This window comes from Pseudomonas sp. MOIL14HWK12:I1 (genome assembly GCF_000510705.1).
Classification (GTDB): Bacteria; Pseudomonadota; Gammaproteobacteria; order Pseudomonadales; family Pseudomonadaceae; genus Chryseomonas; species Chryseomonas oryzihabitans.
Map to the genome: position 1 here is coordinate 262,868 of NZ_AZNY01000009.1, position 54,218 is coordinate 317,085.

Consider the following 54,218-nt stretch of genomic DNA (forward strand, 5'->3'; position numbering starts at 1 on the left):
CGCTGGTCTCTTCGACCGAAGCCGCCTGTTCAGTGCTGGCCTGGCTCATGCTCTGGGCAGTGGCGGAGATCTCTTCCGAGGCGCTGGCCAGGGAGTCGGCCGACAGACGCACGTCGCCGATGATCTGGTTCAGCTTGCCCACGGTGCCGTTGATCGACTCCTTGAGTTCCAGCAACTGGCCCTGGTAGTCACCGCGCACGGTGCGGCTCAGGTCCCCTTGGGCGAGCCCGGCCATGACGCCCATGGCTTCGTTGACTGGCGCCACGATGGCGTCGAGGGTGCCGTTGATGCCGGCGACGATGCGGCGGAAATCGCCCTGGTGGGCACTGGCATCGGCGCGGGTATCGAGACGACCGGCCATGGCCGCCTGGCTCAGTTGGTTGGCGTCTTCGACCAGGCGCTGGATGTTGTCGCGGACCTGTTCGAGGTTGTCGTTGATCACCGCTTTCTGCCCGGGGAAGCGCTCCAGTTGCACCGACAGATCGCCCTCGCCAAAGCGCTTGACGCAGGCCATGGCCTTGGCGGAATCGCTCAGGTGCCCGGCGACCATGGCGTTGACGCCTTCGGCCATGCCACGGAAGGTGCCCTGAAAGCGCTCGACGGGGATGCGCGCCTCGGTGTCGCCGCGATCATGGGCGGCGGACAGCTGGACCATCTCCGCCACCAGCAGCTGGATGTTGTCGCGGACCTGCTCGAGGTTGTCGTTGATCACCGCCTTCTTGCCGGGGAACCGCTCCAGCGGCGCAGCCAGATCGCCCTCGCCGAAGCGCTTAACGCAGGCCATGGCCTTGGCGGAATCGCTGAGGTGGCCGGCGACCATGGCGTTGACGCCCTCGGCGACGTTGCGGAAGGTGCCCTGGAAGCGCTCCAGCGGAATGCGCGCCTCGGTCTCGCCGCGATCGTGCTCGCTGGCCATGGTGCTCATCTCCTGCACGAGACCGCGCAGGGTCACCACCATGCGCTGCATGGCGGCCATCAGGCTGGACTCGTCGCCGGCACGCAGCTGCAGATCATCGGGCAGGTCGCCCGCGGCGGTGCGGTTGGCGACCTTGGCCACCTCGGCCGGCTCGCCGCCCAGCTGGCGCAGCAGGTTGCGGGTGATGAAGAAGCCGAGCAGACCGATCAGCAGCAGGGTGGCCAGGGAGATGCCGATCGACAGCAGCGTGGCTTGAGTGAGGGTGCCTTCCGCCAGGCTGGATTGTTCCGCGCCCAGCTTCTGGTTGTAGAGGCGATGGGCGTCGAGGACATCCCCGACATGGGTGATGATCTCCTGGTTTTCGCCCAGCAGCCGCTTGACCTCGTCATCCAGGCTGGCGCGCGACAGCGGGATCACCTTGGCGGCGAGCTGGTTGAGCGCGGCGATGGCCTGCTTGTCGTCTTCCCACAGGCGCTTGTCGGTCTCGTCGGAGATCTGCCCCTCGTAGGCCTTGAGCGCCTCTTCGGTCAGCCGCTGCGATTCGCCGAGTTCCTTTTCGGCCTGCCGGGTGGCGGCTTCGCCATCGGCGGCGAGGTGGCGATAGATGTTGGTGATGACATCGGCGGAATGGGCGTCGACGGCGTCGATGCCCAGAATGGCCGGCACGGTATCGTCGTTGCCGAAATTGGCTCGTTCGAACACCTGGTGCAATTGGTAGTAAGCCAGCCCTGCCAGCAGGATGATGCCAAGCAACGCGGAAAGGACCAGCAGGGACATACGTTTGGTAACGGTCATGGACTCGAATTCCTTGTCGGTCAGGTCAGCACGGGAGCGTGGACTGGAGCAGTAACGCTGGTAGACGCGGCCTCTCCTATCAGGCCGGGCACGTTGAGGATCAGCGCCACGGCGCCGGTACCCAGGATGGTGAAACCGCCCAGGCTGCGGTTGTGGCCGAACAGCGGACCGAGCGGCTTGATCACCGTCTGGAATTCGCCGAGCAGCTGATCGACCACCAGACCGGCGCGCTGGCCGGCGTAGCGCACCACCACCACGTTCTGCCGCCGCGGCGGCGCCTCCTCGATGGCGAACAGCTGGCGCAGGCGCAGCACCGGCAGCACCTCGCCGCGCAGGTCGAGGTAGTCGTTGCCGTTGGCCTGGACACTGGCCGCCTCGGTCAGCTCGATGCACTCCTCCACCGCCTCCAGGGGCACCACGTAGGTGGCCTTGCCGACGCCGATGAGGAAGCCGTCGATGATCGCCAGGGTCAGGGGCAGGCGAATGGTCACCGTGGTGCCGCGGCCTTCCTCGCTGGTGAGATCGACGCTGCCGCGCAGGGCGGTGATGTTCTTTTTCACCACGTCCATGCCGACGCCGCGACCGGACAGGTTGCTGATCTGCTCGGCGGTGGAGAAGCCCGGTTCGAAGATCAGGTTGAACACGTCCTTGTCGGCCAGCACCTGGCCCTCGGCGATCAGGCCGCGCTCGGTCGCCTTACGCAGGATGCGCTCGCGCGACAGACCGCCGCCGTCGTCGGTGACCTCGATGACGATGCTGCTCGACTCGTGGTAGGCGTTGAGCCCCACGGTGCCCTGGGCCGGCTTGCCCCGCGCCAGGCGCAGCTCGGCGGATTCGATGCCATGGTCCATGGCGTTGCGGATCAGGTGGGTCAGCGGATCGCCGATCTTTTCCACCACGGTCTTGTCCAGCTCGGTCTCGCCGCCGCTGATACGCAGGGCGATGTCCTTGCCGATTTCCTTGGAGACGTCGCGGACCACGCGCTGGAAACGATTGAAGGTGGTGCCGATCTGCACCATGCGCAGGGTCAGGGCGGTGTCGCGGACCTCTTCCACCAGGCGCGACAGCACCCCGGTGGATTCCACCAGAGCCGCCAGGCCACTCTGCTGGGCGATCAGCTGGGTCCCGGCACCGGCGATGATCAGCTCGCCGATGAGGTCGATCAGCTGGTCGAGCTTGGTCGCGTCGATACGGATCAGCTGGCCTTCGCCGGCCGGCGCGCGCTGCTCCTTGATCTTGCGCTGCTTGTTCAGGGCCGCATCCACCACCGGCGGATTGACCAACTGGGCCTCCACCAGGGCTTCGCCGATGGGCTGCCGAGGGGTGGCCGGATCGGCCTGGCGGCGCAGCACCTCGTCCAGCTCGGTGGCGGTCAGGGTGCCGCAGCGCACCAGGATCTCGCCCAGGCGCAGGTCTTCCTCGGCCAGGTCGTCGATCAGCTGGCAGTAGTCGCTGCTGCGGCTGTGCGGCGGCAGGATGCGGATCTGGCTGTCCTCGCGGACGAATTCGAAGGCCGCCTCGATGGTCGCCTTGTCGGCGTCGCTGTCGAAGGCGACCTCGAAGCCCAGGTAGCAGGTCTCCGGGTCCATCTCCGCCGCGGCCGGGATGGCGTCGGTCAGGGTGACGATGTTGACGATGCGGCCAAAGCTGTTGAGGTAGCGCACGAAGGCCAACGGATCCATGCCATTGCGCAGCATGTCCGGACCGAAGCGCAGCGACAGGTGCCAGTGGCCGGCGGCGACACCATCGACCGGTGCCGCCAGGCTACGGGTGGTGGCGGCCGGCTGGACCGTCTTGGCGCTCGGCTGCAGATAGTGCTCCAGGCGCTGCACCAGCACGGCGCCGGCGGCCTGGAAGTCGGGCTCCGGCTCGCTGCCGGACGATACCCGGGCGATCAGGCCGTTGAGGTGGTCGCAGACCTCCAGGAACAGCGCCGACAGGGTCTCGTCGAAGGCCAGCTCGTTGCTGCGGATGCGGTCGAGCACGCTTTCGGCGACATGGGTGAAGGCCACCACATGGTCCAGGCCGAACAGCCCGGCCGAACCCTTGATGGTGTGGGCGGCGCGAAAGATGGCATTGATCAGCTCGACGTCATCCGGCGCCTGCTCGATCTGCAGCAGCGCGGCTTCCATCTGCTGCAGCAATTCCTCGCTCTCGGCGATGAATGTCTTGAGGATCTCGTCCATGTTCATGCGGCAACACCTTCCGCGGCGGCCGCGGTAAAGAAGTCGGCAAGACCTGCCAGCTCCAGCAGTTCGGTGACGGCGGGGCTGGGGTCGACCAGTTCGAGGCTGCCGCCCAGACGCTGCGCCTCGCGGTGGGCCAGCAGCAGCAACTGCAGACCCGCGGAGTCGAATTCATCGACCTCGGCCAGTTCCAGCGCCACGGTGACCCCGGCGGTCAGGGGCTCCATCAGCAGCGGCTTGCTGTCGGCCGCGGTGTAGATGGTCAGCGGCCCGGTAAGGGGCAAGCGGGTACGAACGATGTCGTTCATGGGGGCAGCCTCCGGGGCCATCAGGGCATGATCAGCTTGGAAACCGCCGCCAGCATCTGCGCCGGCTGAAACGGCTTGACCATCCAGGCCTTGGCACCGGCGGCCTGGCCGGCGGCCTTCTTGGCAGCATCGGATTCGGTGGTGAGCATGATCACCGGGGTGAACTTGTAGGCCGGCAGCTTCTTGGCCGCGGTGACGAAGGTGATGCCGTCCATGTTGGGCATGTTCACGTCGCTGATGATCAGGTGCACCTTGCGCCCGTCCAGCTTGGTCAGGGCATCGCGGCCGTCGCAGCCTTCGATGACGTCGTAGCCCGCGCTTTTCAGGGTCATGGACACCACCTGGCGGATGGAGATGGAGTCGTCGACGATCAGAATGGTCTTGTTGCTCATGACAGCTTTCCTTAAAAGAACGTGATATCGGATTCGGCGGGGGCGGCGGCCGGTCGCTTGCCGTGGTGCACGGCGACCTGCTCGGCCATGGTGTAGGTGCGGGCCAGGTCGGCGAGCCAGCCGCGGGTGTCGAGGGTCGGCAGCGGCTGACCGCTGGCGGCCAGGGCGCGACGGTCGATCACCAGGCGCTCGAGGCGGGCCTGGTCGTCACGGATGTGGCCTAGCATCTGGCTGACGCGATCCTGGAATTGCAGGGCGACCAGCACCTCGGCGATGGCGCCGCCCACGGCTGCGGCGTTGTCGGCCAGGGCATCGCTGCGCTCGACCACGTCACGGGTGGTGCCGCCAAAGGTGCCGATGACCTGTTCGATGGTCTCGCCGGACTGGTTCAGGGTGCCGGTGTCGCGCTCGGCGTGGAGCTGCGAAAGCTCCAGGGTGCGGGCGATGGCGCCGTTCACCGTTTCCACGGTTTCGCCGATCTTCTGCCCGGTATCGCCGGACAGGGTGGAGAGCTTGCGCACCTCGTCGGCGACCACCGCGAAACCGCGCCCGGCTTCACCGGCACGGGCGGCTTCGATGGCGGCGTTGAGGGCCAGCAGGTTGGTCTGGCGCGCCACGTCGCCGACGTCCTTGGCCATGCTCTTGAGCTGTTCGGTCAGGCCGGCCAGGCCGTTGATTTCGTTGAGCAGCGCGCCCTTGCTAGACAGCGCCTCGCGCAAGGCCTGGAGGATGCCGTCCAACTGGTTCTGGCTGCTGGCCATGAGGTTGACCAGGCGATCGCCGCTGCCGTGATCGGCGCCGGCCACGCTGTGAATGCGGTCGGCCAGTTCGGCGAAGCGACTGGTCAGGCTGACGATTTCCTGCTCGGTGTGGGCCCGCGCGGCTTCGATCTGCTCGGACCAGACTGGCAGTACAGCCACGCAAAGCGCTTCGAGGGCTTCGTCTCGACCGCTGGCGGGGCTCTGGCTCACGGCCTGCTCGGCGGCGCACTCTGCCTGGCGCGCCTGGGCGCGACGCAGTTGCCAGAAGCCCAGCCCGGCGGCCAGGACCACCTGGGTGGCACTCAGGGCCAGGGTGGTCGGCGTCACGCCGCCCACGAACAGGATTGCCCCGGTGCTGCATGCACCGAGCAATGCAGGAGTGAAGGTAAGGTCGACGAGCGAGGGCGAAGAAGAGGCGTGTTCCACAGGAGGGTACCGGTCTAGACGCCAGCGAAGGCGGGAAGGTGTGACCGGGTTATCAGCTCTGGAACGCTAAACTTTAGCCGCGGACGCTCAATTTATGCTACTAGCATAATGACATCATGATATTTCACGCCAGATTTTTTTTAGAGCTCATCGCGCCGTTTGGCCCGTGCTAGACGGCCTGCCATGGCGCCGGCCTCCTCCAGAACCTCTCTCACGTAGCCCAGATGGCGGCTCGCCGCCTCGCGTGCATTCTCCGCTTCCCCCGCAACAATCGCCTGGTAGAGCGCCCGGTGTTGCTCCAGCAGTCGCTCGCGGGTCTCACCCCGTTGGGCGTGCATCCCGCCGATGTTGGTCACCATGTGGTGGCGCAGCAATTCGAACAGGCTGCGGATGCTGTGCAGGTAAACGGCGTTGTGGCTGGCCTCGGCGATGGCCAGGTGAAAGGCGGCATCGGCCTCGCCCTCTTCCTCCCGGGTGAGGGTCTCGCGCCGGCGGTAGCAGTCCTCCAGGCGCTCCCAGGCCAGGGTCAGCCGCGCCAGGTCCGGCTCGGTGGCGCGCTGGGCGGCGTAGTAGGCGCAGGCGCTTTCCAGGGTGTGGCGAAATTCCAGCAGATCGCGGCGGGTTTCCTCGCGGCTTTCCAGCAGCGGCAGCAGGGGATCGGTGAAGGCGCTGTTGAGCGCCTCGGTGACATAGGTACCGCCGCCCTGCCGGCTGAGCAGCAGGCCGCGCGCGATCAGCTTCTGGATGGCTTCGCGCAGCGAGGGTCGCGACACCCCGAAGCGCTCGGCCAGCACCCGCTCGGCCGGCAGGCGCTCGCCAGGGCGCAGCGAGCCTTCGGCGATCAGCGCCTCCAGGTGCTTGACGATGTCGTCGGACAGACGACGTTGCTTGACCGGTTCGAACCCCATGAAAAACCTCGAAAAATGCTGCGGACAGCAGCGGCCGTCCGCCAGGCGGAACAGCTGGGCCGACGAAAGTCGCACATCAAGGGGTTTGACAGGCACAAAGACCCCGCTTAACGTGCGTGAAGTCGCCCTTGTAAATTGGTATTACCAATTTTTGCCACAGGTCGCGATCTTGTGCAACCCCGTCCTGCCGCCTCCCTACAAAAACAATCAAGGAGCACCCGATGGAAACCTGGCAACAGATCTATCTCCCCCTTGGCAGCCTGGGCCTTTCGGCCTTCGTCGCCGCCTTGCCCATTCTGTTCTTTTTCGTCGCCCTCGCCGGTCTGAGACTCAAGGGCCATGTGGCGGGCGCCCTCACCCTGGCGATCGCCCTGCTCATCGCCCTGTTCGTCTATCGCATGCCGGTGGACAAGGCGCTGGCCTCGGCCGGCTACGGTTTCCTCTACGGCCTCTGGCCCATCGCCTGGATCATCGTCACGGCGGTGTTCCTCTACAAGCTGACGGTCAAGTGCGGCCAGTTCGACATCATCCGCAGCTCGGTGCTGTCGATCACCGACGATCAACGCCTGCAGGTGCTGCTGATCGGCTTCTGCTTCGGCGCCTTCCTGGAAGGTGCGGCCGGTTTCGGCGCGCCGGTGGCCATCACCGCCGCGCTGCTGGTGGGCCTGGGCCACAATCCGCTGAAGGCGGCCGGGCTCTGCCTGATCGCCAACACCGCGCCGGTGGCCTTCGGCGCCCTGGGCATCCCGACCATCGTCGCTGGCCAGGTGACCGGCATCGACGCCTTCAAGATCGGCGCCATGACCGGCCGCCAGCTGCCGCTGCTGTCGCTGCTGGTGCCGCTGTGGCTGATGTTCATGATGGACGGCATGCGCGGCCTGCGGGAAACCTGGAAGCCGGCGCTGATCTGCGGCGGCACCTTTGCCGTGTTCCAGTACCTGACCTCCAACTTCATCGGTCCGGAACTGCCCGACATCACCTCGTCGCTGGCCGCCATGATCGCCCTCACCGGCTATCTGAAGCTGCGCCAGCCGCAGCACGCCACCGCGGGTGCGACTGCGGTGGTCGGTGGCGGTGGCGGCGCCGCCATACTGGGCGGTGGGGCCGGCTTCGGCAGCGGCGGTCGGCTGCCGCCGGAACATTCCCTGGGCACCGTGATCAAGGCCTGGTCGCCGTTCCTGATCCTCACCGTGGTGGTGACGATCTGGACCACCAAGGCCTTCAAGGCGCTGTTCGCCAGCGGCGGTGCCCTCTATGCCCTGGTGATCAACGTGCCGGTGCCCTACCTGGACAAGCTGGTGCTCAAGACGCTGCCGATCGTGGCCACGCCGACGCCGATGCCGGCGGTCTACAAGCTCGATCTGCTGTCGGCCTCCGGCACCGCCATCCTGATCTCGGCGCTGATCTCCATGGCCATCTTCCGTATCAAGCCCTCGACCGCCCTGGGCGTGTTCAAGGAAACCCTGGTGGAGTTGCGCAAGCCGATCCTGTCCATCGGACTGGTGCTGGCCTTCGCCTTCGTCGTCAACTACTCGGGCATGTCCACCACCCTGGCCCTGCTGCTGGCCGGTACCGGCGCGCTGTTCCCCTTCTTCTCGCCGCTGCTGGGCTGGCTGGGGGTGTTCCTGACGGGTTCGGATACCTCGTCCAACGCCCTGTTCGGCTCGCTGCAGGCCACCACCGCGCACCAGATCGGTGTTTCCGACACCCTGCTGGTGGCGGCCAACAGCTCCGGCGGCGTGACCGGCAAGATGATCTCGCCGCAATCCATCGCTGTGGCCTGCGCCGCCACCGGCATGGTGGGCAAGGAGTCCGACCTGTTCCGCTTCACCGTGCGCCACAGCATCGGCTTCGCCGTGCTGGTCGGGTTGATCACCCTGGCGCAGGCCTATGTGTTCACCGGCATGCTGGTTCACTGATCACGCGGTTCCCGGCGGCGGTTCAGGCCGTCGCCGGTCCTCTTATTACCGGGCCAACCCGGAGTGACGCCTGATGAACGATCTTTTCTACAACGCCGCCCCCAACGCCACCCGCACCGCGCCACCACTGGCGCCGCCGCGGACCTATCCGCAGCAGAAGCCGACCCAGGTGTATCTGTTCGGCACCTGCGTGGTGGACCTCTTCTATCCCGAAGCCGGCATGGACAGCATCCGCCTGCTGGAGCGCGAAGGCCTGCGCGTGCATTTCCCCCAGGCGCAGAGTTGCTGCGGCCAGCCGGCCTACACCTCGGGCTACACCGAGGAGGCCCGCGCCGTGGCGCGCACCCAGCTGGCGCTGTTCGCCGAGCCCTGGCCGGTGGTGGTGCCTTCCGGCTCCTGCGCCGGCATGCTGCGCCATCACTATGCCGAGCTGTTCGCCGACGAACCCGAGACCCTGCGTCAGGTGCAGGATCTGGCCGAGCGCACCTACGAGCTCGCGGAATTCCTGCTGCACGTCTGCCAGGTCGACTACCAGGATCGCGGCGCTCCGACCAAGGTGGCGCTGCACACCTCCTGCAGCGCCCGCCGCGAGATGCAGACCCACCTGCACGGCCGCGCCCTGCTCGGCCAGCTAGAGGCCGTGGAGCGTGTCGACCATGACCACGAAAGCGAATGCTGCGGCTTTGGCGGCACCTTCTCGGTGCGGATGCCGGACATCTCCGGTGCCATGGTGGCGGACAAGACCCGTGCCCTGCAGGACAGCGGCGCGGCCCAGGTGCTCACCGCCGACTGCGGGTGCCTGATGAACATTAACGGCGCCCTGGAAAAGCAGCGCGCCGCCCTGCGTGGCGAACATCTGGCGAGCTTTCTCTGGCGCCGTATCGGAGGTGCCGCATGAACGAGATGCTGAAGATCCCCCTCACCGACCTCAGCGAAGCGCCTCCCTTCAAGACCCGTGCGCGGCAGGCCCTGGGCGACGACCAGCTCAGGCGCAACTTCCGCACGGCCATGGATTCGCTGATGACCAAGCGCCTGGCCAGCATGAGCGATGCCGACGAGCGCGAGCGCCTGCGCGAACTGGGCAATCGCACCCGTGCCCGGGCGCTGTCCAAGCTGCCGGAGCTGCTGGAACGCCTGGAGGCTAACCTCACGCGCAATGGCGTCCAGGTGCACTGGGCCGAGACCACGGCCGAGGCCAACGCCATCGTCCAGCAGATCGCCGAGCGCCATGCGGCCAAACTGCTGATCAAGGGCAAGTCCATGGTCAGCGAAGAGATGGACATGAACCACGTCCTCGGCGCCCAGGGCATCGACTGCCTGGAGTCGGACATGGGCGAGTACATCATCCAGCTCGCCGGCGAGAAGCCGTCGCACATCATCATGCCGGCCATCCACCTCAACCGGCAGCAGGTCGGCACCCTCTTCCACGAGCATCTGGACGAGCCCTACACCACCGACGTCGACGAACTCATCCAGACCGGTCGGCGGGTGCTGCGGCAGAAATTCTTCGAAGCCGACATCGGCATCTCCGGGGTCAACTTCGCCGTGGCCGAGACCGGCACCCTGCTGCTGGTGGAAAACGAGGGCAATGGGCGAATGTCCACCACGGTGCCGCCGGTGCACATCGCCGTGACCGGCATCGAGAAGGTGGTGGAGAATCTGCGCGACGTGGTGCCGCTGCTGTCGCTGCTGACCCGCTCCGCCCTGGGCCAGCCGATCACCACCTACGTCAACATGATCTCCGGTCCGCGCAAGGCCGGGGAACTGGACGGCCCGCGCGAGGTGCACCTGGTGCTGCTGGACAATGGTCGCAGCCAGGCCTTCGCCGACAGCGAATTGCGCCAGACCCTCAACTGCATCCGCTGCGGCGCCTGCATGAATCACTGCCCGGTCTATACCCGCATTGGCGGCCACGCCTATGGCGAGGTCTATCCCGGTCCCATCGGCGCCATCATCACCCCGCACCTGGTCGGCCTGGAGCGCGCACCCGATCATCCCAGCGCCTCCTCGCTGTGCGGCGCCTGCGGCGAGGTCTGCCCGGTCAAGATCCCGATTCCGGCGCTGTTGCGGCGATTGCGCGAAGAGAACGTCAAGGCCCCCGAAGCCGAGCCGCACCTGCTGCGCGGCCAGGGCAGCAAGTTCTCCGCCCGGGAGCGCTGGACCTGGCACGCCTGGCAGAACCTCTACACCTCGCCGCTGCTCTACCGTGGCTTCAGCTACCTGGCCACCCGCTTCGGCCGCTTCACCCCGGGCCAGCTCGGCCCCTGGACGGAACACCACAGCGCGCCCAGGCCGGCATCCCGCTCGCTGCACGAATTGGCCCGCGAACACCTGGAGAAACGCCCATGAGCGCCCGCGACAACATCCTCGCCAAGCTGCGCGGCAGTCTGCAGGGCACCCAGCCGCTGGCGGACACCTTCGACGAAGCCCTGGTGACCGAACCCTGGCGCTATCCGCCTGAAGAGCGCGTCGCCCGCCTGCGTACCCTGATGGAAACGGTGCATACCGAAACCCATTTGACCACCGCGGCGGACTGGCCGACGCTGGTCGAGCGCATCCTCGCCGAACGGGGGCTGGACCAACTGCTGATCGCCCCCGGCACGCCCCACGGCGCGCGCCTGGTGGAGCGCTGGCAGGGCGACGGCTCACCGCGCTGGAAGGCCTATGATCGCCCCGTGGAAGAATGGAAGGCCGAGCTGTTCAACGACACCCCGGCCAGCCTCACCGGCACCCTGGGCGCCCTGGCCGCCACCGGCAGCCTGGTGCTCTGGCCGGATCGCCAGGAACCGCGCCTGATGAGCCTGGTGCCCCCGCTGCATATCGCCCTGCTCAGGGCCAGCACCGTGGTGGACAACTTCTACGAGTTGCAGCAACGGCACCGCTGGCAGGACGGCATGCCGACCAACGCCCTGCTGATCTCCGGGCCGTCCAAGACCGCCGACATCGAACAGGTGCTGGCCTATGGCGCCCACGGGCCCAAGGATCTGGTGGTGCTGATCGTCGAGGATGAGTGAGGGTTGTGGTCCCCCTTACCCCCTAACCCTCTCCCTCAGTTAACTCGCGTGGAAAACGCTACGCGGTTTTCCACCCTACGGCGGGGGCATGCGTAGGGTGACAACGGCGCAGCCTTGTCCACGAATTCGATCTTCCGCGCGCAGCCGAGCCCAACAATCCGGCCTCACTCCACCTGCCCGATCAGCTGCGGATCCGGCCAGAACAGCGCCGCCTGCCCCCGCCGCGTACCTTCGGGATCGATCAGATTCCACACTACCCCCGCATGGATCTGGAAGGCCTCTCCCGCCTTGTCGACGCGCCAGCCTTCGTAGCCTGAGGCATAGCCCTGGCGCCCCACCGCCTCCATCAGGCGCTGACGCTCGTCGCGGTCCCTGGGCGAGGCGCTGTAACGCGAAGGCATGCCGATGAATTGGGCGCGGGGATAGCCGAAGCAGCTCAGCGCCTGCCGGTTGGCGTAGCAGAACAGCGGATCGCTCTCGGTACCGTGGGCCAGCAGGGCATAGGGTGCCTGCTCGTGCAACCAGGCAGGGACGTCGGCCTCAGGCAAGCCGACAGGACGCGGCAGCGGCTGACCGAGCCAGTGGCGGTAGGAGGCGTCCAGCAGCGGCAGCAGGCTGAGATCGGTGGCGGACAAGGCGGCGGCTCCTGGGTGGGGGGACCCCCGCATTCAAGAGCAAGCCGGCGGACTTGGGAAGCCCTTGGCCACCGCAGCAGGACGCAGCGGCGGCCCGGGCGGCGCGGTTTACTTCACCGCGGAGAGGTCGATGCGCACCACGCTTTCCGGCGCGGTGTTCATGTATTCCTTGTCGAAGGGGGTCTTCACCGTCGCATACAGCGTCTGGCCATCCGGGCTGACCAGCAGGCTGTTGGGGTTGGGCTTGAGGTCGTAGGCCTTCTTCTCGGCGTAGGTGGTGGCGTCGAGGATCAGCAAGCGACCGGTCTCGCGCTGGGTGATGTACAGCTCGTTGCGGGTGGTGTTGAGTTTGATGGCCAGGGCATCGCCCACCGGCAGGCGCTTGATCACCTTGCCGCTGCGGATATCGAAGACCAGCACGGTCTTGGCTTCGGAGTTGTCGGTCACGAACAGCTGGTGGTTCGCGCGATCCTCGGCCAGGTTCAGCAAGAGGTACTTGCCGCCATCGCCCGGCGTCCAGCGGTGCTCGATCTTGCGGGTGCGCGGATTGATCACCAGCACTTCGCCGCTGCCGTTGGCCGCATAGAGGCGCCCGGTGTCCTCGGAGTACAGCAGGCCGGTCACCCACTTGCCGGCATTGGGAATGCGCGCCTTGAGGGTCAGGGTCTTGGCGTCCACCACCCAGATCACGCCCGGATCGCCGACCCCGCCGACGTACAGCAAGCCGTCGTGGAGAATGACCTGGCGCGGATTGACCGGATGGCCGTCACGCCCCATCTCGTTGAATTTCAGCCGCTTCTCCACCTTGCCGGTGCGCAGGTCGATACGGCTGAGGCCGCCGTCCAGGGAGTTGGTGACGAACAGCGTCTCGCCACTGGCATCGGTGGTCAGGGCGAAGTTCTTCAGATCGGTGTGGATCTGGCCGGTGATGGCCAGGGTGGCCGGATCCAGCTGATAGATCACCCCACCGGTGACGCCCTTGGTCAACTGGGCGGTCGCCGCATAGACCGACTGCTTGGCCGGGCTGTAGGCCAGCTCATAGACGCCGTAGCCCAGCTCGATGCGCTTGAGTTCGGCCGGGGCCTGAGGCGCGGCGGGTTGCGCGGCAACGGGCGCCGGCGCGGGTGGCGGTGGCGTCGGTGCCTCCGGGCGATTGGAACAGGCTGCCACTGCCAGGGACAGCAGCGCCATGGCGCCCAGCGTCGAGACCTTGTTGAAAGACACCGCCATTTGCTTCTCCTAGGGACGAGGTGCGAGGGATCGAATCGATCCTGGAATGATAAACGTTCGCACTATGCCCAAGGCGCAAAGGTCAGACAAGACCGAAAGAGTTCAAATTCCTATCGGGTTCCGGTCGCCAGCCTCTGCCCGGCCGCTCTGGTCCAGGGCTTTCAGCCGGCCCTGGCGATCCAAACGAAAGCGCGCGAAATCCTCGGCCAGCTGCAGGTTGCCGCGGTAACAGGCCGCAGCCTCCTGGCGCAGGTCGTCGATGGACGGCGAACGCCCCGCCTCGGCCTGGTAGCGCGGACTGAAATGGGTGAGCAGCAGGGCCGGCAGCGCCTGCGCCTCGGCGAAACGGGCGACGCCCGCCGCGCTGCTGTGGCCCCAGCTCTGCCCGGTCTTGTCGATTTGCGCCTGGGCATAGGTGGCTTCATGGACCAGCAGCTGAGCGCCCTGGCAGGCCTCCGTCAGCAAGGCGGGCGCGTCGTTGTCCCCCGCCACCACCAGCCGTCGTTCGCCATGGGCCGCCTGCAGGAAGTCGGCGCTGCGCAGCAGGCGGCCTTCGTGCAGCACATCCTCGCCGCCATGCAGCCGGCCCCACAGCGGGCCACGCGGTACCCCGGCCGCCGCCAGGGCCGCGGGATCGAGGCGCTGCGGCCGGCGGGTCTCGCGGAAGCGAAAGGCGTGACTGGGCACCCGGTGGGAAAGCGCGAAGGCGTCGATATCCCAGGCCCCGACGGAGACGCCCGCGAAGTCTTCCAGGGCGTGGAAGCGCAGTTCGAAGGGCAGGTGCAGTCCGGTCAGCGCCTGGGTGGCGGCGAGCCAGTCCGCCACCGCCTGGGGCGCGATCAGCACCAGCGGCTGGCTGCGTCCGGTCATGGCGGCGCTGGCCAACAGCCCCGGCAGGCCATAGCAGTGGTCGCCATGGACATGGGTGATGCAGATGGCGCGCAGATCCGCTGCCGACAAGGGGGTACGCAGCAGCTGGTGCTGGGTCGCCTCGCCGCAATCGACGAGAAACCAGTCTTTGCCCTGGTCCTCGATCAGGGCCAGGGCCGAGACATTGCGCCGCCGAGTGGGCACCCCGGCCGAGGTGCCGAGAAACAGGAGGTCCATGGGGGCTCCGGGCAAAAGCTCAGTCTAGCGCGGCCGCCCCACTGTCGCCCGGGCAACAGTGGCCAGGCACTCCTGCTGCTGGCCAGGCAGCCCGGAGCCCGCAAACCCCGAGAAAACGGCCTTTCAGGCCCTGGCAGCGCTCTTGCAAAGCCTCTGGCGTCGACCTTCCAATCGCCGAGGATCACCATGAATCTGCCCGCTCGCCATCTGCCGCCCAGCCCTGCGCCCAGCCCCGACTACGAACAACTGGCCGCCCGCTTCCGTCCGCTCTTTGCGCGCATCGCCGAAGGCGCCCTGGAACGCGAACGCAACCGCAACCTGCCCTATGCGCCCGTCGCCTGGCTCAAGGACGCCGGCTTCGGCGCCGTGCGGGTGCCGGTGGAATTCGGCGGCAGCGGTGCCAGCCTGCCGCAACTGGTTCGGCTGCTGATCGAGCTGGCGGCCGCCGACAGCAATCTGCCCCAGGCCCTGCGCGGCCACTTCGCCTTTGTCGAGGACCGCCTCAACGCCCATGCCAGCACCTCCCAGCGGGTCTGGTTCGAGCGCTTCGTCGCCGGCGACCTGGTGGGCAACGCCTGGACCGAGATCGGCACGGTCAAGCTCGGCGAGGTCATCACCCGGGTCAGCCAACGGGACGGCGAATGGCGCCTCAACGGCACCAAGTACTACAGCACCGGCAGCCTGTTCGCCGACTGGATCGACGTCTATGCCCAGCGCGACGACACCGGCGGCGACGTCATCGCCGCCATCCGCACCGACCAGCCGGGCGTGCGCCAGTCCGACGACTGGGACGGCTTCGGCCAGCGCACCACCGCCAGCGGCACCTCGGTGTTCGAAAACGTACGGGTGGCGCCCGAGAATCTCATCGACTTCGCTACCCGCTTCAAGTACCAGACCGCCTTCTACCAGCTGGTGCTGCTGGCCGTGATCACCGGCAGCGGCCAGGCCGCCGTGCGCGAATTCGCCGGCGAAGTGCGCGGGCGCACGCGGGTCTACAGCCATGGCAATGCCAGCGCGGCCAGTGCCGATCCCCAGGTGCAGCAGGTGGTGGGCAAGGCCTCGGCCTTCGTCTATGCCGCCGAAGCCGCTACCCTGGCCGCCGCCGCGGCGGCCCAGGCCGCCTTCGAGGCCCGCTATGCCGGGGATGCCGCCGCCGAGCATGAGGCCAACGTGGCGGCGGAGCTGGAATCGGCCCAGGCGCAGTCGGCGGTCGCCGAGCTGGTGCTGCGGGCCACCAGTGACCTGTTCAATGCCCTGGGCGCGTCGGCCACCAGCACCCGCAAGGGGCTCGATCGACACTGGCGCAACGCCCGTACCGCCGCCTCGCACAATCCGCTGATCTACAAGGAGCGCATCGTCGGCGCCTGGGCGATCGACGGCAGCGAACCACCCTTTGTCTGGCAGATCGGCGGCGGCAGCAAGCAGGGCTGACCACCAGAATGCACAACGGCAACCCTGGGGTTGCCGTTGTGCATTCAGCGCGCCGGATCAGTTCGACAGCTGGCGGGCGAAACGCCCCACGGCGCCGACCACTCGCTGGGCGCCATCCTGGATCTCCACGATCACCTGGCCGGCCTGCCCCGCCAGTTCCAGGCCCTGCTCGGCCTGGCGCCGACCGTTCTCGATCACCGTCACCGCCTCGCCGGCCAGTTGCTGGTTTTGCTGCACCACTCCGACGATCTCCTCGGTCGCCTTGCTGGTGCGCGAGGCCAGTTGCCTGACCTCGTCGGCCACCACGGCGAAACCACGACCCTGCTCACCGGCCCGGGCCGCCTCGATGGCCGCGTTGAGCGCCAGCAGGTTGGTCTGTTCGGCGATGCCGCTGATGGTCTTGATGATGGTCCCGATCACCTGGGACTGGTTGTCCAGCGCCTCGATGCCCTTCACCGCTTCCTGCATCTGGGTGGCCAGGGCGCGCATCACCTCCACCGTCTGCTGCGCCACCGCCGCGCCTTTGCGGGCCGTGTCATCGGTATGCTGGGAGGTCTCGAAGGCTACGCTGGCGGCTTCGGACACCGCCTGCTCCTGCTGGACCTGATCGGTGATCACGGTGGCGAACTTGACCACCTTGTACAACCGGTCATGGGCATCGATCACCGGGTTGTAGGAGGCTTCCAGCCAGACGTCGCGGCCATGGGCATCCAGGCGCTTGAAGCGATCCACGACGAATTCGCCGCGACGCAGGCGCGCCCAGAATTGCTCGTAGGCCTCGGAATTGGCCTCGGCCGGCTCGCAGAACAGCCGGTGGTGCTTGCCCTTGATCTGCGCCAGGGAATAACCCATGGCCTGCAGGAATCTTTCGTTGGCATCGAGCACCTCGCCCTGGAGGTTGAACTCGATGACCGCCGTGGAACGGCGCAGCGCCTTGAGCAGGCTTTCGTGCTCGCGCGAGGTCTCGATGGTTCGCGTCAGGTTGTTGCAGAACAGTCGGAAGCGCGTCACCTGGCCCTGGCTGTCATGGAAGGGGTGCAGGATGCCGCGCAACCAGGCTTCCTGACCGTCGCCACGCAAGAGATGCAGGGCACCGCTGTAGGGCTCGCCGCGGCTCAGGGCCTGCTGCAGTCGGCGGCTGTATTCCTGGTTGCGGACGTGCGCCGGAATGAGGTCCGCCAGGGGGCGTCCCAGCACATCCGCGGCGCGCACGCCCATCTCCTTTTCGAAGTTGGCGTTCACCGCGGAGATGCACCCGCGGCCATCCAGTTCCAGGCCCAGCATTTCCACGTCGAGCTCGGCCTTCAGCCGCTTGAAGGAATCCACCTGCTCGCGGAGGCGCTGCAGTTCTTGTTTTAGGCCTTTGTTGAACATGACACGCCCCTGGTTGGGAGATTAGGTTACCGCTGTATCGACCGGGATTAGTCAGGCCTTTAATGCCGTCAGCAGGACAATGACCAGATGTCCGGAATGAAAGATGGATGGCGGCGGGCCATTAACTAATAACAAAAAAATATTTCAACTCAGGGTTTGGCCGGCATTACGTTCTAACGCCTGTCTGCTCTCTCCATTGCAAGAGTCCCCCATGTCCGATTCCCTGCTGGACCCCCTCCTTCCCCTGCTGGAGCGCTTCGCTGCCACCGCGGCGGAACGTGATCGTCAGGGCGGCACGCCCAAGGCCGAGCGCGATGCCCTGCGCCAGAGCGGTCTCCTGGCCCTGAGCATTCCTACGGAACTGGGCGGCCTCGGCGCCTCCTGGGATCAAACGCTGGAGGCGGTGCGGCGACTGGCCCGGGTCGACAGCTCCCTGGCCCACGTCTTCGGCTTCCATCACCTGCTGCTGGCCACCGCCCAGCTGTTCGGCCAGCCCTCGCAGTGGCGACCCTGGCTGGAGGGCACCGCGCGCGATGGTCTGTTCTGGGGGAATGCCCTCAATCCCCTGGATCGCCGTACCCTCGCCCGCCGCAGCGGCGATGCCTGGCAGGTGGATGGCCAGAAGAGCTTTTGCAGTGGCGCCCTGGATTCGGATCTGTTGCTGCTTTCCGCGCTGGAAAACGATGACAGCGGACGCCTGCTGATCGCCGTGGTATCCACCGGCCGTGCCGGCATCCAGCTGTTCGACGACTGGGACAACAACGGCCAGCGCCAGACCGACAGCGGCAGCGCGCGGTTCGACGGCGTACGGGTCGAACCACAGGAATGGCTGCTCGATCCTGGCCCGCTGAGCACCCCCTTCGCCTGCCTGCGGCCGCTGCTGGCCCAGCTGATCTTCGCCAATATCTTTCTCGGCCTGGCCGAAGGCGCCTTCGCCGAGGCGCGCCGCTACACCACCACCCAGGCGCGTCCCTGGTTCAAGTCCACGGCGGCCAGCGCCAGCGAAGACCCCTACATCCTGCGCCACTACGGAGAATTCTGGGTGGCCCTGGAGAGCAGCCGGCTGCTGGTGGAGCGCGCCAACGGCGCCTTCGCCCAGGCCTGGCAGCAGGGCACCGCGCTGACCGCCGCGGCACGGGGCGAACTGGCCATCGCCATCGCCACGGCCAAGGTCGCCGCCAGTCGTCACGGCCTCGATCTCGCCAGCCGCCTGTTCGAGGTGGGCGGGGCCCGGGCCACCGCCGGTGCCCTGCGCCTGGATCGCTACTGGCGCAACCTGCGCACCCAGACCCTGCACGATCCGGTCGACTACAAGCTGCACGAGCTGGGCGACTGGGCCCTCAACGACACCCTGCCCACCCCCAGTTTCTACTCCTGAGGAGCCGCGATGACCCTGCTGACCCTGACGCGCACACCCGAGGTGCCCCGCTACCGGGCAACGGCCCAGGTGTTCGCCGATCCCAAGTCGCGCGACCTGCTCGCCCACCTGGAAAAGATCGCCCCGAGCGACGCCAGCGTGCTGGTGATCGGCGAAACCGGCACCGGCAAGGAACTGATCGCCCGGCATATCCATGCGCTCAGTCACCGCCATGCCGGCCCCTTCGTCGCCGTCAATTGCGGCGCCTTCGCCGAGAGCCTGGTCGAGGCGGAGTTGTTCGGTCACGAAAAGGGCGCCTTCACCGGCGCCCTGGCCGCGCGCGCCGGCTGGTTCGAGGAGGCCAACGGCGGCACCCTGTTTCTCGATGAGATCGGCGACCTGCCGCTGTCGGTGCAGGTGAAGCTGCTGCGCGTCCTGCAGGAGCGCGAGGTGGTGCGGCTGGGCTCTCGCCGCAGTGTGCCGCTGAACGTGCGGATCATCGCCGCCACCAACGTCCCGCTGGAGCGGGCGGTGGCCGAAGGCACCTTCCGCGAAGACCTCTGGTACCGCCTCAATGTGGTCAGCCTGCCGCTGTTGCCGCTGCGCCAGCGCCAGGGCGATATCCTGCCGCTGGCCCGGCACTTCCTCCATGCCTATGCCCAGGCGGCGGTGTCCCTGAGTCCCGCGGCCGAGCGACGCCTGCTGGAGCACCCCTGGCCGGGCAATATCCGCGAACTGGAAAACACCCTGCAGCACGCCCTGCTGCTCAAACCCCAGGGCCTGCTGGATGCCGGTGACCTGTCGTTCGTCCAGCGTCCCAGCCTGGTCCCGGCGGCGCCGCGCCCGACCGAGGCGGCGCCGGTGGACAGCCTGCTGACCGACGCCTTCGCCCAGTTGTTCGAAGAGCAACCGGAGGCCCTGCACGAGCGCGTCGAAGATGCCCTGGTCCGCGCCGCCTACCGCTTCTGCCATCGCAACCAGGTCCACACCGCCCGCCTGCTGGGGCTGAGCCGCAACGTCACCCGTGCCCACCTGATCCGTATCGGCGAACTGGTGGTCAATCACCGTCGGCCGCTCGCGCCCCGGCCGGAACGCGAGGTCCGCTTCTCCATCTGAAGGGTGGCCATACCCGGCGGGGTACCGACAGGCCATGGAGCGCCTTACACTGGGGTTTTGTTCCGCGAGGCCTCCGCATGACCGCCCGTACCCTGCTGCACCGCCATTCCGCCCGGCGTGACGACATCGGCGACCTCCAGACCCGGCGACCGCTACCCGGCCCCGGCCTGCCCCATCTGGACCCCTTCCTGTTCCTCAATCACCACGGTCCGCAGGTCTATCCGCCGCACAATGCCGGTCTGCCCTTTGGTCCTCATCCCCATCGCGGCTTCGAGACGGTGACCTTCATCCTCTCCGGTTCGCTCGCCCACCGCGACAGCGGCGGCCATGAGAGCGTCATCGAAGCCGGGGGCATCCAGTGGATGACCGCGGGCAGCGGCCTGGTGCATGCCGAGCTGTCGCCCGCCGCCTTCAAGCGCGATGGTGGTGACCTGGAGATCCTGCAGCTGTGGGTCAATCTTCCCGCCCGCCTCAAGTTCACGCCGCCGGCCTACCACGGCGTTTCCGCCGCGGACCTGCCCCTGATCGAGGCCGATAGCGGCCGGGTACGCCTGCACCTGGCATCGGGCAGCCATGAGGGTATCCAGGGCGCCGTGGCCACCCCGACACCCATCACCCTGATGACCGTCGAGATCGCCCCGGGTGGCCGCGTCACCCTGCCCGCCCCGGCCGGCAACTCGGTGTTCTGCTATGGCGTGCGCGGCACCGTGCAGATCGCCGGCCAGGACGAAGCGCCATGGCAGCTGTTCGAATTCGCCGATGATGGCGACCACATCGACATCGGCAGTCGCGACGGCGCCGTGCTGCTCTATGGCCATGCGGCGCCCTTCGCCGAGCCCATCGTCGCCCACGGCCCTTTCGTGATGAACAGCGCCGAGGAGATCCGTCAGGCGATCCGCGACTACCAGGCCGGCCTGTTCGGTGACGTACCGGAGTAAGTCGCCCCGCCAGGACGCCGCGCCCAGGCTAGAATCCGGCTTTTGCCTGGAGCATGGCGATGAGTGACGAATTGCGGATAGAGGATCTGGTGGTGGGCGACGGCAAGGCGGTGGTCAAGGGCGCCCTGATCACCACCTACTATGAGGGCTGGCTGGACGACGGCACCCTGTTCGATTCCTCCCGCGCCAAGGGACGGCCCTTCCAGTGCGTCATCGGTACTGGCCGGGTGATCAAGGGCTGGGATCAGGGCCTGATGGGCATGCGGGTCGGCGGCAAGCGACGCCTGGAGGTACCGGCGGCCCTCGCCTATGGCGAACGCCAGGTCGGAGCGCTGATCAAGCCACATGCCAACCTGAGGTTCGAAATCGAATTGCTGGAAGTCCTGACACGCGACGATTGAGGTCTGGCCGACTTCAGCTCGGCGTCTTGGTATTGCGGCGCACCAACTCGAGCTGGGCTTCGAGCACGCTCAGCCGGGCGAACTGGCGGGTGTAGATGACGAATTGCTCCTGAAAGCTCTGACGGCTCCGGGCAAGGTCCTGTCGATGACTGCGGATCTGCTCTTCAAGCGTCTGCAGCCGCTGCTGGGTGGTTTGCGTCATGGCACCTACTCCTTGTGCTTGGGGTGTCAAATGGACTCTAACCGTGCCCCGACAAGTCGAGCTATAGCCGTTCGTCGTCCCTTAGACCACCGCTGCAGAGCCGTTTCGTCTCGCGAATGCATCAGTGCAAGGCGTGAAAAGCGCATCTTTCCTCACCGAACGATCAAGAAAAAAGGCGACGAACCCGAGGAGGTTCGTCGCCTTCAGGACACACGCGGTAAAAGCTAACGCGGGCCTACCGCCGTGCAGCTGTTGCTGGCATCGACGTATTTCTTCAGCGTCGGCCACTGCGGACGCTCCACGCCATTGACCGGCTCCACCGCCAGCGCGGAAGCACCCCAGCCGGGACCGGCCGCCCAGTAGGTCAGCGGCATGCAGTTCTGCTGCAGATAGGCCAGCATATTGTCGGTGGCGGTCAGCCAGCGGCTGTCGCCTGCGGGTACGCCGAACTCGGCGATCATGCCCCGCTTGCCATTGCGCTTGAGCCATTCGACGAAGGGCTTGACCCGATTGACCCCGACCTGCGGATCGATGGTGCTCGGATTCTGGGTGGCATAGGTGCCACTGCCGTCCTCGTCGAGGTAGACGTTGGCCGCGTAGACGATGTTGTTGGCCGGATCCTTCAGATTGAGCAAGGCATTGCTCACCCCGGGCCAGTTGGCCGCGCTACCCCAGGCATTGCCCTGGACGATCACCGGGTGGGTGCGGTCCATGGTGCGGACGCCGTCGATGCCGGACTGGGCCGTCACCGGCCAGCTGCTGTCGGCGCCATTGGGCTTGCCCATGATGTCATAGCCATAGAGCGCGGCATGGTTGCCCCACTGGTAGGCCAGGCGGTACATCAGATCCCAGTAGTTGAAGTTGGTGACGGTACCGGTGCCGATCAGGATGCCCTTGTAGCGGCCGCCGTTGTCCAGCGCCAGGATCACCTTCATGTTGTACTTCTTGGCCAGCTCCAGCACCTGGGTGACCTGCTGGGTGTAGGCTCCTTCCAGGCTACCGAAGAAGCGGGTCTGCAGGCGCTCCCAGATCACCGGGAAGCGGATGAGCCGCACGCCCTTGGCGCTCCACTGCTGGAAATTCGCCTCGCCCGGCATGATGTAGTTGACGTTGAGAACCCCGGGCAGCGTCTGGGGTGCAAAGGCGGCACCCGAGAAATTCAGCCCCACCAGGTTGAGCTTGGCGCTGTTGGCGGGCGTGCCGGTCGATCCCGTGGGTGTGGTCGTCGAACCGGTGGCCGGCGTGGTGGCACCCGAGGAGCCCGTGCTGCCGCTGCCGGTCGCAGGCTTCACCTCGGCCACTGGCGTCGTCACGACCGGCGTCGCACTGCCCGAGTTGCTGCCCGAACTGGCGCTGCCGGTACTGCCGGTACTGCCCGTAGAGCCCGTCGTGGTCCCCGGCACCGTCGTCGGCGTGCCGGAGGTGGTGGTCCCGGTCTTCAGGGTCTTGGGATAGCCGTAGGCATTGCCATCGAGCTGCGGACTCTCGATGAAGACACTCATGTTGCTGCCGACGACCTGGGCATAGGTCACCTTGTAGCTCTTGCCATCGGCCGGCGTGATCTGCGCGCCCACCTTGAAGGCGCCCACGTTGGCCGCCGACGCCGGAATGGAGAAACCGGCCGCCTTGCGATAGACGCCGTGCAGCCAGTCCTCGTTGGTGAAATCGTTGATCGAGGTGGTCACCCCGGTCGTGGTCGAGCCGCCGGTGTTGCCGGTGCCCGCGGAGGCGCCGGTGCCCGAGCTGCCACCGCTGTTCGAGCCGGCATTGCCGCTGGTGGGGCCACCGCTGCTGCCGGTGGAGCCGCTGGAGCCGCCCGTGGCACCGGTACCGCTGGCTGGCGTGCTGCCGGACCCACTGGCCAGCGGGCCGATGGCGGTGCAGCTGCTGTCATCGATGTACTTCTTCAGGGTCGGCCATTGCGGCCGGTCGACGCCATTGATCGGCTCTACCGACAGGAAATAGTTGCCCCAACCCGGGCCGGCGGCCCAGTAGGTGGCGGGAATGCAGTTCTGCTTGAGATAGGCCAGCATCCGGTCCATCAGCGGCAGCCAGCGGGGATCGTTATCCGGCACGCCGAATTCGCCGATCATGCCCTTCTTCTTGTTCTTCTTCAGCCACTCGACGAAGGGCCGCACCCGCTCCACGCCATAGTCCAGGCTCAGCTTGCCGACATCGATGCCGGTGTAGTTGCCGCCGGCGCTTTCATCGAAATAGGAATGCGCCTGGAAGATCAGGTTGTCGGACGGATCCTTGAGCGCCAGCAGGGAGTCGTTCCACAGCGGCCAGCGGGTCGCTTCCGACCAGCCGTTGCCTTCGATCATGATCGGCTTGGTCTTGTCGACCGCGCGGACCCCGTTGATGCCGTACTGGGCGGCGATCGGCCACTGGGCCATGGAATCGTGGGGCTCGTTCATGATGTCGTAGGCGTACAGCGAGGGCTGACTGCTCCAGCGCTGGGCGATCCGGGTCATGATCTCCTGGTAGCGGTCATAGGGAACCGCTGCGCTGCCGATCACCGATCCGCGATAGAAGGTGTAGTTGTGCAGATCGAGGATGATGCGCATGCCGTATTTCTGCGCATTGGCGAAGGTCTGGTCCACCAGCGCCGCATAGGTCGGGTCCAGCGGACCGCCCAGCACTGGTTGCAGGCGCTCCCAGATGATCGGGAAGCGGATCAGCTTGATGCCCTTGCCGCTCCACTGCTTGAAGTAGGCCTCGACGGGAAAGATGTAGTGGGTGCCGTTGACGCCCGGTAGTACCTGGCCAGCGAAACCGGCGCCGGACAGGTTCAGGCCGACCAGATTGACCTGCTCGGCCTTGGCACCGGTAGCCAGGGTCAGGGCGGCAACGAAGGGCAGCACCTGGGCTGCTCTGCGGGAAAACTTCAGGAAGGATGGATTCATCATCACCAACTGCGCTAAATCGACAGCCCGCTCCCTGAACACTGGCCGATATGAAGTGAGAGAAGAGTCGCGCCATGTTGCCAAGCGCGACGTTGCCTCCAGGCATGTCCAGCTATACAAGCCACATGCCAACTTCATAGTGCTTTACTATGGCCACTATTTAGACATCATTGATAAGTTTAAAAAGCTTTTGATTTTAAAGGCTTTTCTATAACTACCGTTCATCGGCTCCGATGGGTGAATCCATTCACCACTAATCATCAGCGCGCCGATGCAAGTCCGCCGTCAAATTTATTTCCGGAACAATCCGACAACCGACCAAAAGTTCCCGAAGGTGCCAAAAAAAGTAAGTCGCAAATTAACGTGAAACAGATCACATAAATATGGCTGAGGAACTGCTCATATCTCGTTCGGGTCATGGCTATAACCGCTTCCGGAGCACTTCATGACCTCCCTTACCCTTGCGACCTATAACGTCAACGGCATTCGTGCCCGGTTGCCCATCCTCCTGCAGTGGCTGGAGCGGGAGCAGCCCGACATCGTTTGCCTGCAGGAACTGAAAGCGAAGTCTGCCGACTTCCCGCAGGCGGAGCTGGAAGCTGCGGGCTACGGTGCGCTCTGGGACGGCCAGCCCTCCTGGAACGGGGTCGCCATCCTGGCGCGCGATGACCGGCCACTGGAGGTTCGCCGGGGCCTGCCAGGAATGACCGACGATCCCCAGCGCCGCTATCTGGAAGCCGCGGTCAAGGGCGTGGTCGTCGCCAGCCTATATCTACCCAATGGCAATCCCTGGCCGGGCCCCAAGTTCGATTACAAGCTGGCCTGGTTCGAGCGCTTCATCGAGCATGCCCAGGGACTGATGGCGAGTGGGCATCCCGTGGTGCTGGCAGGCGACTACAACGTGGTGCCGACCGACCATGACATCTACGACCCGAAATCCTGGCGCAAGGACGCCTTGCTGCAACCCGAGAGTCGCGCCTGCTTCGAACGGCTGCTGGACCAGGGCTGGCTGGACGCCTTGCGCGCCTGCCATCCGGATGAGGCGATCTACACCTACTGGGACTATTTCCGCCAACGCTGGCAGCGCAACGCCGGTCTGCGTATCGATCATCTGTTGCTGAGTCCGGCGCTGCAGAAGTCCCTGCAGGAAGCCGGGGTGCATCGCTGGGTACGCGACCTGGAAAAGACCAGCGACCATGCGCCGACCTGGATCCGCTTCAAGGCGCCTGACTGAAGGCGTTCAGGCGTCGCGCAGCAGGTCGTTGGCGTTGAGCAGGGCGAAGAGCACTTCCGGACGCTGATTGAGACCGCGGCGCACCGCGGCCGGTATCGTCTGATGGAGCTTGCGACACAGTCCCGGTCGTGGCTGCAGCTCGATGAGCATGCCACGCGCGCTGCGTACCTCTCCCGGCCCTGGCTCGATCTCCAGCTGGATGCCGAGTTGCTCCTGCAGGCGTCGTTGCAGGCGCTGCAGATCGGCCACGCTGGTGACGTTTTCCAGGCGCTCCAGCAGGCGCTGTTCTTCCTGGCGATTGAGCAACAGCGCCCGCGCATCGGCGGCCGGATCGGCCAGCACGGCGTCGCGCTCGCAGGTACAGACGCCAGGCGGACAGGGCGCACGCAAGGAAGCCATCTGACCTCTTTTCCTCTTGTTCCGGAGCGGCAGGATAGCGCCGATCGCCTTACTCTGACGACGGTGGTGCCGAGTGGGCGACACGACAGAACGTCCATACAGTGAGTCTCCCGGCCGTTCAAGAGACCCCGTGGCCGACACAGGGATTCCCTGCATGCCGAGTACCAAGGATCGCGCTCCGCCCAAAAAACCAATCGATATTAAAAAATAGCTAACGCTTATTTTTAGATATATTAAATAGCCGCTACTATGGGGCTTTGACTGCCCGCGATTTCGCCATGCCGACGCTCTCCTCCGACCTCCTGATCGTGCCCGCGGAGCAACAAAGCTCCCTGACCATCCGCGCCAAGGCCCTGGCCTTCGCCGACCCGCGTTCGCGGCAACTGCTCGAGCACCTGGATGCCCTGGCGCCGCACCCCTCCCCCGTGGTGCTAACGGGCGAATGGGGCACCGGGCGCGAGTTGCTGGCGCGACGGCTTCACGAGCGCAGCGGCCGCACCGGACTGTTCAGCAGCCTCGATTGCGCCTCGCTCAGTCGTCGGCATGCTGCGGCCGAACTCTTTGGCTATGTTCCACGCGCCTATGCCGGCACCTCGGGCAGTCGGGTGGGCTGGTTCGGTACCGCCCACGAGGGCAGCCTCTATCTCGACGAGATCGCCGACCTCTCCCGCCCGCTGCAGGAGGAGCTGGTCGAGGTCCTGTCCGACGGAAGCATCCTGCGGCTCGGCAGCAGTCAGCGCACCTCGGTGGACGTCCGCCTGATCGCCGGCTCCAGTATCGATCTGGCGCTGGCCGTCGCAGCCGGCCATTTCGACGAACGCCTCTGGCAACGCCTGGCGCCGGGGCAGGTGGCAGTACCGCCCCTGCGCGAGCGACCGGCCGATCTGCTCCCCCTCGCCCGGCATTTCCTCAGACTGCATGCCGAACGTCTCGACCGGACACCCCCGGAATTGACGGCTGAGGACGAAGCCGCGCTGATCGCCTATCCCTGGCCGGGAAACATCCGCGAACTTGAACAGGTTCTCCATACCGCGCTGCTAACTGCCTCGACGTCCGGACTCCAGCTTGGCAAGCTGCTGCCACTGTCCCTGGTACCCCGCTGAACTCTGCCGACAGACGGCAGTCCTAGCCGCGTACCCTTGCTCGAGTCCCAGCATGACCACCCTGTCCATCCTGTCGATGCCCACTCCGCCATAGTCTGCGGCTGCCATCTTTCCCCAGGAAAGATGATCGGAATCCTCGTTTTGTCGCCTCGCGCGGCAGGCGTTGATTCGTGTGGGAAAAGCCCAGGGCTTTTCAGGAATCGATCGACAGGACGTACGTCTTCCGCAGAAGACGTTCAGGCATGCTTTCATGAATATTGTGATCACTGGCCGTTCCGGCCAAGTTTCGCGCGCCTTGCAGCGCGAGTTCGGTAGCACCCATCAATTGACCGTGCTGGGTCAGGCGGATCTCGATCTGGCCCGGACCGGGCAACTGCGCGCGGCCTTCGACCGGCTGGAACCCGACCTCATCCTCAACGCCGCCGCCTATACCGCCGTGGATCAGGCTGAGGCGGAAATCGAACGCGCCGAGGCGATCAACGCCCGGGCACCGCAGATCCTGGCCGAGTTGGCGCGTGAGCGGGATATCCCCTTCGTGCACTATTCATCCGACTACGTCTTCGATGGCCGCGGGCATCAGCCCTATACCGAGGCTTGCGCGCCGGCGCCCCTGAGCGTCTATGGCCGCTCCAAGCTGGCGGGCGAACAGGCGGTACTGGCGGCCGGGGGCCGCGCCCTGGTGCTGCGCACCTCCTGGGTCTACTCCCATGACGGCCAGTGCTTCTTCAACACCATGCGCCAGCTGCTGGCCGAGCGCGACGAACTCCATGTGGTGGAGGATCAACTCGGCGCCCCCACCTGGGCGCCTACGATCGCCACGGCCACCCGCCAACTGGTCGAACGTCTGCTGGAGCATGGCGATGTCGGCGGTCTCTATCACCTGACCAATGCAGGCCAAACCTCCTGGTACGGCTTCGCCGCCGCCATCGCCGCGCGCCTGAAGCGACGCGGCGAACTACGCGCCCGCCTCTATCCCACCACGACCGAACACTACCCCACGCCGGCGACGCGACCGCTCTATTCCTGCCTCGACTGCAGCAAGGTCGAAGCGGTCCTGCCGAACGCCCTGCCGGACTGGCAGGCCGACTTCGACCGCTGCTGGGCGCGGTTCGAACGCGATAAAACGCTGAATTGAGCGGGCCGGACCCCGGCGGCGCCTGTCCGCCGGGTCGCCTCGGCTTCAGCCGCAGGCGACGGCGCCCGCGTCAACGGCTTTCCCGTTCCCCACCCTGGTAGGTGGGTTCAGCCACGTCCTCGTTGGGCGCAGGATGGCCCGGCAGATTCGGTAGCGCCTTGGCCCTTTCCAGGTCGATGCCGGCGCCCTGGGCCACCCGGGTGCCATAGTCCGGATCGCAGTGCCAGAAGTGCCAGACCATGCGCAACTGGATGTCTGCGGGACAGGCCTGCATGTCGGCGACCAGGTTGGCGATGAGATCGTCCCTTTCCCAGTCTTCGAAGCTGCGATAGCGCGCACCGGTCTGCTGGTAGTCAGCAGCCGTCTTGCGGGATTGATAGCGCCCCAGATGGCCTTCGATCCATTGACGATACTCGTGCTGCGGCCGCGGCGCCTCGCTCAGGCCACCCTGGGAGCTGGGCTCGTAATTGACGTGGGGATTGCTCCCGCTGCGATCCACCTGCAGCGCCATCTGGCCATCGCGCTGATTGGTGGCGTAGGGGCATTTGGGCGCATTGATCGGCAATTGCAGATAGTTGGCGCCGACCCGATAGCGCTGGGTATCGGAATAGGACAGGGTCCGCCCCTGCAGCATCTTGTCGTCGGAAAAGTCGATGCCCTCCACCAGCACTCCCGTACCGAAGGCGGCCTGCTCGGTTTCGGCGAAGACGTTCGAGGGATTGCGATCCAGCACCAGCCGGCCCACCGGCAACAGGGGAAACTGGTCTTCCGGCCAGCGCTTGGTGTCGTCCAGGGGATCGAAGGGCAGTTCGTCGTGCGCCTCGTCCGTCATGATCTGCACGCACATCTCCCACTCGGGATAGTCACCCCGCTCGATGGCGTCGTAGAGATCCCGACTGGCATGGCCCACGTCGTACTTCTGGATTTCGGCCGCCTGCTCGCTGGTGAGATTCCGGATGCCCTGCTTGGGCTCGAAGGAGAACTTGCACAGCACCGCCACGCCCTGGTCGTTGACCAGCTTGTAGGTGTTCACGCTGGAACCCTGCATGTGCCGATAGTCCGCCGGGATGCCCCAGGGGCTCTTCACCCAGGTCACCATGTGCAGCGCTTCCGGGTGATGCTGGACGAAATCGTAGAAGCGCCAGGGCTCCTGGCGATTGGTGATGGGGTCGGGCTTGAAGGCATGGATCATGTCGGGAAACTTGATGGCGTCGCGAATGAAGAACACCTTCAGGTTGTTGCCCACCAGATCCCAGTTGCCGTCCTCGGTATAGAACTTGATCGCGAAGCCCCGCGGATCGCGCGCGGTCTCGGGCGACTCCTTGGCCCCGATGACGGTGGAGAACCTCAGGAAGACCGGCGTCTTCACCCCGGTTTTGGTCAGCACCTTGGCACAGGTGTAGCGGCTGGCGGGTTCGTCGCCGATGGTGCCATAGGCCTCGAACCAGCCATGGGCGGCGGTGCCCCGGGCATGCACCACTCGCTCGGGCACCCGCTCCCGATCGAAATGGGTGATCTTCTCGATGAACTGGTAGTTTTCCAGCGTGGCGGGGCCCCGCTCGCCCACGCTGCGCAGGCTTTGGTTGTCCCGTACCGGATGACCCTGGCGGGTCGTGAGAGTGATCTTGTCGTCGCTCATGGTGGTCTCCAGGCTAGTCACGTCGAACACTGCAGTGACCGGGCCTGTCCGCGGCAGTTGTCAGCCGTCAGACGAGCTGTCCGGAGACGAAACGGCGCCCGGGCCGCTTCTGCTGACCACCCGGGGCTCTAGCCGCTACCTCTCGTCCGTTCGGCGGAAAAAATCGCTGATCGCGCTATCGATCCCATCCAGACTGTTCATCAGCAGTCGATAAGACTCACGGCGATACTCTCCAACAAGAACAGCAGCCGGAGCTTCCCATGCCAGAAGAATACGAAAGCGATCCGCACCCCTGCTCGAAACCGGCGGGGCACTCCGACTTCAATGAAATGGCTGCCGCCGTCGCCGCCGCCATCTCCGTCTGGGCCCTGGCCACCCTAGTCGCCTTGCTCGCGGGTTATCACGGCAGTGGTCCGACCAATGTCATCAACCTGCTGGTGGTCCTCGCGGGCGCTTTGGGATTCGTTGGACGGCGCTGGCAAATGGGGCGTCGGTATCGCTCCGTACATCGCGCCAGATAACCGGCGGAGCCCAACAATCTGCCTACTGATTCTCACCAGAGGCGGAACTGTTTATCATCGGCGCCCTGAAATCATGGCAGGGATGCTCATGTCTTATCTGGTCTTGACCCGTCGCACCGACGAAATCATCAATCTTTCCCTGAAGCCGGGGGCCGATGAAGAACAGGTGCTGGATCTGCTATTCAATGGCGGCATCAACATCTGCATCCTCAAGGTGCAGGGCGACCGCGTGCAGGTAGGCATCCAGGCGCCGACCGACATCAGCGTGATGCGGCAGGAATTGCTGCCCTTCTGAGTCGCCGCTGACCGACCGTCGCTACCGCAACCAGGGCGAGTTGCGGTTGCGCACGTACTCGAAGCGCCCCTCCAGACCCCGCCATTCAGCGCCCTGCCAGAGTTCCGGCGCCAGCGTGCCTTCGGCCTGCAGATCCGCTCGATAGTGGGCGAAGAACGGCTGGCCGTCGCGCAGGACGATGACGTTGTGGCGCTCTTCGATCTGGGCGATGAGATCCAGGACGGCTTCGGCCGAGCGGCCGCCGCTCAGGCAATAGCAGCTGCCATATTGATGCAGCATGCTTTCGAAGCGGTAACGATAGAGGGTGCAGCGATCGGTCTCGAGGTGAACGCTCTGCCCCTTGGCATCCTGCAGGGCATGGTGGACGCAGTGGTCGCAGTCCTCGAATTCCTGACGCGACTCCACCCATTCACCGAGAAACTGCTTCTTCCACCGCCATACCAGCAGCCCACGATCTTCAGGCCGGGAATACACGCTGACCTTGTAGAACATCGCTCGACTCCTCTTATTGTTATGCGCCGAAGCCACCGTCCAATGGCTGCCAGTTGCCGCTCGGCCATCGGAGGTCGCACGCTCTGAGGCGTGCCTTTCCAGCATCGCTCCATTTGCCTGAGGCGTCCAGCCATTCCCGGGCGCTGGCCCCTACCACTCGACGGTACGCAGCTACCGCAAACGGCCCTGGATGCGTCATGAGGCGCCGCGGCTTCGTCCAACTTCCATACAAGATGACATCGGGTCTGCCGGCCGCTTTATCGCCTCGAGATCACGCAAGACCGCCATTCCAGAGCGAGATACAACAAGGGTACAAGTTCTGGTACCGCCCATCAGGCGGGCCGATATTGGCTGCTCAAGACGTTGCGGCGAACTAGTATTCGGCCAACCGTGATCGCCAGGGGTGGTCGAAATCGCAGCTCTGACAAGGACTTGGACGGTCCCGGTGCGCGGTCAGCCGCGCCTGGAGTTGCCGTGATTATCCAGGGCAGCGCCTTGGCGACCCCCTTATCCAATCAAGGACCTTTTATGACTGGCCTGGATAGCGACTGCCAAGAGGCGCTCCGTTACGCCATCAGAAACTGTCCCGCGCGTACGACGGGTCAACTGGCGGCCATCGACTATGCCGAACGGGCCATCCGCCAGGGCCTAAACGCCCTCTCCTCCCTGGAACAGAAGACCTTGGCCTTGGAACTGGGCTTCTGGCTGACCCGTTACCAGCGGATCCAGGAATTCTCCGCTCCTCGCCCAACCGATGCAGAGACCGCGCAGACGCTTGCGGCCTCCCCTACCCGCAAGGTCGACTAGCCAATCCGCAGGCAATAAAAACCCCGAGGTGCCTGGCACGCTCGGGGTTTTCCGTATTTGGCGGAGAGATAGGGATTTGAACCCTAGGAGCCATTGCTGACTCAACGGATTTCGAATCCGTCCCGTTCGACCACTCCGGCATCTCTCCAACGCGGCGCATGATACCAGTCATGCGGGCAAAAGCGAACAAGCAATTGCAAAAAAAGCTCTGGTATCAGCGGCTTGCGTTTAGAGCGGGACGCCCAGGCGCTGGGCGACCTCTTCGTAGGCCTCGATCACGCCGCCCAGACCCTGGCGGAAGCGATCCTTGTCCATCTTCTTGCGGGTTTCCTTATCCCACAGGCGGCTGCCGTCCGGGCTGAATTCGTCGCCCAGCACGACCTTGCCGTGGAACAGCCCGAATTCCAGCTTGAAGTCGACCAGTAGCAGACCGGCGTCGTCGAACAGCTGCTTGAGGATGTCATTGATGCGGAAGGTCAGCGCCTTCATCTCGGCCAGCTGGTCGAGAGTGGCCCAGCCAAAGGCCTGGACATGGCTTTCGTTGACCATGGGGTCGTGCAGCGCATCGTTCTTCAGGAAGAGTTCGAAGGTCGGCGGCGTCAGCTCCAGGCCCTCCTCCACGCCCAGGCGGCGCACCAGGCTGCCGGCGGCGAAGTTACGCACCACGCATTCCACCGGAATCATCTCGAGCTTCTTGACCAGGCATTCGTTGTCGCCCAGCAGTTGCTCGAACTGGGTGGGGATGCCGGCGGCTTCGAGCTTCTGCATGACGAAGGCATTGAACTTGTTGTTCACCATGCCCTTGCGCTCGAGTTGCTCGATGCGCTCGCCATCGAAGGCAGAGGTGTCGTTGCGGAACAACAGGACCAGGCGATCGGGATCGTCGGTGGTGAATACCGACTTGGCCTTGCCACGGTAGAGTTCTGCGCGTTTTTCCATCTTGGACTCCGGTTCGAAGGGCTTGCAGGCTGTGGACGAACGCAGGTGAGACGACCGGTTCGGGACCAGTACAGCCGGGAAGCGCAGTTTACATAGGATCGTGGATCTTTTGGCCGTGCAGCAACGCTCGACCGCTAAAGAAAAGCGGGTCAGCGCCTCAGGCGATGGCCTGCCATTCCAGCCCCTGCTGCTGATCGGCGATCTGCAGCCAGTCCGCATCGCAGCCCAGCACATTGGTGAAGCAGGCGCGGGCGAGCCAGGGGTTGTTGTTCTTCTCGCTCAGGTGGGCGAGCACCAGATGCTGCAGGCCCGGACAGGCCAGCTCCATCACCAGCTCGGCCGATTGCCGGTTGTTGAGGTGACCGCGCACCCCGCCGACCCGTGCCTTGAGGTGATAGGGATAAGGGCCCGCGGCGAGCATGTTGCTGTCGTGGTTGGCTTCGATCACCAGGGCATCCAGGCCACGGTAATGCGCCAGCACCCCAGGCGTGGCCTCGCCGAGATCGGTGAGCACGCCCAGGCGCTTGCGGCCATCGTCGAAGACGAACTGGGTCGGCTCCAGGGCGTCATGGGACACCTGCACCACGGTCACTTCCAGCGCGTCCAGCACCAGCCGTTCGCCGTCCACCAGCAGGCCCTGAGCGGCCACCGGCTTGCGCAGGCCGCGACCGGTACCGGCGCTGTAATAGACCGGCACCCCGTGCTTGCGCGCCAGGAGCTCGACGCCCTGCACGTGATCGGAGTGTTCGTGGGTGACCAGGACGGCATCCAGCTGGGCAGGTACTACGCCCAGCCGGGCCAGACGACGTTCGGCTTCTCGCAGGGAGAAGCCGCAGTCGATCAGCACATAGCTGTTATGGCTGTGCACCAGGGTCGAGTTGCCCCGACTGCCGCTGCCCAGGATTGCGAAGCGCATACTGCATGCTCGTCTGAAGCTTTTTCAGCACGCCTTCGGCGATGTCCTGGGGTGCTGCGGTGTTGATGGTCTTGTCCAGGGTGACCTGGACGGTGTTGCCTACCGAGGTGAGGCGCACCTGGAAGCGCCGTGCGCGGGCGTCTTCCTCTTCCTTGGTCTCGCCCTTGCCGAACATGCGGCCGAAGAAGCCCGGCTTGCGCTCTTCGGGCTTCTGCGCGCCTTCGGCGATGTTCACGTAGTAGACGCCCAGGCTGCGATCCATGTCGTCGACGCGGATGTCGGCGCCTTCGATGGCGCGACCCACGCTGGACCAGGCGCGATTCAGATCGCTTTCCAGCACCAGCATGGGCACGCCGCTGCCGTCGACCTCGTAGGTCACGCGCTCGGGGGTATCGTAGCCACCAGCGGCCAGCAGCGAGACCGAGCCACTGCCCTGCTCGCTGCGGTCCAGGCCGGCCAGCACCTGATTCAGCAGGGCGTCATCGAGTGCCGAGCTGTTCTGGCTGCTGGACCAGGACGGCTCGCTGGAGCTGCCCTGGCTGCGGGTCTGGGTCTGGATGAAGATTTCGCTGCTGCCCGATTGCACGCCCGGCTCGATGCGCAGGCGGGTGCGCAGCTCGTTACCCGGCTGCAGGCGGCCGTTGGTGCTCAGACTGCGGGCCAGCGGGGTCGACAGCTCGGTGGGCGCCTGCCAGGCGGTGATGATCTCACCGGTCTGCGGACGCTCTTCGGCAATGCGGAAGCCGTTGTCGGTCAGGTACTGACGGGCCACCGGCCAGACGCTGGCGGGGACCTTCTGGGCGGCCAGCCAGCGGGCGTTGCCGCTGCGCTGCACGCTGAACTGTTCGTTGCCACTGCCCTGGACGGCCAGCGCCTGGGGTTTCGGCACTTCGAAGCCATAGGAGCGATTCTGGGTATCGGCCACGTTGGCCGGAATCGGCAGCAGCGGATCCATCGGCTTGGCCTGGACATCGGTCGGCACCTGCATCGGGCCGGTTTCGCGGGCTTCGAGATAGTCATTGCCGCGATCGCGGAAATAACCATGCTCGCCCCACACCCAGCTGCAGCCACTGGCGGTGGCCACGGCCAGACCCAGCGTCGTCAAACCCAGAACACGTTTCATCGACTGCTTCCTAATCACGCCAGCACTCCCGCCTGACGCAGGGCCTGACGTACCACTTCGTGGCAGCGCGAGCTCAGCCAGGTCAGCGGCAGGCGGATACCGGCGTCGATCATGCCCATTTCATGCAGGGCCCACTTCACCGGGATCGGATTCGATTCGATGAACAGATTCTTGTGCAGCGGCATCAGCTGTTCGTTGAGCGCGCGTGCGGTGTCGGCATCGCCCCGCATGGCGGCGGCGCAGAGTTCGCTCATGGCGCGCGGCGCGACGTTGGCGGTCACCGAGATGTTGCCCTTGCCGCCCAGCAGCATGAGTTCGGCGGCGGTGGCGTCATCGCCCGAGTAGACCAGGAAGTCCTTGCCGACACGGGAGAGGATGTCGCGGGCGCGCGCCAGGTCGCCGGTGGCTTCCTTGATACCGATGATGTTCGGCACCTTGGCCAGGCGCTCGACGGTCTCGGCCAGCATGTCGCAGGCGGTACGGCCCGGCACGTTGTAGAGGATCTGCGGAATGGCGACGGTTTCGGCGATCATGCGGAAGTGCTGGTACAGCCCTTCCTGGGTCGGCTTGTTGTAGTAGGGCACGACCAGCAGACAGGCGTCGGCGCCCGCGTCCTTGGCGGCGCGGGTCAGGTCGATGGCCTCACGGGTGGAATTGCCACCGGTGCCGGCGATGACCGGGATGCGGCCCTTGACCTGCTCGACCACATGACGGATCACGGCAACGTGCTCGTCGACGTCGACCGTGGCGGATTCACCCGAGGTGCCCACCGCGACGATGGCGTCGGTGCCTTCGGCGAGATGGAAGTCCACCAGCTTGGTCAGGTTGTCCCAGTCGATACGCCCCTGGGCGTCCATAGGGGTGACCAGCGCCACCATGCTCCCCGCAATCATGCAACCGCTCCTGCCGGAAAAAGAGAGCGGTAATGGTACTGACGCCTCTGCGCCAGCACAAGCAACGCGCCCCCAACGGGCATTCCCCCCGCGAGCGCTTTTCGCTACCCTTTCGCCTTTGCCAGTCTGTAATTCCCCCTGCCAGGAAGCCTAATGTCCGCCACCCCCCCGATTCGCGAACAATTTCTCGTCATCAGCGCGCTGGGCGCCAACCCCATGGAGCTGACCAACGTGCTCTACCGCAGCTGCATGGACAACCGCTGCGCAGTGGTCAGCAGCCGGCTGAGCCGGCACGGGGAATACAGCGCGCTGATCCTGCAGGTCTCCGGCAACTGGGACGGCCTGGCGCGCCTCGAAGGCGGCCTCGCCGGCCTCGGCAAGCGTCACGGCTTCACCGTCGGCGTCACCCGCAGCGCCGCCCTGGAGAATCGCCCCCAGGCCCTGCCGTACGTCGTCTATGTCAGTGCCGCCTATCGCCCGGACATCCTCAACGAGCTCTGCCAGTTCTTCGCCGACCACAAGATCGAAGTGGAGAACCTGGTCTGCGATTCCTACCAAGCGCCCCAGACCGGCGGCACCATGCTCAACGCCACCATCACCGTGACCCTGCCCGCCGGCACCCAGATCAGCTGGCTGCGCGACCAGTTTCTGGATTTCGCCGACGCCCTCAATCTCGATGCCCTGATCGAGCCCTGGCGGCCGCAGAGCAATTGACGGAACCCGCAAGGAGCTGCCCATGAGCGTGACCCTCGACCAACCGCTTCCGGCTTTCCAGGCCCAGGCCACCAGCGGCCTCGAGGTCTCGCCGGCCAGTCTGCGCGGTCGCCAGGCGGTGCTGTACTTCTATCCCAAGGACAACACCCCCGGCTGCACCACCCAGGGCCAGGGCTTTCGGGATCTGCACGAGCAGTTCCTCGCGGCCGACACCCAGGTCTTCGGCATCAGTCGTGACAGCCTGCGCACCCACGAGAATTTCCGTACCAAGCAGGGCTTTCCCTTCGAGCTGATCAGCGACAAGGACGAGACCCTCTGCCAGCTGTTCGACGTGATGCGACAGAAGAAGCTCTACGGCAAGGACTACATCGGCGTGGATCGCAGCACCTTCCTCATCGACCGGGAAGGCGTGGTGCGCCAGATCTGGCGCGGCGTGAAGGTCCCCGGGCACGTCGCCGAGGTCCTGGCCGCCGCCCAGGCGCTGAACAAGGCCTGATCAGGCCTTGCGCAGCCAGTAGCGGAAGGTTTCCCCCGCCACCTCTTCGCCCACCAGGGCGTGTCCCGACAGCTTGGCGAAGGTACGGAAGTCGCGTTGCGACCCGGCATCGGTCGCCACCACGGCCAGCACCTCGCCGGAAGACAGGCGGTTGAGTTCCAGCTTGGCCTTGAGCAGCGGCATGGGGCAGCTCAGGCCACTGGCGTCCAGCTGGGCGGTCACCGCGCCGGTGTAGGGTTGGCTCAGATCGGCCATGAGATTCTCCATTGGGGGCTAGGTCAGTGCCCGGGTTTGCTAGGCACCCAGACGGCGGGCCGCTAAAGTAGCCCTTTTGCGGCCACGAGTCTTGCCATGAACGTCCTGCGCCCCGCCCTGCTGTCCCTGGCGCTACTCGCCGCGCCCCATCTGGCGCAGGGGGCGAACGATCTGCCGTCACTGGGCGATGCCAGCTCTTCGATCGTCTCGCCCGAGCAGGAGTTTCAGATGGGCCGCGCCTGGCTGAGCATGTTGCGCGGCCAGGTCCCGGCTATCAACGATCCGCAGCTCAAGCAATTCGTCGAGCAGACCGTCTACAAGCTGGCCGAGACCAGCGACCTGCAGGACCACCGCCTGGTCTTCATCCTGATCAAGGATCCCGAGATCAACGCCTTCGCCGCGCCCGGCGGGGTGATCGGGGTCAATGGCGGGCTGTTCCTCAAGTCGGAGACCGAAGCCGAGTACGCGGCGGTCATGGCCCATGAGCTGGGTCACCTCATCCAGCGCCACTTCGCCCGCGGGGTGGAAAACCAGCAGCGCATGCAGTTGCCGCTGATGGCGGCCCTGCTCGCCGGCATCGTGGCCGCCGCGGCAGGCGGCGGCGATGCGGGAATCGCCGCAATCGCCTCGACCCAGGCGGCGGCCATCCAGAGCCAGTTGCGCTTTTCCCGACTCAACGAGCAGGAGGCCGACCGCGTCGGCATCGTCAATCTGGAGCGCGCCGGCTACGATCCGCGCGCCATGCCGGAGATGTTCGGTCGGCTCGCCCGGCAGTATCGCTATGACCGTACCCCGCCGGAATTCCTGCTGACCCACCCGGTCACCGATAGCCGGATCGCCGATACCCAGGCGCGTGCCGAGCGTTTTCCCAAGGGCGGCGTCGAGGATAGCAAGCGCTTCCAGCTGATGAAGGTGCGGGCTCAGATGTATTTCGAGGAAACCGCCGGCCTGCTGGTGAAGCGCTATAGAGCCCAGCTGCAGGAAAACCCGGACAACGACGCGGTCCGCTACGGCCTGGCCATGGGCCTGACCAAGCAGGGCCAGCTCAACGAGGCGCGGGACACCCTGGCGCCGCTGCTGCGCAAGGCGCCGGACGAGATCAGCTACAACCTCGCCCAGGTCGACCTGGACATCACCGCCAATCGCCTGCCCGACGCCCAGAAACGCGTACAGCGACTGCTGGAGCTCTATCCGGACGATCTGGCGGTGAGCCTGGCCCAGGTGGACCTGCTTGGCCGCACCAAGCAGGCCAAGGCCGCCAGCCAACTGCTCGACAAGCTGCTCAAGCAGCGGCCGATCGATCCGGATCTGTGGAATCAGGCGGCGGACGTCCGCGGTCAGGCCGGCGACCTGGTCGGCGTGCACCAGGCACGCGCCGAGTACTTCGCCCTCACCGGTGACTACAACCAGGCCATCCAGCAACTGGGCTTCGCCAAGCAGCGCGCCGCCAGCAACTATCAGCTGGCCGCGCGGATCGATGCCCGCCAGCAGGAGATGATCGCCCAGCGCAAGCTGAGCGAAGAAATCCTGCGCTAGCGTCCTGGGCCGCGCCCTCAGGCGTTGCCCTTGACCTTCAGCTGCAGCGCCTGGGTGAAGTCGAGCATGCGCTTGAGCGGCTTGACCGCCCGGGGGATGAGTGCCGGATCGACCAGCACCTCGCCGGAGCCGTCGAGCAGGCAGTTGAGGGTGCGCTCCAGGGTATTCATCGCCATCCACGGGCAGTGGGCGCAGCTGCGGCAGGCGGCGCCGTTGCCGGCGGTGGGCGCCTCGATGAAGGTCTTGTCCGGGCAGGCCTGCTGCATCTTGTAGAAGATGCCGCGATCGGTGGCGACGATGAACTGGCGATTGGGCAGCGTCTGGGCCGCCTTGATCATCTGGCTGGTGGAGCCGACATGGTCGGCCAGTTCGATCACCGCCTCGGGCGACTCCGGATGCACCAGGATGGCCGCCTCCGGATAGAGCCGCTTGAGGTCTTCCAGCTGGCTCGCCTTGAATTCCTCATGGACGATGCAGGAGCCTTCCCAGAGCAGCATGTCGGCGCCGGTCTCGCGCTGGATATAGCGACCCAGGTGGCGATCGGGGGCCCAGAGAATGGTCTCGTCGTTGTCCATCAGGTGCTCGACGATGTCCAGCGCGCAGCCGGAGGTGACCACCCAGTCCGCCCGGGCCTTCACCGCGGCCGAGGTGTTGGCGTAGACCACCACGGTGCGCTCGGGATGCTGGTCGCAGAAGGCGGAGAATTCCTCCACCGGGCAGCCCAGGTCCAGGGAGCAGGTGGCTTCCAGGGTCGGCATCAGCACCCGCTTTTCCGGGTTGAGGATCTTGGCCGTCTCGCCCATGAACTTGACCCCGGCCACCACCACGGTGGACGCCGGATGGCGATTGCCGAAACGCGCCATCTCCAGGGAGTCGGCGACGCAACCGCCGGTCTCCTCGGCCAGCGCCTGGATCAGCGGATCGGTGTAGTAGTGGGCGAGCAGCACCGCGTTCTGCGCCTTGAGCTCGCGGGCGATGGCGGTCTTGTAGGCCGCGATCTCGTCTGGCCCGAGCGCCTTGGGCTGCTTGGCGGCCAGATGGGCCTGGACCAGGAGACGTTCGGAAATCTGCACCATGGCGGGTACCTGAAAACGGGGGTCGTCAAGGCCGCGCATCATAGCAGCATCCTGGCCGACTCCCTATGGACGCCAGCGGCGGCCTGCGCGATGAGTGGCCATCTGCCGCTAATGTCTGGCAACACTTGGCTTTTCACTTCTCCGGCGGTCACGGGTCCGAGACAGGAACGCCCGGTGAGCGTCTCGCCTGGGCCCCCGCTGCTGGAGACCTATCGTGCCGCCCCGTTCCACCTCGCGTTCCCGGACCTCCGATCACGATCTCGCCACCCTCCTCGCTGAACTGCGCGCCCTCCAGGATGCCCTGCACCAGGCCAGCGCGGATCCGCGCCTGGATCGCCAGGCGCTCAATCCTGCCTACCTCGCCAGCGCCCAGAACCTGCTCGCCTATCTGGCGTTGCGCGAGGGCGATCTGCACGGCCTTCAGCTGCGCCTCTCCGCCCTGGGGCTGTCGTCGCTGGGTCGTTCCGAAGCCGCGGTGCTGCCGGCGGTGGCGACCCTTATCAACACCCTGGAGCGACTGCTCGGCGGGAGCCCGGCGGCGCGGCCCACGGCCAAGGCCGCCAACCCGCTGGCGGATCACGCCCGCATGCTGTTCGGCTCCCCTGCCGCCGAGCGGGAGGTGCGCATCATGGTCACCTTGCCGCGCGAGGCCGCGGACAACTATTCCCTGGTGCGCGATCTGCTGGCGGCGCACATGGATTGCGTGCGCATCAACTGCGCCCACGACGAACCGGCCAGCTGGAAGCGGATGATCGAGCACGTGCGCCGTGCCAGCGCGGAGCTGGACCGGCCCTGCAAGGTGTTCATGGACCTGCCGGGCCCCAAGCTGCGTACCGGGCCCATCGCCACGGGCGCGGCGGTGCAGAAGGTGAAGCCCGAACGCGATGCCCAGGGCCGTGTCTGCCAGCCGGCGCGGATCTGGCTGACCGGCCGTCGCCAGCCGCGACCGGCGCCCTCCCCGGCAGCCGCCAGTGTCCAAGCGGGCGAACGCTGGCTGAAGGATCTGCAGGTGGGCGACTGCATCCGCCTAGTGGACACCCGGCAGGCGCAACGGCGCTGGATGGTGGTCGAGGTCGGCGACCGCGGCTGCTGGGCGGAGGCGACCAAGACCACCTACCTTGCGCCCGGACTGCGTCTGAGCGTCACGCGCGAGGGGCGCAAGAGACACAGCCGCATTGGTGATTTCGCCCCGCAGCCGGGTGCCCTGCGCCTCGCCGAGGATGATCTGCTGATCCTGACTGCCGACCAGACGCCCGGCCGGCCCGCCAGCCAGGACAGCGGCGGTCGCCTGCTGACACCCGCCACCCTGGGCTGCACCCTGCCCCAGGTGTTCGCCGACGTGCGCGGCGGCGAGCCGGTCTGGTTCGACGACGGCAAGATCGGCGGGGTGATCGAAGGCGCCGATCAGGATGCGCTGCAGGTCCGTATCACCCACGCGCCGGGCGGCGCCAAGCTCAAGGGCGACAAGGGCATCAACTTTCCCCAGAGCAACCTGCGGCTGGCAGCGCTGGGCGAACAGGACCTCGCAGCCCTGGCGTTTGCCGCCGAGCACGCCGACGCCATCGAGATGTCCTTCGTCAACAGCGCCGACGACGTCCGTGCGCTGCTCGCGGAACTCGAGCGCCTGCAGGCCGAGCACCTGGGTGTGGTACTGAAGATCGAGACCCGCCGCGGTTTCGACAACCTTCCTGCACTGCTGCTGGCCGGCATGCAGCGCGGCGGCTTCGGCGTGATGATCGCCCGCGGCGACCTGGCGGTGGAAGGCGGCTTCGAGCGCCTGGCGGCGCTGCAGGAAGATATCCTCTGCCTGTGCGAAGCGGCCCACGTGCCGGTGATCTGGGCGACCCAGGTGCTGGAGAATCTGGCCAAGAAGGGTTCGCCTTCGCGCGCCGAGATCACCGATGCCGCCACCGGAGTCCGCGCCGAATGCGTGATGCTCAACAAGGGCCCGCACATCCTCAAGGCGGTCGCCACCCTGGATGAACTGCTGGTGCGGATGCAGGGCTACAACAGCAAGAAGCGCCAGATGCTGCGCAAGCTGGAGCTGGCCTCGCCCTGGGCGGACTGATCCGCCCAGGATCGGTCGGGCCTAGAGCACCTGCAGGCGACCCGCTTCCAGGCGCACCCGGGCGCCATAGGGCCAGGCCTGGTTGTCCGGGCCATGACCGCTGGGCAGGCCGCGATAGAGGGCGATGCCGCGCGGCGCCAGCCATTCGGCGAAGATCTCTTCCAGCGACTGCTCGACGTTGCGCGCCGGGCAGTCGGTGAAGGTGCCCAGGCAGACCGCGCCGATGCGGTGCTCGGTGAGGTTGCCGAGCAACTGGCAGAGGCTGCGTTCGAGTCGATAGTAGGGCTCGCCGACATCTTCCAGCATGAGGATGGCGCCATCGTGGGGACGCAGCGCCGCGGCGGTGCCGACCACGCTGGCCAGCGTGGTCAGGTTGCCGCCGATCAGCTCGCCGGCAGGCACCTGGGCCGGACCGGCCAGGCGCTCCAGCTGCCAGGCCGGACGGCCACCGGCGCACAGCTCCAGGACTGATTCCAGCGAGCGGGTCCGGGCCGCCTGGGTAGCCGGATCCTCGTCGCGGCGCCCCCAGTCCAGGGCGCCAGGACCATGAATGGCGGTGAGACCGCGGCGATGGAAGGCTTCAAGCAGCACCGTCAGGTCGGAATAGCCGATCAGGGGCCGGCCCTTGCTGCTGGACAGGCGCGACCAGTCCAGCCACGGCAGCAGTTGTGCGGATCCGTAACCGCCGCGCAGGCACCAGACCGCATCCACGTCCGCCTGGCTGAAGGCCCAGTGCAGATCCGCGGCCCGCTCCTCGGCGGTGCCGGCGAGATAGCGATGACGCTTGAGCGCCTGCTCGCCCAGCACCGCTTCGATGCCGGCCGCCTGCAGCTGTTCTATCGCCGCGGTGACCAGCTCCTGCTTGACCGCACCCGCCGGACTGACCAGCGCCACACGCCGCACGGGAGTCATTCCAGCACCTCCACCGGCATGCCAGCCTCGATGATGCCGCGCCCCAGGGGGATGACGTTCATGCCGAACAGCATGCGATTGTCCTGGAAGCGGTATTCGCGCAGGGCGGTCAGTGGCTGCCGATCCGGATCCTTTTCGCCGGTCACCGGATCCTGGGTGATGACGATGCAGCGCGAGCAGGGACAGGCGACGGCGAAATCCACCGTGCCGATGCGCAGGCGCTTCCAGCCGTCCTCGGCATAGGCCGCGGTGCCCTCCACCACCAGATTCGGCCGAAAGCGCAGCATTTCCAGCGGTTTGCCCACCCGCTCCACCAGATCGGCCAGGGAGGCCTCGCTGGTCAGCAGCAGGGGAAAGCCGTCGGCGAAGTGGACCTTCTGCCCCGGCTCGGCGAAATCGGTATTGATCTGGCGGGCATGGCTTTCGGCGATGTACACCAGGCGGCAGCGGCGCCCGAGGAAGTCGCTCAGCCAGGCATCGGCCTCGGCGGCGACCGGCGCCTGCAGGGTGTCGCGCCAGATGGTCACGCCTAGCTGCTCACCGGTGGCATCGGGCACCGCCACCTCGAGCGGAGTCCGCCCGGGCGCGCTCAGGCGCAGTCGATCGGCGGCCAGCCAGCGCGCCTCGATGTGATTCATCTGCGCCAGCTGGCGCAGGGTCAGGAAGCGACCGGTGTCGGCATCCACCACCATCCAGCGGCGATCCCCCACCAGGCCCAGGGCATCCACCTCGGCCTGGGCGAGGGATTCCACGGCCGTCGACTTGACGGGATAACGATAGAGGGCACTGAGGTGCGACATGGGCGCGGCTTCCTGGCGGCGGACAAAGGCCGCCAGTGTAAGGGAGGCGCCGGAGCGGCGAAACCGCGGGGATCAGCCCTCGGCCAGTGCCAGGCGGCGGCGGACTTCCTCGACCAGCTGATCGGGCTGGAACTTGGAGAGGAAGGCGTTGCAGCCGACCTTCTTCACCATGGCTTCGTTGAAGCTGCCCGACAGCGAGGTGTGCAGCACCACATAGAGGTCGGCGAGGCGCGGATCCTGGCGGATCTCGGTGGTCAGGCGATAGCCGTCCATTTCCGGCATCTCGGCATCGGTCAGCACCATCAGCAGCTTCTCGGTCAGCACCACGCCTTCGTCGGCCCAGGCCTTGAGCTTGCGCAGGGCCTGCAGGCCGTCGGTGGCGACGTGGAATTTCAGATCCAGCTGGACCAGGGTGTCGCGCAGCTGGCCGATGGCGGTGCTGGAGTCGTCCACCAGCAGTACCTCGCGACCGCGGGCCTTGGCCAGCAGCGGATCGGCCAGGCGTTCCTGGGAGACCTTGACGTTGTAGGGGGCGATCTCGGCCAGCACCTTTTCCACGTCGATCACCTCCACCAGGCGGTCTTCGATGCGGGTGATGGCGGTCAGGTAGTGCTGCCGTCCGGCGCCGCCGGGCGGGGCCTGGATGCTGTCCCAGTTGAGGTTGATGATGCGATCGACGCTGCCGACCAGAAAGGCCTGCACCGAGCGGTTGTACTCGGTGACGATGATGGTGCTGTTCTCGTCGGGCGTGATGGGTCGCATGCCGATGGCGGCGGCCAGGTCGATCACCGGCAGGGTCTGGCCACGCAGGTGGACCACGCCGCAGATCATCGGGTGGCGCTTGGGCATCTGGGTCAGGCGCGGCAGCTTGAGGACCTCCTGCACCTTGAACACGTTGATGGCGAACATCTGCCGGCTGGACAGCTGGAACATGAGAATTTCCAGACGATTCTCGCCAACCAGCTGGGTGCGTTGATCGACGGTGTCGAGAATGCCGGCCATGGAAAGTCCACTCCAAAGATAAGTCAGGTCACAGGCTATCGGCGGCCGTGGACTTTTCTTGAGGCCCGGAAACGGCGAAGCCGCCAGACAGGCGGCTTCGCTCGAATAGCGTCAAGTCAGGCGCGTGGCAGGGTCACGCCGCGCTGGCCCTGGTACTTGCCGCCGCGATCCTTGTAGGACACCTCGCAAGCCTCGTCGGATTGCAGGAACAGCATCTGGGCCACGCCTTCGTTGGCGTAGATCTTGGCCGGCAGGGTGGTGGTGTTGGAGAACTCCAGGGTCACGTGCCCTTCCCACTCGGGCTCCAGCGGGGTGACGTTGACGATGATGCCGCAACGGGCATAGGTGCTCTTGCCCAGGCAGATGGTCAGGACGTCGCGCGGAATGCGGAAATATTCCACGGTGCGCGCCAGGGCGAAGGAGTTCGGCGGGATGATGCAGACGTCGCTGACCACGTCGACAAAGCTCTTGTCGTCGAAGTTCTTGGGATCCACCACCGCCGAATGGATGTTGGTGAACACCTTGAATTCGTTGGCGCAGCGCACGTCGTAGCCGTAGCTGGACACCCCGTAGGAGATCACCCGGCTGTCGTCCGCGCCGCGCATCTGGCGCTCGACGAAGGGCTCGATCATGCCGTGCTCCTGGGCCATGCGGCGAATCCACTTGTCCGATTTGATGCTCATGGCAGGTCTGGCTCCGGGGCGAAAAAATTGACCGCGCATTCTAGAGGATCGCAGCGCGGTCTCAAAGGCGAACGGACGAAATCAGTCGTCGCTCACGGTGATGGTCGGCATGCCGCCGCCGGCCTGACCGCCCAGGGCAATACGGGCCCCGACCTTGCGCGCCAGTTCCTGGTAGATCAGCGCGATCTGGCTGTCGGGATCGGCGATGGCCGTCGGCCGCCCGGCATCGGCCTGCTCGCGGATAGCCATGGCCAGCGGCAGCGAGGCCAGGAGATCCACGCCGTACTGCTCGGCCAGCCGGCCGCCGCCGCCTTCGCCGAACAGGTGCTCGGCGTGGCCGCAGTTGGAGCAGATGTGCACCGCCATGTTTTCCACCACGCCGAGCACCGGGATGTTGACCTTCTGGAACATCTCCACGCCCTTCTTGGCGTCCAGCAGAGCCAGGTCCTGGGGCGTGGTGACGATCACCGCGCCGGCCACCGGCACCTTCTGCGCCAGGGTCAGCTGGATGTCGCCGGTGCCCGGGGGCATGTCGATCACCAGGTAGTCGAGGTCATTCCAGGCCGTCTGGGTGATCAGCTGGATCAGGGCACCGGAAACCATCGGCCCGCGCCAGGCCACCGGCGTCTTGTCGTTGGTCAGGAAGGCCATGGACATGACCTCGACGCCATGGGCCTGCAGCGGGATGAACCACTTCTCGTCGCGCACCTCGGGACGGGTGCCCTCGGCGAAGCCGAACATGATGCCCTGGCTGGGACCATAGATGTCGGCGTCCAGCACGCCGACCCGGGCGCCTTCGCGGGCCAGCGCCAGCGCCAGGTTGGCGGCGGTGGTGGACTTGCCCACCCCGCCCTTGCCCGAGGCCACGGCGATGATGTTCTTGACGTTGCCCATGGCTTCCAGCTGCGGCTGGGCGGCGTGGGGCGCGATTATGCAGTCGACCTGGATCTCGGCGGTGTCGACCCCGGGCACGTTCTCCAGCGCGGTCTTGAGCACCTGGGCCAGGCCACCCTTGAACAGTCCGGCGGCATAGCCCAGCTCGAAGCGGGCGCGCACCCGGCCACCGTCCAGCGCGAGGTCGCGCAGGGCACCGGCGCTGAGCAGGTCCTGTTCGAGATAGGGATCGTGATACTGGCGCAGCGCGGCCTCGATGGCCTCGCGAGTCGGAGCGGTCATGCAGACTCCCGGAAACAGCGGATAGGAAAGAGAAGCTGCGGCCTATGCTACCCACTGTCCTTGCTAAAGCCTATCCACGCGGCGCTACACTCCCGGCTTTCCCCTCGCCCGTGGAGCCCTGCGTGAACGCCTCTTCCCTGCACATCAGTTCCACCTTCGACAGCGGCGCCGTCGAGGTGCTGTCCCTGGCCGACCACGCCGACATCCGCCTGCGCATCCGCCCGGACACCGCCTCGCCCTTCACCCAGTGGTTCCATTTCCGCCTAGAGGGCGCCCGCGGCCTGCCCTGTCGGCTGAGCTTCGACAACGCCGGCGAGTGCGCCTACCCCGAAGGTTGGCGCGACTATGGCGTGGTCGCCAGCTATTGCGGCCAGCAGTGGTTCCGCATACCCAGCCGCTATGACGGCAAGACCCTGAGCTGGACCGTCACCCCGGAACACGACAGCCTGTTCTTCGCCTATTTCGAGCCCTATCCGGAGAGCCGCCACCTGGCCTTCATGGGCGAAGCCCAGCGGCATCCCGCCGTCCGTCTGGAAACCGTTGGCCGTTCGCTGCTGGGGCGTTCGCTGGACCTGCTGCGCATCGGTACGCCGGGCGCCGGCAAGAAGAACATCTGGGTCATCGCCCGCCAGCACCCCGGCGAGCCCATGGCCGAGTGGTTCGTCGAAGGCCTGCTGCGCCGGCTGCTGGGCCTGGGCGAACACCAGGGCGACCCGGTGGGCGGCAAGCTGCTGGAGCAGGCGGTGCTGCACGTGGTGCCGAACATGAATCCCGACGGCTCGGCCCTGGGCAATCTGCGCACCAACGCCGCCGGCGCCAACCTCAACCGCGAATGGCTGGAGCCGGACGAAGAGCGCAGTCCCGAGGTGCTGGCGGTACGCCGTGCCATCGCCGCCAGCGGCTGCGACCTGTTCCTCGACATCCACGGCGACGAAGCCCTGCCCTATGTCTTCGTCGACGGCTGCAATGGCCTGCCCACCTTCGGCGAGCGCGAGGAAGCCGAGCAACGGGCCTTCCTGCAGCGCTTCCAGCGCGCCAGTCCGGACTTCCAGACCCAGTACGGCTATCCCCGCGGTCATTTCGGCAGCGAGACCCTGAAGCTCGCCACCAAGTACGTCGGTCATACCCATGGCTGCCTGGCCCTGACCCTGGAGCTGCCGTTCAAGGACAACGCCAACGATCCCCGTCCGGACGTCGGCTGGAACGGTGCCCGCAGCGCTGCCCTGGGTGCCGCCATGGTCAGTGCCCTGTATTGGCAGCTGGCGGATCTCTAAGTCCGGACCTGCACCCGCCCATCCCCACGGATGAAACCGACCGGCCATTTCGCTATGATGGTCGGTCACCTTATCAGCGTCGCGATCCAGCCAAGACCATGACCGAGCCCCGCAAGATTCTCGTCACCAGCGCCCTGCCCTATGCCAACGGCTCCATCCACCTCGGCCACATGGTCGAGTACATCCAGACCGACATCTGGGCGCGCTTTCAGCGGCTGCGCGGCAACCAGTGCCTCTATGTCTGCGCCGACGACGCCCACGGCTCGGCCATCATGCTGCGCGCCGAACGCGAGGGCATCACGCCCGAACAGCTGATCGACAACGTCAAGCGCGAGCACAGCGCCGATTTCGCCGACTTCGGCGTGGCCTTCGACAACTTCCATTCCACCCATGCGGAAGAGAATCGCGAGCTGTCGCGCGCCATCTACCTGAAGCTGCGCGAAAACGGCCACATCGCCACCCGTCCGGTCACCCAGTATTTCGACCCGGACAAGCAGATGTTCCTGGCCGACCGCTTCATCAAGGGCACCTGTCCCAAGTGCGGCAGCGCCGACCAGTACGGCGACAACTGCGAGAAGTGCGGCGCCACCTACGCCCCCACCGAGCTGAAGGATCCCAAGTCGGCCATCTCCGGCGCGACCCCGGTGCTGCGCGAATCCGAGCACTTCTTCTTCAAGCTCCCCGATTTCACCGAGATGCTCAAGGGCTGGACCCGCGGCGGCGCCCTGCAGGAATCGGTCGCCAACAAGATCGCCGAGTGGCTGGACGCCAGCCTGCAGGAGTGGGACATCTCCCGGGATGCGCCCTACTTCGGCTTCGAGATCCCCGACGCCCCGGGCAAGTACTTCTATGTCTGGCTGGACGCCCCCATCGGCTACATGGCCAGCTTCAAGAATCTCTGCGATCGCCGCGACGACCTGGACTTCGACGCCTTCTGGAACAAGGACAGCAGCGCCGAGCTGTACCACTTCATCGGCAAGGACATCGTCAACTTCCACGCGCTGTTCTGGCCGGCCATGCTCGAAGGCGCCGGCTACCGCAAGCCGACCGCGCTCAACGTCCACGGCTTCCTTACCGTCGACGGCCAGAAGATGTCCAAGTCCCGTGGCACCTTCATCAAGGCGCGCACCTACCTGGATCACCTCAATCCCGAGTACCTGCGCTACTACTTCGCCGCTAAGCTCTCGCGCCATGTCGAGGACATCGACCTGAACCTCGAAGACTTCGTGCAGAAGGTCAACTCCGACCTGGTGGGCAAGGTGGTCAACATCGCCAGCCGCTGCGCCGGCTTCATCCACAAGGGCAACGCCGGCCTGCTGGTGGACGCCCAGGCCGCGCCCGAGCTGGAAGCCGCCTTCCGCGCCGCCGCGCCGAGCATCGCCGAGGCCTACGAGACCCGCGAATTCGGCCGCGCCATGCGCGAGATCATGGCCCTGGCCGATCGCGCCAACGCCTGGATCGCCGATAAGGCGCCCTGGAGTCTGGCCAAGCAGGACGGCAAGCAGGATGAGGTCCAGGCCATCTGCGCCCAGGGCATCGAGCTCTTCCGCCAGCTGGCGATCCTGCTCAAGCCGGTGCTGCCCAACCTGGTCGCTGCCGCCGAGAGCTTCCTCAATGTCGCCCCCCTGACCTGGGCCGACCTGGACACGCGCCTGGCCAATCATCAGCTCAATGCCTTCCAGCCCCTGCTCACCCGCATCGAACCCGCCAAGGTGCAGACCATGATCGACGCTTCCAAGGAAGACCTGGCCGCCCAGGCCGCACCCCAGCCCGCCGGCAACGGCGAACTGACCAAGGCCCCGCTGGCCGAGACCATCGACTTCGACACCTTCTCCAAGGTCGATCTGCGCATCGCCCTGATCGAGAAGGCCGAGTTCGTCGAGGGCGCCGACAAGCTGCTGCGCCTGACCCTGGACATCGGCGATGCCAAGCGCAACGTCTTCTCCGGCATCAAGAGCGCCTACCCGGAGCCGAGCCAGCTCGAAGGCCGCCTGACCCTGTACGTTGCCAACCTGGCGCCGCGCAAGATGAAGTTCGGCGTCTCCGAAGGCATGGTCCTGGCCGCCGGCCCCGGCGGTACCGAGATCCACCTGCTCAGCCCCGACAGCGGCGCCAAGCCCGGCCAGCGGGTGATGTGATAGCGACGGCGCCCCAGGGCGCCGTCCTTTCAAGTGCAAGCCATGAACGCTCAACCTACCCTCATCACCGCCATCGACGCCCTCTTGCCGCAGACCCAGTGCGGCAAGTGCGGCCATCCCGGTTGCCAGCCCTATGCGGCGGGCATCGCCGCGGGCGAAGCGCACAACAAGTGTCCACCCGGCGGCACGGCCACCATCCTCGAGCTTTCGGCGCTGCTCCAGCGTCCGGCGCTGCCCCTGGACTCGCCCTACCCGGTGACGCCCAGCCAGCGTGCGGTGATTCGCGAGGCCGACTGCATCGGCTGCACCAAGTGCATCCAGGTCTGCCCCACCGACGCCATCCTTGGCGCAGCCAAGCTGATGCACACCGTCATCGAGAGCGAATGCAGCGGTTGTGAACTGTGTCTGGCACCCTGCCCGGTGGACTGCATCGACCTGGTGGCGGTACCGGCCCCGGTCGATCGCCCGGCGGAGCGTCGCCGCGCGCAGTACTACCGCCGCCGCTTCGACGCCCGCCAGGCGCGCCTGCAGCGCGACCGCGAGCGCCTGGAGGCCGAACGCCAGCGGCGGCAGGTGCCTCCTGCAGTCAGCACGCCGGCGGAGACGCCGGCCACCGCGGACGCTGCGCTCAAACCCTTGAAGATCGCCGCCGCCATGGCCCGGGTCGCCCTGCAAAAGGCCGAACGGCAACTGGCGCAGTACGGCACACCGGCCCTGGAGGCCCAGGTGCAGCAACTGCGCGAAGCCGCCGAGCAGGCCCAGGTGGCCCTGGACAGCGCGCAGCGTGGAGCGGCCACCGCCAGGGCGCCGGCCCTGGCGACGCCAGCCACCGACCCCGCCGCCCTCAAGCAGGCACGCATCGCCGCCACCCTGGCGCGTGCCCAGCTGACCAAGGCCGAGCGCGCCTTCGGTAGCGCGCCCACCCCCGAGCAGAGCGCTCAACTGGCTGCCCTGCGCGGCGCCGCTCAGCAGGCTGCCCACCGTCTTGCCGCACTGGAAAACCCGAACAGCCCATGAACGCCGCCAAACGCCTGGAGATCTTTCGCCGCCTGCACGAGGACAATCCCGATCCCAAGACGGAACTGGCCTACGCCTCGCCGTTCGAGTTGCTGATCGCGGTGATCCTCTCCGCCCAGGCCACCGATGTCAGCGTCAACAAGGCCACCGCCCGCCTCTATCCGGTGGCCAACACCCCCCAGGCCATCCTGGACCTGGGCGTGGAGGGGTTGTCGGAGTACATCAAGACCATCGGCCTCTATAACAGCAAGGCCAAGAACGTCATCGAGACCTGCCGGCTGCTGCTGGAGCGCCATGGCGGCGAGGTGCCCCAGACCCGCGAGGAACTGGAGGCGCTGCCCGGCGTGGGCCGCAAGACCGCCAACGTGGTGCTCAACACCGCCTTCCGCCAGCTCGCCATGGCGGTGGACACCCATATCTTCCGGGTCAGCAACAGAACCAATCTTGCACCCGGCAAGAACGTGGTGGAGGTCGAACTCAGGCTGCTCAAGGTGGTGCCCAAGGATTTCCTGCTGGATGCCCACCACTGGCTGATCCTGCACGGCCGCTATGTCTGCCAGGCGCGCAAGCCCCGCTGCGGCAGCTGCCGGATCGAGGATCTCTGCGAATACAAGGCGAAAACCTCTGACGATTGAAAAAGGGCCTGTCAAAGCCCTTTGGCGATTGAAAAAATCTTTTTTACCGGCCCCTGCTTTGTCGTTATAAGGTGCGCGAAAAGGTCCCGCAGCCCTGTCGATGAGTGCGTGTGATCCTGTCCAGCCTTGCAGGAGTTACCAATGGCCGAAGACAAAAGCGATATCGATGTAGACGATGATTTCGAGACCGATGGCGAAGCGCCCGAGACCGTCGAACCCGTCGTCAGCAAGACCAACCTGACCAAGCGGCGGCTGATCGACAACATGCTCGAAGAGCGCCGCCTGAAGCGGCAGATTTCCGAGTACGACTTCGATCTGTAAGCCTTAAAAAACCCCAGCCGAGGCTGGGGTTCTGTCGTGCGGGGCGACCCTTACAGCAGGGTGCGGCCCTTGCCTGCGGCGATGCGCATGCGCAGGGCGTTGAGCTTGATGAAGCCCGCCGCGTCCGCCTGGTTGTAGGCGCCGCCGTCTTCTTCGAAGGTGGCGATGTTGGCGTCGAACAGCGACTCGTCGGACTTGCGGCCGACGACGATGACGTTGCCCTTGTACAGCTTCAGGCGCACCACGCCGTTCACGTTGGCCTGGGAGGCGTCGATCATCTGCTGCAGCATCAGCCGCTCGGGGCTCCACCAGTAGCCGGTGTAGATCAGGCTGGCGTACTTGGGCATCAGCTCGTCCTTGAGGTGGGCCACCTCGCGGTCGAGGGTGATGGACTCGATGGCGCGGTGGGCCTTGAGCATGATGGTGCCGCCGGGGGTCTCGTAGCAGCCACGGGACTTCATACCCACATAGCGGTTCTCGACGATGTCCAGGCGACCGATGCCGTTCTCGCCGCCGATGCGGTTCAGTTCGGCCAGCACGGTGGCCGGGCTCAGTTCCTTGCCGTCGATGGCGACGATGTCACCGTTGCGGTAGGTCAGCTCGAGATAGGTCGGGGTATCCGGCGCGGCTTCCGGCGACTTGGTCCAGCGCCACATGTCTTCTTCATGCTCGGTCCAGGTGTCTTCCAGCACGCCGCCCTCGTAGGAGATGTGCAGCAGGTTGGCGTCCATGGAGTACGGCGACTTCTTCTTGCCGTGGCGCTCGATCGGGATCTGATGCTTTTCGGCGTAGTCCATCAGCTTCTCGCGGGACAGCAGGTCCCACTCGCGCCAGGGCGCGATCACCTTGACGCCCGGCTTGAGGGCATAGGCGCCCAGCTCGAAGCGCACCTGGTCGTTGCCCTTGCCGGTGGCGCCGTGGGAGATGGCGTCGGCGCCGGTCTCGTTGGCGATCTCGATCAGGCGCTTGGCGATCAGCGGACGGGCGATGGAGGTACCCAGCAGGTACTCGCCTTCGTAGACGGTATTGGCACGGAACATCGGGTAGACGAAGTCGCGGACGAATTCTTCGCGCAGGTCGTCGATGTAGATTTCCTTGACGCCCATGGCCTTGGCCTTGGCACGTGCCGGTTCGACTTCCTCGCCCTGGCCGAGGTCAGCGGTGAAGGTCACCACTTCGCAGTTATAGGTATCCTGCAGCCACTTGAGGATCACCGAGGTGTCCAGGCCGCCGGAATACGCCAGGACTACCTTCTTCACATCCGCCATGCCGTTCGCTCCCGTGTATTGCGTTGAGTCGGAAAGCGACAATTCTACTGGTCGCCTCGCTGCTTTTACAGGGGCGCGACGCACTCTGATGTCTGGGCGACATGCGGTCGGGGCGAGTCAGCCCTTGGGCTTGGCCGGCGGTGCCGGGGTGGGCGCCAGCGATTCGGGCGGATTGGCCGCGGTACTGGTGGCTGGCGCAGCCGGCGGCTCGCCGCTCGGCGGGACCCGCGAGAACACCAGGGTCACCCGGCGGTTGAGCGCGCGATTGGCCTTGCTGGTGTTGGGCGCCACGGGATACTGCTCGCCAAAGAAGCGCAATTCGATCTGCTCCGCAGCGAAGCCCTTGCTCTTGAGGTACTCCATCACGGCGATGGCGCGCAGCCGCGATTCCTGGCGGTTGTCCAGGCGGGTGCCCTGATTATCGCTGTAGCCGGAGACGATGACATGATTGACCGTCGGATCGGCGTTCAGGTATTCGTCGATGAGGTCGAGCTTGGCCTTGGCGAGGTCGTCCAGGGTATCGCCGCCGCCCGGAAAATTGACCTGGGAATGGCGGATCTGCTCGAAGTTGACCGCCAGCAGCTTCTGGGTGCAGGCCTGGAATTGCTGGTAGGCCGGTTCGAAGCGCACTGGCAACAGTCGCACCTCGACTCGGTCGTCCAGGGCCCCCGAGCGACTCACCTGGGGCATGCGCCCCTCCATCAGCCCCGCCAGCAGGCGCTGCGCCTGCTGCGCGCTGGTGGCCAGCGCCTGCTCGCCCTCAACCACCTTGACCGAGCCAAGGCTGATATCGCCCAGCCCCGGCTTCCAGGGCACCGCCGCCGCCTTCAGGCTGGCGCTGCCCGCCGGCAACCACTGGCCATTGGGCCGCAGTTCGAACACCGTGGACTCGCCCGCGCGGCGCAGGAAGCCACCACTGCCGAAGCGCGGGATGGGCTGCAGCAGGCGACAGGCGAAGATGTCACCCTCCACCTTCCATTCCACGCTTTCGAGCCGGCTCTGGAAGGTCATCCCCCAGGCCGGCACGGC

General features: G+C 66.1%; 51 protein-coding genes, 1 tRNA gene and 3 pseudogenes (2 of these 55 running past the window's edge). 24 read left to right on the plus strand and 31 right to left on the minus strand.

The genetic code is table 11. From position 1 onward, the window contains the following. From PSEK12I1_RS25290 to PSEK12I1_RS0108575, 7 genes and pseudogenes are all read right to left on the minus strand, one after another. Positions 1–133: pseudogene (locus PSEK12I1_RS25290) on the minus strand (methyl-accepting chemotaxis protein) (its annotated part extends 585 nt beyond the left edge of the window); the annotation flags it as partial. Between the two features lie 57 nt (positions 134–190). Continuing rightward, positions 191–1,711: pseudogene (locus tag PSEK12I1_RS25295) on the minus strand (MCP four helix bundle domain-containing protein); the annotation flags it as partial. 20 nt (positions 1,712–1,731) lie between these two features. After that, complete coding sequence (locus tag PSEK12I1_RS0108555; protein ID WP_027601277.1) at positions 1,732–3,903, minus strand: chemotaxis protein CheA; 2,172 nt, start codon at positions 3,901–3,903, stop codon at positions 1,732–1,734. After that, positions 3,900–4,205 carry an STAS domain-containing protein gene (locus PSEK12I1_RS0108560; protein WP_027601278.1) on the minus strand — a complete coding sequence of 102 codons (306 nt, stop codon included), beginning with the start codon at positions 4,203–4,205 and terminating at the stop codon, positions 3,900–3,902. The genes PSEK12I1_RS0108555 and PSEK12I1_RS0108560 overlap by 4 nt, the downstream gene beginning before the upstream one ends. A 20-nt stretch (positions 4,206–4,225) precedes the next feature. Further along, the gene (locus PSEK12I1_RS0108565; protein WP_007162125.1) at positions 4,226–4,597 is read right to left on the minus strand and encodes a response regulator; all 372 of its coding nucleotides are present in this window, start codon (positions 4,595–4,597) and stop codon (positions 4,226–4,228) included. Between the two features lie 11 nt (positions 4,598–4,608). Beyond that, a complete protein-coding gene (locus PSEK12I1_RS0108570; protein WP_237709571.1) occupies positions 4,609–5,358 on the minus strand; it encodes a methyl-accepting chemotaxis protein in 750 nt (249 codons plus the stop codon). Between the two features lie 566 nt (positions 5,359–5,924). Then, positions 5,925–6,692, minus strand: a complete 768-nt coding sequence (locus tag PSEK12I1_RS0108575) for an FCD domain-containing protein (RefSeq protein ID WP_027597638.1) — start codon at positions 6,690–6,692, stop codon at positions 5,925–5,927. 221 nt (positions 6,693–6,913) lie between these two features. Here PSEK12I1_RS0108575 and PSEK12I1_RS0108580 point away from each other — a divergent pair, with 221 nt between their 5' ends. The 4 genes from PSEK12I1_RS0108580 (at position 6,914) to PSEK12I1_RS0108595 (ending at position 11,625) form a co-directional block, all read left to right on the plus strand. Further along, the gene (locus PSEK12I1_RS0108580) at positions 6,914–8,611 is read left to right on the plus strand and encodes a lactate permease LctP family transporter (RefSeq protein ID WP_027601280.1); all 1,698 of its coding nucleotides are present in this window, start codon (positions 6,914–6,916) and stop codon (positions 8,609–8,611) included. Between the two features lie 73 nt (positions 8,612–8,684). Beyond that, positions 8,685–9,509, plus strand: a complete 825-nt coding sequence (locus PSEK12I1_RS0108585) for a (Fe-S)-binding protein (protein ID WP_007162121.1) — start codon at positions 8,685–8,687, stop codon at positions 9,507–9,509. After that, positions 9,506–10,960 (plus strand): LutB/LldF family L-lactate oxidation iron-sulfur protein, encoded by a 1,455-nt coding sequence (locus PSEK12I1_RS0108590; RefSeq protein ID WP_027597635.1) that lies wholly within the window; start codon positions 9,506–9,508, stop codon positions 10,958–10,960. The genes PSEK12I1_RS0108585 and PSEK12I1_RS0108590 overlap by 4 nt, the downstream gene beginning before the upstream one ends. Beyond that, entirely contained in the window at positions 10,957–11,625 is a 669-nt protein-coding gene (locus PSEK12I1_RS0108595) for a lactate utilization protein C (protein ID WP_027601281.1), read from the plus strand. The genes PSEK12I1_RS0108590 and PSEK12I1_RS0108595 overlap by 4 nt, the downstream gene beginning before the upstream one ends. Before the next feature lie 164 nt (positions 11,626–11,789). Here the strand turns inward: PSEK12I1_RS0108595 and PSEK12I1_RS0108600 are convergent, their stop codons facing one another. The 3 genes from PSEK12I1_RS0108600 to PSEK12I1_RS0108610 form a co-directional block, all read right to left on the minus strand. Beyond that, complete coding sequence (locus PSEK12I1_RS0108600; RefSeq protein WP_037006833.1) at positions 11,790–12,260, minus strand: MEKHLA domain-containing protein; 471 nt, start codon at positions 12,258–12,260, stop codon at positions 11,790–11,792. A 108-nt stretch (positions 12,261–12,368) separates the two neighbouring features. Next, on the minus strand, positions 12,369–13,490 hold the full coding sequence (locus PSEK12I1_RS0108605) for a YncE family protein (RefSeq protein WP_007162793.1): 1,122 nt from the start codon (positions 13,488–13,490) through the stop codon (positions 12,369–12,371). 102 nt (positions 13,491–13,592) lie between these two features. Then, on the minus strand, positions 13,593–14,597 hold the full coding sequence (locus PSEK12I1_RS0108610; RefSeq protein WP_027601283.1) for a ribonuclease Z: 1,005 nt from the start codon (positions 14,595–14,597) through the stop codon (positions 13,593–13,595). Positions 14,598–14,783: 186 nt separating this feature from the next. On the opposite strand from PSEK12I1_RS0108610, the gene PSEK12I1_RS0108615 reads away from it, so the two are divergent. Continuing rightward, entirely contained in the window at positions 14,784–16,028 is a 1,245-nt protein-coding gene (locus tag PSEK12I1_RS0108615) for an acyl-CoA dehydrogenase family protein (protein WP_027601284.1), read from the plus strand. Positions 16,029–16,085: 57 nt separating this feature from the next. On the opposite strand, the gene PSEK12I1_RS25300 is transcribed toward PSEK12I1_RS0108615, so the two are convergent. Continuing rightward, complete coding sequence (locus tag PSEK12I1_RS25300; protein ID WP_371099722.1) at positions 16,086–16,517, minus strand: methyl-accepting chemotaxis protein; 432 nt, start codon at positions 16,515–16,517, stop codon at positions 16,086–16,088. A 108-nt stretch (positions 16,518–16,625) separates the two neighbouring features. After that, positions 16,626–17,402 (minus strand): annotated as a pseudogene (locus tag PSEK12I1_RS25305) (PAS domain-containing protein); the annotation flags it as partial. A gap of 196 nt (positions 17,403–17,598) precedes the next feature. Here PSEK12I1_RS25305 and PSEK12I1_RS0108625 point away from each other — a divergent pair. The 4 genes from PSEK12I1_RS0108625 (at position 17,599) to PSEK12I1_RS0108640 (ending at position 21,214) form a co-directional block, all read left to right on the plus strand. Next, positions 17,599–18,780, plus strand: coding sequence for an acyl-CoA dehydrogenase family protein (locus PSEK12I1_RS0108625; RefSeq protein WP_371099715.1), 1,182 nt, complete (start codon positions 17,599–17,601; stop codon positions 18,778–18,780). Between the two features lie 9 nt (positions 18,781–18,789). After that, on the plus strand, positions 18,790–19,875 hold the full coding sequence (locus PSEK12I1_RS0108630; RefSeq protein ID WP_027601287.1) for a sigma-54-dependent Fis family transcriptional regulator: 1,086 nt from the start codon (positions 18,790–18,792) through the stop codon (positions 19,873–19,875). A 77-nt stretch (positions 19,876–19,952) separates the two neighbouring features. After that, positions 19,953–20,813 carry a pirin family protein gene (locus tag PSEK12I1_RS0108635; protein WP_027601288.1) on the plus strand — a complete coding sequence of 287 codons (861 nt, stop codon included), beginning with the start codon at positions 19,953–19,955 and terminating at the stop codon, positions 20,811–20,813. A 59-nt stretch (positions 20,814–20,872) separates the two neighbouring features. Beyond that, complete coding sequence (locus tag PSEK12I1_RS0108640) at positions 20,873–21,214, plus strand: FKBP-type peptidyl-prolyl cis-trans isomerase (RefSeq protein ID WP_027601289.1); 342 nt, start codon at positions 20,873–20,875, stop codon at positions 21,212–21,214. A gap of 13 nt (positions 21,215–21,227) precedes the next feature. Here the strand turns inward: PSEK12I1_RS0108640 and PSEK12I1_RS0108645 are convergent, their stop codons facing one another. Together PSEK12I1_RS0108645 and PSEK12I1_RS0108650 are read right to left on the minus strand one after the other, a co-directional pair. Next, entirely contained in the window at positions 21,228–21,416 is a 189-nt protein-coding gene (locus PSEK12I1_RS0108645; protein ID WP_027597626.1) for a hypothetical protein, read from the minus strand. A 224-nt stretch (positions 21,417–21,640) separates the two neighbouring features. Further along, entirely contained in the window at positions 21,641–24,325 is a 2,685-nt protein-coding gene (locus tag PSEK12I1_RS0108650) for a glycoside hydrolase family 5 protein (protein ID WP_027601290.1), read from the minus strand. Positions 24,326–24,767: 442 nt separating this feature from the next. Between PSEK12I1_RS0108650 and xth the strand changes: the two genes are divergently transcribed. Further along, positions 24,768–25,556 carry an exodeoxyribonuclease III gene (gene xth / locus PSEK12I1_RS0108655; RefSeq protein WP_027601291.1) on the plus strand — a complete coding sequence of 263 codons (789 nt, stop codon included), beginning with the start codon at positions 24,768–24,770 and terminating at the stop codon, positions 25,554–25,556. Between the two features lie 6 nt (positions 25,557–25,562). Here the strand turns inward: xth and PSEK12I1_RS0108660 are convergent, their stop codons facing one another. After that, positions 25,563–25,955, minus strand: a complete 393-nt coding sequence (locus PSEK12I1_RS0108660; RefSeq protein ID WP_007162782.1) for a hypothetical protein — start codon at positions 25,953–25,955, stop codon at positions 25,563–25,565. A 278-nt stretch (positions 25,956–26,233) separates the two neighbouring features. Between PSEK12I1_RS0108660 and PSEK12I1_RS0108665 the strand changes: the two genes are divergently transcribed. Both PSEK12I1_RS0108665 and rfbD read left to right on the plus strand, forming a co-directional pair. Continuing rightward, on the plus strand, positions 26,234–27,058 hold the full coding sequence (locus PSEK12I1_RS0108665) for a sigma-54 dependent transcriptional regulator (RefSeq protein WP_231501049.1): 825 nt from the start codon (positions 26,234–26,236) through the stop codon (positions 27,056–27,058). A 250-nt stretch (positions 27,059–27,308) separates the two neighbouring features. Further along, complete coding sequence (gene rfbD, locus PSEK12I1_RS0108670; RefSeq protein WP_027601293.1) at positions 27,309–28,193, plus strand: dTDP-4-dehydrorhamnose reductase; 885 nt, start codon at positions 27,309–27,311, stop codon at positions 28,191–28,193. A 70-nt stretch (positions 28,194–28,263) separates the two neighbouring features. Here rfbD and PSEK12I1_RS0108675 read toward each other — a convergent pair whose 3' ends face one another. Continuing rightward, positions 28,264–29,832, minus strand: coding sequence for a catalase (locus tag PSEK12I1_RS0108675; protein ID WP_027601294.1), 1,569 nt, complete (start codon positions 29,830–29,832; stop codon positions 28,264–28,266). 260 nt (positions 29,833–30,092) lie between these two features. Between PSEK12I1_RS0108675 and PSEK12I1_RS0108680 the strand changes: the two genes are divergently transcribed. Further along, positions 30,093–30,353 carry a hypothetical protein gene (locus PSEK12I1_RS0108680; protein ID WP_027601295.1) on the plus strand — a complete coding sequence of 87 codons (261 nt, stop codon included), beginning with the start codon at positions 30,093–30,095 and terminating at the stop codon, positions 30,351–30,353. An 88-nt stretch (positions 30,354–30,441) separates the two neighbouring features. Beyond that, positions 30,442–30,648 (plus strand): carbon storage regulator, encoded by a 207-nt coding sequence (locus PSEK12I1_RS0108685; protein ID WP_028700303.1) that lies wholly within the window; start codon positions 30,442–30,444, stop codon positions 30,646–30,648. Positions 30,649–30,669: 21 nt separating this feature from the next. Here PSEK12I1_RS0108685 and PSEK12I1_RS0108690 read toward each other — a convergent pair whose 3' ends face one another. After that, positions 30,670–31,140, minus strand: a complete 471-nt coding sequence (locus PSEK12I1_RS0108690) for a hypothetical protein (RefSeq protein WP_027601297.1) — start codon at positions 31,138–31,140, stop codon at positions 30,670–30,672. A 528-nt stretch (positions 31,141–31,668) separates the two neighbouring features. On the opposite strand from PSEK12I1_RS0108690, the gene PSEK12I1_RS0108695 reads away from it, so the two are divergent. Beyond that, positions 31,669–31,947 (plus strand): hypothetical protein, encoded by a 279-nt coding sequence (locus PSEK12I1_RS0108695; protein ID WP_027601298.1) that lies wholly within the window; start codon positions 31,669–31,671, stop codon positions 31,945–31,947. Positions 31,948–32,005: 58 nt separating this feature from the next. Here PSEK12I1_RS0108695 and PSEK12I1_RS0108700 read toward each other — a convergent pair. From PSEK12I1_RS0108700 to dapA, 5 genes are all read right to left on the minus strand, one after another. After that, positions 32,006–32,095: transfer RNA gene (locus tag PSEK12I1_RS0108700), tRNA-Ser, on the minus strand. An 80-nt stretch (positions 32,096–32,175) separates the two neighbouring features. Further along, positions 32,176–32,886 carry a phosphoribosylaminoimidazolesuccinocarboxamide synthase gene (gene purC / locus PSEK12I1_RS0108705; RefSeq protein WP_007162774.1) on the minus strand — a complete coding sequence of 237 codons (711 nt, stop codon included), beginning with the start codon at positions 32,884–32,886 and terminating at the stop codon, positions 32,176–32,178. 157 nt (positions 32,887–33,043) lie between these two features. Further along, entirely contained in the window at positions 33,044–33,802 is a 759-nt protein-coding gene (locus PSEK12I1_RS0108710) for an MBL fold metallo-hydrolase (protein ID WP_017640332.1), read from the minus strand. Beyond that, the gene (gene bamC, locus PSEK12I1_RS0108715; RefSeq protein ID WP_007162772.1) at positions 33,741–34,925 is read right to left on the minus strand and encodes an outer membrane protein assembly factor BamC; all 1,185 of its coding nucleotides are present in this window, start codon (positions 34,923–34,925) and stop codon (positions 33,741–33,743) included. Before bamC ends, PSEK12I1_RS0108710 begins: the two co-directional genes overlap by 62 nt. A 14-nt stretch (positions 34,926–34,939) precedes the next feature. Then, positions 34,940–35,818: a 4-hydroxy-tetrahydrodipicolinate synthase gene (dapA, locus tag PSEK12I1_RS0108720; RefSeq protein ID WP_007162771.1), complete on the minus strand. Its 879-nt coding sequence runs from the start codon at positions 35,816–35,818 to the stop codon at positions 34,940–34,942. Positions 35,819–35,971: 153 nt separating this feature from the next. On the opposite strand from dapA, the gene PSEK12I1_RS0108725 reads away from it, so the two are divergent. Then, positions 35,972–36,532 (plus strand): glycine cleavage system protein R, encoded by a 561-nt coding sequence (locus PSEK12I1_RS0108725; RefSeq protein ID WP_007162770.1) that lies wholly within the window; start codon positions 35,972–35,974, stop codon positions 36,530–36,532. 22 nt (positions 36,533–36,554) lie between these two features. Next, entirely contained in the window at positions 36,555–37,028 is a 474-nt protein-coding gene (locus PSEK12I1_RS0108730) for a peroxiredoxin (RefSeq protein WP_027601299.1), read from the plus strand. On the opposite strand, the gene PSEK12I1_RS0108735 is transcribed toward PSEK12I1_RS0108730, so the two are convergent. Next, positions 37,029–37,283: a sulfurtransferase TusA family protein gene (locus tag PSEK12I1_RS0108735; RefSeq protein WP_007162768.1), complete on the minus strand. Its 255-nt coding sequence runs from the start codon at positions 37,281–37,283 to the stop codon at positions 37,029–37,031. Positions 37,284–37,379: 96 nt separating this feature from the next. Here PSEK12I1_RS0108735 and PSEK12I1_RS0108740 point away from each other — a divergent pair, with 96 nt between their 5' ends. Continuing rightward, a complete protein-coding gene (locus PSEK12I1_RS0108740) occupies positions 37,380–38,819 on the plus strand; it encodes a M48 family metalloprotease (RefSeq protein WP_007162767.1) in 1,440 nt (479 codons plus the stop codon). Positions 38,820–38,836: 17 nt separating this feature from the next. Here the strand turns inward: PSEK12I1_RS0108740 and nadA are convergent, their stop codons facing one another. Next, positions 38,837–39,895: a quinolinate synthase NadA gene (gene nadA / locus PSEK12I1_RS0108745; RefSeq protein WP_007162766.1), complete on the minus strand. Its 1,059-nt coding sequence runs from the start codon at positions 39,893–39,895 to the stop codon at positions 38,837–38,839. A gap of 214 nt (positions 39,896–40,109) precedes the next feature. On the opposite strand from nadA, the gene PSEK12I1_RS0108750 reads away from it, so the two are divergent. Then, on the plus strand, positions 40,110–41,963 hold the full coding sequence (locus PSEK12I1_RS0108750; RefSeq protein WP_027601300.1) for a pyruvate kinase: 1,854 nt from the start codon (positions 40,110–40,112) through the stop codon (positions 41,961–41,963). A 21-nt stretch (positions 41,964–41,984) separates the two neighbouring features. Here the strand turns inward: PSEK12I1_RS0108750 and PSEK12I1_RS0108755 are convergent, their stop codons facing one another. The 5 genes from PSEK12I1_RS0108755 to apbC form a co-directional block, all read right to left on the minus strand. After that, complete coding sequence (locus PSEK12I1_RS0108755) at positions 41,985–42,875, minus strand: LD-carboxypeptidase (RefSeq protein ID WP_027597615.1); 891 nt, start codon at positions 42,873–42,875, stop codon at positions 41,985–41,987. After that, positions 42,872–43,675 (minus strand): MOSC domain-containing protein, encoded by an 804-nt coding sequence (locus tag PSEK12I1_RS0108760; RefSeq protein WP_027601301.1) that lies wholly within the window; start codon positions 43,673–43,675, stop codon positions 42,872–42,874. The genes PSEK12I1_RS0108755 and PSEK12I1_RS0108760 overlap by 4 nt, the downstream gene beginning before the upstream one ends. 72 nt (positions 43,676–43,747) lie before the next feature. Then, positions 43,748–44,677, minus strand: coding sequence for a chemotaxis protein CheV (locus tag PSEK12I1_RS0108765; protein WP_007162762.1), 930 nt, complete (start codon positions 44,675–44,677; stop codon positions 43,748–43,750). A 116-nt stretch (positions 44,678–44,793) separates the two neighbouring features. Then, positions 44,794–45,360 carry a dCTP deaminase gene (gene dcd / locus PSEK12I1_RS0108770; RefSeq protein WP_007162761.1) on the minus strand — a complete coding sequence of 189 codons (567 nt, stop codon included), beginning with the start codon at positions 45,358–45,360 and terminating at the stop codon, positions 44,794–44,796. Positions 45,361–45,441: 81 nt separating this feature from the next. Beyond that, positions 45,442–46,536, minus strand: a complete 1,095-nt coding sequence (apbC, locus tag PSEK12I1_RS0108775) for an iron-sulfur cluster carrier protein ApbC (protein ID WP_027597613.1) — start codon at positions 46,534–46,536, stop codon at positions 45,442–45,444. 122 nt (positions 46,537–46,658) lie between these two features. Here apbC and PSEK12I1_RS0108780 point away from each other — a divergent pair, with 122 nt between their 5' ends. From PSEK12I1_RS0108780 to PSEK12I1_RS0108800, 5 genes are all read left to right on the plus strand, one after another. Beyond that, complete coding sequence (locus PSEK12I1_RS0108780) at positions 46,659–47,810, plus strand: M14-type cytosolic carboxypeptidase (RefSeq protein WP_027601302.1); 1,152 nt, start codon at positions 46,659–46,661, stop codon at positions 47,808–47,810. 98 nt (positions 47,811–47,908) lie between these two features. Continuing rightward, positions 47,909–49,948, plus strand: a complete 2,040-nt coding sequence (metG, locus tag PSEK12I1_RS0108785) for a methionine--tRNA ligase (protein WP_027601303.1) — start codon at positions 47,909–47,911, stop codon at positions 49,946–49,948. A 42-nt stretch (positions 49,949–49,990) separates the two neighbouring features. After that, a complete protein-coding gene (locus PSEK12I1_RS0108790) occupies positions 49,991–50,965 on the plus strand; it encodes an RnfABCDGE type electron transport complex subunit B (RefSeq protein ID WP_027601304.1) in 975 nt (324 codons plus the stop codon). After that, positions 50,962–51,600, plus strand: a complete 639-nt coding sequence (gene nth, locus PSEK12I1_RS0108795; protein ID WP_027597609.1) for an endonuclease III — start codon at positions 50,962–50,964, stop codon at positions 51,598–51,600. The genes PSEK12I1_RS0108790 and nth overlap by 4 nt, the downstream gene beginning before the upstream one ends. A gap of 141 nt (positions 51,601–51,741) precedes the next feature. Next, complete coding sequence (locus tag PSEK12I1_RS0108800; RefSeq protein ID WP_007162755.1) at positions 51,742–51,921, plus strand: PA3496 family putative envelope integrity protein; 180 nt, start codon at positions 51,742–51,744, stop codon at positions 51,919–51,921. Between the two features lie 50 nt (positions 51,922–51,971). Here PSEK12I1_RS0108800 and PSEK12I1_RS0108805 read toward each other — a convergent pair whose 3' ends face one another. Then, a complete protein-coding gene (locus PSEK12I1_RS0108805; protein ID WP_007162754.1) occupies positions 51,972–53,189 on the minus strand; it encodes an argininosuccinate synthase in 1,218 nt (405 codons plus the stop codon). 117 nt (positions 53,190–53,306) lie between these two features. After that, on the minus strand, positions 53,307–54,218 hold the 3' portion of the coding sequence (locus PSEK12I1_RS0108810; RefSeq protein WP_027601305.1) for an OmpA family protein. The gene runs 39 nt beyond the window's last position; only the last 912 of its 951 coding nucleotides appear in the window; its start codon lies off the right edge, out of view; its stop codon occupies positions 53,307–53,309.

Excerpts from the sequence above, each read along its gene's own strand:
- PSEK12I1_RS0108555 (WP_027601277.1), bottom strand. The coding sequence starts at position 3,903 with ATGAACATGGACGAGATCCTCAAGACATTCATCGCCGAGAGCGAGGAA.
- PSEK12I1_RS0108560 (WP_027601278.1), bottom strand. The coding sequence starts at position 4,205 with ATGAACGACATCGTTCGTACCCGCTTGCCCCTTACCGGGCCGCTGACC.
- PSEK12I1_RS0108565 (WP_007162125.1), bottom strand. The coding sequence starts at position 4,597 with ATGAGCAACAAGACCATTCTGATCGTCGACGACTCCATCTCCATCCGC.
- PSEK12I1_RS0108570 (WP_237709571.1), bottom strand. The coding sequence starts at position 5,358 with ATGGCCAGCAGCCAGAACCAGTTGGACGGCATCCTCCAGGCCTTGCGC.
- PSEK12I1_RS0108575 (WP_027597638.1), bottom strand. The coding sequence starts at position 6,692 with ATGGGGTTCGAACCGGTCAAGCAACGTCGTCTGTCCGACGACATCGTC.
- PSEK12I1_RS0108580 (WP_027601280.1), top strand. The coding sequence starts at position 6,914 with ATGGAAACCTGGCAACAGATCTATCTCCCCCTTGGCAGCCTGGGCCTT.
- PSEK12I1_RS0108585 (WP_007162121.1), top strand. The coding sequence starts at position 8,685 with ATGAACGATCTTTTCTACAACGCCGCCCCCAACGCCACCCGCACCGCG.
- PSEK12I1_RS0108590 (WP_027597635.1), top strand. The coding sequence starts at position 9,506 with ATGAACGAGATGCTGAAGATCCCCCTCACCGACCTCAGCGAAGCGCCT.
- PSEK12I1_RS0108595 (WP_027601281.1), top strand. The coding sequence starts at position 10,957 with ATGAGCGCCCGCGACAACATCCTCGCCAAGCTGCGCGGCAGTCTGCAG.
- PSEK12I1_RS0108605 (WP_007162793.1), bottom strand. The coding sequence starts at position 13,490 with ATGGCGGTGTCTTTCAACAAGGTCTCGACGCTGGGCGCCATGGCGCTG.
- PSEK12I1_RS0108610 (WP_027601283.1), bottom strand. The coding sequence starts at position 14,597 with ATGGACCTCCTGTTTCTCGGCACCTCGGCCGGGGTGCCCACTCGGCGG.
- PSEK12I1_RS0108615 (WP_027601284.1), top strand. The coding sequence starts at position 14,784 with ATGAATCTGCCCGCTCGCCATCTGCCGCCCAGCCCTGCGCCCAGCCCC.
- PSEK12I1_RS25300 (WP_371099722.1), bottom strand. The coding sequence starts at position 16,517 with ATGCGCGCCCTGGCCACCCAGATGCAGGAAGCGGTGAAGGGCATCGAG.
- PSEK12I1_RS0108630 (WP_027601287.1), top strand. The coding sequence starts at position 18,790 with ATGACCCTGCTGACCCTGACGCGCACACCCGAGGTGCCCCGCTACCGG.
- PSEK12I1_RS0108635 (WP_027601288.1), top strand. The coding sequence starts at position 19,953 with ATGACCGCCCGTACCCTGCTGCACCGCCATTCCGCCCGGCGTGACGAC.
- PSEK12I1_RS0108640 (WP_027601289.1), top strand. The coding sequence starts at position 20,873 with ATGAGTGACGAATTGCGGATAGAGGATCTGGTGGTGGGCGACGGCAAG.
- PSEK12I1_RS0108645 (WP_027597626.1), bottom strand. The coding sequence starts at position 21,416 with ATGACGCAAACCACCCAGCAGCGGCTGCAGACGCTTGAAGAGCAGATC.
- PSEK12I1_RS0108650 (WP_027601290.1), bottom strand. The coding sequence starts at position 24,325 with ATGATGAATCCATCCTTCCTGAAGTTTTCCCGCAGAGCAGCCCAGGTG.
- xth (WP_027601291.1), top strand. The coding sequence starts at position 24,768 with ATGACCTCCCTTACCCTTGCGACCTATAACGTCAACGGCATTCGTGCC.
- PSEK12I1_RS0108660 (WP_007162782.1), bottom strand. The coding sequence starts at position 25,955 with ATGGCTTCCTTGCGTGCGCCCTGTCCGCCTGGCGTCTGTACCTGCGAG.
- PSEK12I1_RS0108665 (WP_231501049.1), top strand. The coding sequence starts at position 26,234 with ATGCCGACGCTCTCCTCCGACCTCCTGATCGTGCCCGCGGAGCAACAA.
- rfbD (WP_027601293.1), top strand. The coding sequence starts at position 27,309 with ATGAATATTGTGATCACTGGCCGTTCCGGCCAAGTTTCGCGCGCCTTG.
- PSEK12I1_RS0108675 (WP_027601294.1), bottom strand. The coding sequence starts at position 29,832 with ATGAGCGACGACAAGATCACTCTCACGACCCGCCAGGGTCATCCGGTA.
- PSEK12I1_RS0108680 (WP_027601295.1), top strand. The coding sequence starts at position 30,093 with ATGCCAGAAGAATACGAAAGCGATCCGCACCCCTGCTCGAAACCGGCG.
- PSEK12I1_RS0108685 (WP_028700303.1), top strand. The coding sequence starts at position 30,442 with ATGTCTTATCTGGTCTTGACCCGTCGCACCGACGAAATCATCAATCTT.
- PSEK12I1_RS0108690 (WP_027601297.1), bottom strand. The coding sequence starts at position 31,140 with ATGTTCTACAAGGTCAGCGTGTATTCCCGGCCTGAAGATCGTGGGCTG.
- PSEK12I1_RS0108695 (WP_027601298.1), top strand. The coding sequence starts at position 31,669 with ATGACTGGCCTGGATAGCGACTGCCAAGAGGCGCTCCGTTACGCCATC.
- purC (WP_007162774.1), bottom strand. The coding sequence starts at position 32,886 with ATGGAAAAACGCGCAGAACTCTACCGTGGCAAGGCCAAGTCGGTATTC.
- PSEK12I1_RS0108710 (WP_017640332.1), bottom strand. The coding sequence starts at position 33,802 with ATGCGCTTCGCAATCCTGGGCAGCGGCAGTCGGGGCAACTCGACCCTG.
- bamC (WP_007162772.1), bottom strand. The coding sequence starts at position 34,925 with ATGAAACGTGTTCTGGGTTTGACGACGCTGGGTCTGGCCGTGGCCACC.
- dapA (WP_007162771.1), bottom strand. The coding sequence starts at position 35,818 with ATGATTGCGGGGAGCATGGTGGCGCTGGTCACCCCTATGGACGCCCAG.
- PSEK12I1_RS0108725 (WP_007162770.1), top strand. The coding sequence starts at position 35,972 with ATGTCCGCCACCCCCCCGATTCGCGAACAATTTCTCGTCATCAGCGCG.
- PSEK12I1_RS0108730 (WP_027601299.1), top strand. The coding sequence starts at position 36,555 with ATGAGCGTGACCCTCGACCAACCGCTTCCGGCTTTCCAGGCCCAGGCC.
- PSEK12I1_RS0108735 (WP_007162768.1), bottom strand. The coding sequence starts at position 37,283 with ATGGCCGATCTGAGCCAACCCTACACCGGCGCGGTGACCGCCCAGCTG.
- PSEK12I1_RS0108740 (WP_007162767.1), top strand. The coding sequence starts at position 37,380 with ATGAACGTCCTGCGCCCCGCCCTGCTGTCCCTGGCGCTACTCGCCGCG.
- nadA (WP_007162766.1), bottom strand. The coding sequence starts at position 39,895 with ATGGTGCAGATTTCCGAACGTCTCCTGGTCCAGGCCCATCTGGCCGCC.
- PSEK12I1_RS0108755 (WP_027597615.1), bottom strand. The coding sequence starts at position 42,875 with ATGACTCCCGTGCGGCGTGTGGCGCTGGTCAGTCCGGCGGGTGCGGTC.
- PSEK12I1_RS0108760 (WP_027601301.1), bottom strand. The coding sequence starts at position 43,675 with ATGTCGCACCTCAGTGCCCTCTATCGTTATCCCGTCAAGTCGACGGCC.
- PSEK12I1_RS0108765 (WP_007162762.1), bottom strand. The coding sequence starts at position 44,677 with ATGGCCGGCATTCTCGACACCGTCGATCAACGCACCCAGCTGGTTGGC.
- dcd (WP_007162761.1), bottom strand. The coding sequence starts at position 45,360 with ATGAGCATCAAATCGGACAAGTGGATTCGCCGCATGGCCCAGGAGCAC.
- apbC (WP_027597613.1), bottom strand. The coding sequence starts at position 46,536 with ATGACCGCTCCGACTCGCGAGGCCATCGAGGCCGCGCTGCGCCAGTAT.
- metG (WP_027601303.1), top strand. The coding sequence starts at position 47,909 with ATGACCGAGCCCCGCAAGATTCTCGTCACCAGCGCCCTGCCCTATGCC.
- PSEK12I1_RS0108790 (WP_027601304.1), top strand. The coding sequence starts at position 49,991 with ATGAACGCTCAACCTACCCTCATCACCGCCATCGACGCCCTCTTGCCG.
- nth (WP_027597609.1), top strand. The coding sequence starts at position 50,962 with ATGAACGCCGCCAAACGCCTGGAGATCTTTCGCCGCCTGCACGAGGAC.
- PSEK12I1_RS0108800 (WP_007162755.1), top strand. The coding sequence starts at position 51,742 with ATGGCCGAAGACAAAAGCGATATCGATGTAGACGATGATTTCGAGACC.
- PSEK12I1_RS0108805 (WP_007162754.1), bottom strand. The coding sequence starts at position 53,189 with ATGGCGGATGTGAAGAAGGTAGTCCTGGCGTATTCCGGCGGCCTGGAC.